The 57,671-nt window shown below is 74.2% G+C and carries 32 protein-coding genes, 1 pseudogene and 1 riboswitch (1 of these 34 running past the window's edge); of the genes and pseudogenes, 21 read left to right on the forward strand and 12 right to left on the reverse strand.

The window, feature by feature from the left end:
* The first annotated feature begins 30 nt into the window (after window positions 1-30).
* The 4 genes from ACIQTO_RS32645 (at window position 31) to ACIQTO_RS32660 (ending at window position 5,993) form a co-directional block, all read left to right on the forward strand.
* A complete protein-coding gene (locus tag ACIQTO_RS32645) occupies window positions 31-3,525 on the forward strand; it encodes an SDR family NAD(P)-dependent oxidoreductase (protein ID WP_402395787.1) in 3,495 nt (1,164 codons plus the stop codon).
* A 49-nt stretch (window positions 3,526-3,574) separates the two neighbouring features.
* Window positions 3,575-4,081, forward strand: coding sequence for a nuclear transport factor 2 family protein (locus ACIQTO_RS32650; RefSeq protein WP_402395790.1), 507 nt, complete (start codon window positions 3,575-3,577; stop codon window positions 4,079-4,081).
* Between the two features lie 48 nt (window positions 4,082-4,129).
* On the forward strand, window positions 4,130-5,305 hold the full coding sequence (locus ACIQTO_RS32655; protein WP_402395793.1) for a cytochrome P450: 1,176 nt from the start codon (window positions 4,130-4,132) through the stop codon (window positions 5,303-5,305).
* Window positions 5,306-5,669: 364 nt separating this feature from the next.
* Entirely contained in the window at window positions 5,670-5,993 is a 324-nt protein-coding gene (locus ACIQTO_RS32660) for a hypothetical protein (RefSeq protein ID WP_402395796.1), read from the forward strand.
* A gap of 35 nt (window positions 5,994-6,028) precedes the next feature.
* Here the strand turns inward: ACIQTO_RS32660 and ACIQTO_RS32665 are convergent, their stop codons facing one another.
* Window positions 6,029-7,483 carry a sensor histidine kinase gene (locus tag ACIQTO_RS32665; RefSeq protein ID WP_402395799.1) on the reverse strand — a complete coding sequence of 485 codons (1,455 nt, stop codon included), beginning with the start codon at window positions 7,481-7,483 and terminating at the stop codon, window positions 6,029-6,031.
* Window positions 7,476-8,153, reverse strand: coding sequence for a response regulator transcription factor (locus ACIQTO_RS32670; protein WP_402395802.1), 678 nt, complete (start codon window positions 8,151-8,153; stop codon window positions 7,476-7,478). The genes ACIQTO_RS32665 and ACIQTO_RS32670 overlap by 8 nt, the downstream gene beginning before the upstream one ends.
* Before the next feature lie 141 nt (window positions 8,154-8,294).
* Here ACIQTO_RS32670 and ACIQTO_RS32675 point away from each other — a divergent pair, with 141 nt between their 5' ends.
* Both ACIQTO_RS32675 and ACIQTO_RS32680 read left to right on the forward strand, forming a co-directional pair.
* Entirely contained in the window at window positions 8,295-8,855 is a 561-nt protein-coding gene (locus ACIQTO_RS32675) for a hypothetical protein (RefSeq protein WP_402395805.1), read from the forward strand.
* Between the two features lie 70 nt (window positions 8,856-8,925).
* Window positions 8,926-9,720: a hypothetical protein gene (locus ACIQTO_RS32680; protein WP_402395941.1), complete on the forward strand. Its 795-nt coding sequence runs from the start codon at window positions 8,926-8,928 to the stop codon at window positions 9,718-9,720.
* Between the two features lie 232 nt (window positions 9,721-9,952).
* Here the strand turns inward: ACIQTO_RS32680 and ACIQTO_RS32685 are convergent, their stop codons facing one another.
* Window positions 9,953-10,279, reverse strand: a complete 327-nt coding sequence (locus ACIQTO_RS32685; RefSeq protein WP_402395807.1) for a MazG-like family protein — start codon at window positions 10,277-10,279, stop codon at window positions 9,953-9,955.
* A 376-nt stretch (window positions 10,280-10,655) separates the two neighbouring features.
* Between ACIQTO_RS32685 and ACIQTO_RS32690 the strand changes: the two genes are divergently transcribed.
* Together ACIQTO_RS32690 and ACIQTO_RS32695 are read left to right on the forward strand one after the other, a co-directional pair.
* Window positions 10,656-11,378 carry a TNT domain-containing protein gene (locus ACIQTO_RS32690; RefSeq protein ID WP_402395810.1) on the forward strand — a complete coding sequence of 241 codons (723 nt, stop codon included), beginning with the start codon at window positions 10,656-10,658 and terminating at the stop codon, window positions 11,376-11,378.
* Window positions 11,379-11,556: 178 nt separating this feature from the next.
* Window positions 11,557-11,697: riboswitch (SAM riboswitch) on the forward strand.
* Window positions 11,698-11,896: 199 nt separating this feature from the next.
* Complete coding sequence (locus tag ACIQTO_RS32695; protein WP_402395813.1) at window positions 11,897-12,610, forward strand: IclR family transcriptional regulator; 714 nt, start codon at window positions 11,897-11,899, stop codon at window positions 12,608-12,610.
* 52 nt (window positions 12,611-12,662) lie between these two features.
* Here ACIQTO_RS32695 and ACIQTO_RS32700 read toward each other — a convergent pair whose 3' ends face one another.
* On the reverse strand, window positions 12,663-13,472 hold the full coding sequence (locus ACIQTO_RS32700; RefSeq protein WP_402395814.1) for a thioesterase family protein: 810 nt from the start codon (window positions 13,470-13,472) through the stop codon (window positions 12,663-12,665).
* A gap of 334 nt (window positions 13,473-13,806) precedes the next feature.
* Here ACIQTO_RS32700 and ACIQTO_RS32705 point away from each other — a divergent pair, with 334 nt between their 5' ends.
* The 3 genes and pseudogenes from ACIQTO_RS32705 (at window position 13,807) to ACIQTO_RS32715 (ending at window position 15,488) form a co-directional block, all read left to right on the forward strand.
* Entirely contained in the window at window positions 13,807-14,061 is a 255-nt protein-coding gene (locus ACIQTO_RS32705; protein WP_402395817.1) for a ferredoxin, read from the forward strand.
* Window positions 14,062-14,075: 14 nt separating this feature from the next.
* Window positions 14,076-14,897: pseudogene (locus tag ACIQTO_RS32710) on the forward strand (cytochrome P450); the annotation flags it as partial.
* A 126-nt stretch (window positions 14,898-15,023) separates the two neighbouring features.
* Window positions 15,024-15,488, forward strand: a complete 465-nt coding sequence (locus ACIQTO_RS32715; protein WP_402395819.1) for a phage tail protein — start codon at window positions 15,024-15,026, stop codon at window positions 15,486-15,488.
* 137 nt (window positions 15,489-15,625) lie between these two features.
* Here ACIQTO_RS32715 and ACIQTO_RS32720 read toward each other — a convergent pair whose 3' ends face one another.
* On the reverse strand, window positions 15,626-16,951 hold the full coding sequence (locus ACIQTO_RS32720) for a DUF6271 family protein (protein WP_402395822.1): 1,326 nt from the start codon (window positions 16,949-16,951) through the stop codon (window positions 15,626-15,628).
* A 725-nt stretch (window positions 16,952-17,676) separates the two neighbouring features.
* Here ACIQTO_RS32720 and ACIQTO_RS32725 point away from each other — a divergent pair.
* From ACIQTO_RS32725 to ACIQTO_RS32740, 4 genes are all read left to right on the forward strand, one after another.
* Window positions 17,677-18,741 (forward strand): Gfo/Idh/MocA family protein, encoded by a 1,065-nt coding sequence (locus ACIQTO_RS32725; protein WP_402395825.1) that lies wholly within the window; start codon window positions 17,677-17,679, stop codon window positions 18,739-18,741.
* Between the two features lie 260 nt (window positions 18,742-19,001).
* Window positions 19,002-20,918 (forward strand): molecular chaperone HtpG, encoded by a 1,917-nt coding sequence (gene htpG / locus ACIQTO_RS32730; RefSeq protein WP_402395827.1) that lies wholly within the window; start codon window positions 19,002-19,004, stop codon window positions 20,916-20,918.
* A gap of 643 nt (window positions 20,919-21,561) precedes the next feature.
* Window positions 21,562-22,761, forward strand: a complete 1,200-nt coding sequence (locus ACIQTO_RS32735) for a hypothetical protein (protein ID WP_402395829.1) — start codon at window positions 21,562-21,564, stop codon at window positions 22,759-22,761.
* 131 nt (window positions 22,762-22,892) lie between these two features.
* Window positions 22,893-25,133: a tetratricopeptide repeat protein gene (locus tag ACIQTO_RS32740; RefSeq protein ID WP_402395832.1), complete on the forward strand. Its 2,241-nt coding sequence runs from the start codon at window positions 22,893-22,895 to the stop codon at window positions 25,131-25,133.
* A 144-nt stretch (window positions 25,134-25,277) separates the two neighbouring features.
* On the opposite strand, the gene ACIQTO_RS32745 is transcribed toward ACIQTO_RS32740, so the two are convergent.
* The 3 genes from ACIQTO_RS32745 to ACIQTO_RS32755 all read right to left on the reverse strand — a co-directional run bounded on the left by ACIQTO_RS32745 (window position 25,278) and on the right by ACIQTO_RS32755 (window position 26,943).
* The gene (locus tag ACIQTO_RS32745; protein WP_402395835.1) at window positions 25,278-25,838 is read right to left on the reverse strand and encodes a DUF6545 domain-containing protein; all 561 of its coding nucleotides are present in this window, start codon (window positions 25,836-25,838) and stop codon (window positions 25,278-25,280) included.
* Complete coding sequence (locus tag ACIQTO_RS32750; protein WP_402395837.1) at window positions 25,835-26,254, reverse strand: hypothetical protein; 420 nt, start codon at window positions 26,252-26,254, stop codon at window positions 25,835-25,837. Before ACIQTO_RS32750 ends, ACIQTO_RS32745 begins: the two co-directional genes overlap by 4 nt.
* Window positions 26,255-26,523: 269 nt before the next feature.
* Window positions 26,524-26,943, reverse strand: coding sequence for an XRE family transcriptional regulator (locus tag ACIQTO_RS32755; protein WP_402395840.1), 420 nt, complete (start codon window positions 26,941-26,943; stop codon window positions 26,524-26,526).
* A 1,144-nt stretch (window positions 26,944-28,087) separates the two neighbouring features.
* On the opposite strand from ACIQTO_RS32755, the gene ACIQTO_RS32760 reads away from it, so the two are divergent.
* Window positions 28,088-29,311, forward strand: coding sequence for a type III PLP-dependent enzyme (locus ACIQTO_RS32760; RefSeq protein ID WP_402395943.1), 1,224 nt, complete (start codon window positions 28,088-28,090; stop codon window positions 29,309-29,311).
* Entirely contained in the window at window positions 29,308-29,922 is a 615-nt protein-coding gene (locus tag ACIQTO_RS32765) for a GNAT family N-acetyltransferase (RefSeq protein ID WP_402395842.1), read from the forward strand. The genes ACIQTO_RS32760 and ACIQTO_RS32765 overlap by 4 nt, the downstream gene beginning before the upstream one ends.
* A 189-nt stretch (window positions 29,923-30,111) precedes the next feature.
* On the opposite strand, the gene ACIQTO_RS32770 is transcribed toward ACIQTO_RS32765, so the two are convergent.
* Together ACIQTO_RS32770 and ACIQTO_RS32775 are read right to left on the reverse strand one after the other, a co-directional pair.
* The gene (locus ACIQTO_RS32770) at window positions 30,112-31,452 is read right to left on the reverse strand and encodes a glutamine synthetase (protein ID WP_402395844.1); all 1,341 of its coding nucleotides are present in this window, start codon (window positions 31,450-31,452) and stop codon (window positions 30,112-30,114) included.
* Window positions 31,453-31,609: 157 nt separating this feature from the next.
* On the reverse strand, window positions 31,610-32,644 hold the full coding sequence (locus ACIQTO_RS32775) for a 3-oxoacyl-ACP synthase III family protein (protein ID WP_402395846.1): 1,035 nt from the start codon (window positions 32,642-32,644) through the stop codon (window positions 31,610-31,612).
* A gap of 326 nt (window positions 32,645-32,970) precedes the next feature.
* Between ACIQTO_RS32775 and ACIQTO_RS32780 the strand changes: the two genes are divergently transcribed.
* Window positions 32,971-34,053 carry an alpha/beta hydrolase gene (locus ACIQTO_RS32780; RefSeq protein ID WP_402395848.1) on the forward strand — a complete coding sequence of 361 codons (1,083 nt, stop codon included), beginning with the start codon at window positions 32,971-32,973 and terminating at the stop codon, window positions 34,051-34,053.
* Between the two features lie 148 nt (window positions 34,054-34,201).
* On the opposite strand, the gene ACIQTO_RS32785 is transcribed toward ACIQTO_RS32780, so the two are convergent.
* Together ACIQTO_RS32785 and ACIQTO_RS32790 are read right to left on the reverse strand one after the other, a co-directional pair.
* Window positions 34,202-34,993 (reverse strand): ABC transporter ATP-binding protein, encoded by a 792-nt coding sequence (locus ACIQTO_RS32785; protein WP_402395850.1) that lies wholly within the window; start codon window positions 34,991-34,993, stop codon window positions 34,202-34,204.
* Window positions 34,990-35,664, reverse strand: coding sequence for an ABC transporter substrate-binding protein (locus ACIQTO_RS32790; RefSeq protein WP_402395853.1), 675 nt, complete (start codon window positions 35,662-35,664; stop codon window positions 34,990-34,992). Before ACIQTO_RS32790 ends, ACIQTO_RS32785 begins: the two co-directional genes overlap by 4 nt.
* A gap of 542 nt (window positions 35,665-36,206) precedes the next feature.
* Between ACIQTO_RS32790 and ACIQTO_RS32795 the strand changes: the two genes are divergently transcribed.
* The 3 genes from ACIQTO_RS32795 to ACIQTO_RS32805 all read left to right on the forward strand — a co-directional run.
* Window positions 36,207-36,557, forward strand: coding sequence for a DUF5132 domain-containing protein (locus ACIQTO_RS32795; protein WP_402395855.1), 351 nt, complete (start codon window positions 36,207-36,209; stop codon window positions 36,555-36,557).
* A 191-nt stretch (window positions 36,558-36,748) separates the two neighbouring features.
* Complete coding sequence (locus ACIQTO_RS32800) at window positions 36,749-39,046, forward strand: ATP-binding cassette domain-containing protein (protein WP_402395858.1); 2,298 nt, start codon at window positions 36,749-36,751, stop codon at window positions 39,044-39,046.
* A 100-nt stretch (window positions 39,047-39,146) separates the two neighbouring features.
* Window positions 39,147-57,671 carry the 5' portion of a non-ribosomal peptide synthase/polyketide synthase gene (locus ACIQTO_RS32805; RefSeq protein ID WP_402395861.1) on the forward strand. Its footprint extends 5,601 nt past the window's final position, so 18,525 of the gene's 24,126 nt are visible here — the first part of the coding sequence; the start codon lies at window positions 39,147-39,149; its stop codon lies off the right edge, out of view.

Genomic DNA, 57,671 nt, shown 5'->3' on the forward strand with positions numbered 1-57,671 from the left:
CTGATGGATGGGCTTCCTTCTGGTGGTGGGATGTTGGCGGTGGGGGCGAGTGAGTCGCAGGTGGCGGCTCTGCTGGCGGAGGTCGGCGCCGGTGCTGGTGTGGGTGTGGTGGGGATCGCGGCGGTGAACGGGCCGGGGTCGGTGGTGGTGTCGGGTGAGGTGGTGGCGGTTGACGCGGTGGAGGTGTTGTGTCGTGAGCGGGGGTGGCGTTCGTCGCGTCTGCGGGTGTCGCACGCGTTTCATTCGGCGTTGATGGAGCCGGTGTTGGGTGGTTTGCGTGAGGTGTTGGCGGGGGTGGTGTTGTCGGCGCCGTCGATCGGGGTGGTGTCGGATGTGACGGGTCGGATGGCTTCGGTGGGGGAGTTGTGCGATCCGGAGTACTGGGTGGGTCAGGTGCGGTCGGCGGTGCGGTTCGGTGACGTGGTGGGGGCGGCGCGGGGGGAGGGTGTGTCGGCGTTCGTGGAGGTGGGGCCGGACGCGGTGCTGACCGCGATGGTGGCGGAGTGCACGGCGGGTGCCGAGGTGGTGGCGATTCCCACCCAACGCCGCGACCGGCCCCCGGTGGCGACCTTCGCGGCCGGGCTGGCCGCCGCCTTCGTCCGGGGCACGCCGGTCGACTGGGCGGCCGGGCTGACGGGCGCGCGTCGCGTCGACCTGCCGACGTACCCGTTCCAGGGGCGGCGCTACTGGCTCGAACCCGAGGCGCCGGCCGCCGAGCCGGTGGCCGGCGACCAGGTGGCCGCGGACGCCGGTTTCTGGGAGGTGGTCGAGCGCTCCGACACCGGCGGGATCGCCGCACTGCTGGAGGTGCCCGAGGACGCGCCGCTGCACGACCTGCTGCCCGCCCTGTCGTCCTGGCGCACCGGGAGCCGGGCCGCCCGGACGGCGCGGGACTGGCGCTACGAGGTGCGGTGGGAGCCGTGGTCCCCCGCCACCGCCGACGCCGCGCCGGCCGGGCGCTGGCTGCTCGTCCACACCGCCGCGGGCGGCGGTCTCGGCGACGCGGTGGCCGAGGCGCTGTCCGGCCACGGGGCCGAGGTCCTGCGCCGGGAGCTCGACGCCAAGACCGCCGACCGCGCCGAGCTCGCCGGGTGGATCCGCGGGTCGGGCCCGGCGGACGGCTTCGCCGGGATCGTCTCGCTGCTCGGGGCGGACCAGGACCAGGGCGACGCGGACGCCGCGGACGGCGCGGGCCTGGTCCACGCCGTCGCCGCGACCACCACCCTGGTCCAGGCCCTGGGTGACGCGGGCGTGGCCGCCCCGCTCTGGTGCCTGACGGCCGGCGCGGTCTCCGTCACGGGCGAGGACCTCGGGTCCGCCGTCGGCGCCGGGATCTGGGGCCTCGGCGGCGTCATCGGCCTGGAACACCCGGACCGTTGGGGCGGCCTGGTCGACCTGCCGGCGCTGCCCGACGACCGCGCCCTGGCCGGCCTCGCCGCCGTCCTGGCCGGCCCCGGCGCGGAGGACCAGATCGTGATCCGCCCGCTCGGCACGTTCGTCCGCCGGCTGACCCGCGGGCCGGCCGAGGACGGCCCCGCCGGCCCCGCCCGGTGGCGGACCGGCGGCACCGCGCTGATCACCGGCGGCACGGGCGCGCTCGGCGCCCACACCGCCCGGTGGCTGGCCGCGCACGGGGCCGAGCGGGTGCTGCTGCTGGGCCGCCGCGGCCCGGACGCCCCGGGGCTCGACGGGCTGCGGGCCGACCTCGCGGCCTCGGGCGTCGAGCTGGAGGCGCTCGCCTGCGACCTCGCCGCCCCGGACGCGCCGGCCCGGCTGCGCGACCTCCTGCACGGCGAACTCCCGCGCATCCGCACGGTGGTGCACGCCGCCGGGGTCGCGGGGCCCGCCCGGCTCGCCGACACCGACCCCGCCGCGATCGCCGCCACCGTCACCGCCAAGGTCGCCGGCGCGCTGGCCCTCGACGAGCTGTTCGGCTCCGCCGGCCTCGACGCGTTCGTCCTCTACTCCTCCGGCGCCGGCGTGTGGGGCGGCACGGCCCAGGGGGCGTACGCCGCCGCCAACGCCTACCTCGACGCGCTCGCCCACCGGCGCCGCGACCGCGGGCTCACCGCGACGGCGGTCGCCTGGGGCCCCTGGGCGGCCGGCGGCATGGCCGACGGCGCGGCCGGGCGCCACCTGGACCGCCTGGGGGTACGGCCGATGGCGCCCGCGACCGCCCTGACCGCCCTCGGCCAGGCCCTGGCCGAGGACCTCGGCTGCGTGACCGTCGCCGACGTGGACTGGGCGCGGCTCGCCCAGAGCTACACGGCGGCCCGGCCCCGTCCGCTGATCACCGAACTCGCGGGCGCCGCGGGGCCGGTGGCCCCGGACCCGGCCGGTGCCGGGACACACCCGCTCCGGGACCGCTCCGTCGAGCGTTCCCCCGCGCAGCTCGCCGCCGAACTGCTGGACCTGGTCCGCACCGAGGTCGCCGCGCAGCTGGGCCACGCCGACGCCCGGGCGGTCGACCCGGAACAGCCCTTCCGCGACCTCGGGTTCGACTCGCTCGCCACCGTCGGACTCCGCAACCGGCTGGCCGAGGCCACCGGCCTCGACCTGGTGTCGACCCTCGTCTACGACCACGGGACCCCGTCCGCCCTCGCCGCGCACCTGGCGGAGGCCCTCGGCGACGGCACCGCCGTGCTCCGCGCCCCGCGGCCGGAGCCGGGCGCCGAGGACTCCAACGAGCTGCTCGGCTCCGTCTACCGCCAACTGGCGCTGCGCGGCCAGATGGACGACGCGGAGGCGCTGCTGGTCGGCGCCTCCGGGCTGCGGGAGAGCTGCGAGGACCCGGCGCTGCTGGCCGGGGCACCCGGCTTCGTCCGGATGTCGCAGGGCGGTGCCGACCGGCCCCGGCTGATCTGCTTCCCGCCGTTCGCACCGGTCGACGGCGCCATCCAGTTCGGCCGGCTGGCGACCGCCTTCGACGGGTTCTCCGGCACCGCGGTGCTCACCGTCCCCGGCTTCCGCGCGGGCGAGCCGCTCGCCGCCTCCCGCGACGTCCTGCTCGACGTGCTCACCGAGGCGACCCTGCGCTGTGCCGAGGGTGAGCCGTTCGTCCTGCTCGGCTACTCGTCCAGCGGCTGGCTCGCCCAGGGCGTGGCCGCCCGCCTCCAGGCGCTCGGCACCGATCCGGCCGGTCTCGTCCTGCTGGACACCTATCTGCCCGCCACCATGTCCCGGCAGATGCGCAGGGCGATGAACTACGAGGTCATCGTCCGCCGGCAGGCGTTCACCGCGCTCGGCTACACCGGCCTCACCGCGATCGGCCGGTACCGGCGGATGTTCCGCGGCTGGGAGCCGGAGCGGACCACCGTGCCCACCCTGTTCGTGCGGCCGTCCCGCTGCGTGCCCGGCTCGCCCGACGAGCCGATGACCGGTCAGGAGTGGCGCTCGTCCTGGCCGCACGAGCACACCGCCCTGGAGGTCGAGGGCGACCACTGCACGATGATCGGCGAGCACGCGGCCCGGACCGGCGCGGCCGTCCGCGACTGGATCGCGGCCCTCGCCCCGGCGCCGCGCTGACGCCCACCGACCCACCACGTCCGGCACTCGACCAAGGGGAACACCGCACATGACCGACACCGCGCCCGCCCGCACCCGCCTCGTGCCCGGATCGACCGGGCATCTCGACCCGGCCTTCCTGGCCGACCGGGCCGCGATCCAGGACGTCGTCGCCGCCTACAGCCTGTACTACGACTCGGGGGACTTCGAGGCGCTCGGCGACCTCTTCACCGAGCAGGCGACCTTCACCTTCACCCCCCAGCCGGAGGGCTTCCCGCCCGCGGTGACCACGCGCAAGCACATCGTGGCCGCGATGGCCGCGCTGTACCGGCACAACACCGGGGTGCGCGGCGCGCACCAGCGCCACCTGACCGCCAACACGCTGGTCACCCGGCTCGACGCGACCACGGCCGAGGCGCGGTCGCTGCTCTCCGTCAGCTTCGCGTTCGACGACGGCCGGAACGAGCCGGGCCGCAGCGGCTCCTACGTCGACCTGCTGGAGAAGGAGGGGGAGCGCTGGCGCATCGCGAGCCGTCACCTCTGGCTGCGCGAGCTGCCGCAGATCCCCGGCTCCTGACCCTCCCACAACCCCGGCCCGGACCCCCGGCGCGCAGGAAGGACCACCGTGATCCCCGTCCTCGACCTCGTCCAGGTCTCCGCACTCCCCGACGCCGAACGCGAGCTCGGACAGCTCGCCCGCCGGCACCCCGTGATCCGCACCCGGCAGGCCGACGGCGTCGAGGCCTGGACCGTCCTCGACGCCGCGCTGACCCGCCGGCTGCTGGGCGACTCCCGGCTCTCCAACGACCTCCACACCCACGCGCCGAGCGCCGCGCAGACCCCCGACGCCCCGATCGTGCTCTTCGAGCAGGACAACCCCGACCACGCGCGCTACCGGCGCCTGGTCAGCGCCGCCTTCGCCTCCCGGACGGTCCGCAAGCTCGAACCGCGGCTCGTCGACATCGCCCGCGGCATCCTCGGCCGGCTGCCCCGGGAGGGGACGGTCGACCTGATCGAGGCGTTCGCCAACCCCTTCCCGCTGGAGGTGATCTGCGAGCTGCTCGGCGTCCCCCTGGCCGACCGCGAGGTGTTCCACACCCGGGTCAAGAACATGGACTCGCCGTCGGCGCCGGTCCGGGAGGCCGCCAAGGACGCGTTCGCGGCCTACTGCGCCAACCTCGTCGAGGCCAAGCGCGCCGAGCCCACCGAGGACCTGCTCAGCGAGCTGGTCACCGCCGAGCTGGACGACGGCTCGGCGCTCACCCGGGAGGAACTGGTCGGCTTCAGCTCGGTGCTGCTGTTCGCCGGCCACGTCACGACCGCCTACGTCATCGCCAGCGCCCTGCTGGAACTGCTCACCCACGAGGAGCAGTTGGCCGGGCTGCGGGCCGACCCGGCGCTGGCGGCGGCCGCCGCCGAGGAGGCCCTGCGGTTCCGCGGGTCGCTGCTGTCCACCACCAACCGCGTCGCGCTGAGCGACGTCGAGGCCGGCGGCGTCGTGATCCGGGAGGGCGAGCTGGTCCGCTTCCTGCTGTCGGCCGCCAACCGGGACCCGGCCCTGCGGGAGGACCCGCACGCCTTCGACATCTCCCGCTCCACCTCCGCCCACCTGGGCTTCGGCCACGGCCCGCACTTCTGCCTCGGCCACCAGCTGGCCCGGCAGGAGATCAGGGTCGCCCTGACGGAGGTGCTGGCGAGCTTCCCCGTGCTCGAACTCGCCGTGGCCCCGGGCTCGCTGCGCTGGCGCTCCTCGGACTTCCTGCGCGGCCTCGCCGAACTCCCGGTCCGCTACGCGGCCTGAGCGCCCCGGACGGCTGCCGGCCCGCCGGCGGCCGTCCCGGGCGGCTCCGCCGAGGGCCGGGAGCGCCGCACCGGGGAGGCCTCATTCGAACGGAACCCGGGCCGCGCGAACGACCGTCCGAGGCCCTGGCCCTTCCCCGGCCGGCGCTCCGCCCGCGCCGGGGAAGGCGCTCCCGCCCCGTACCGCCGGGGCGGTGCACGAACGAGCGTTGGCCGGCGGCGGCGTGACCCTTCCGCCCCCGTACCGCGAGGTGCCCCCGCTCCTCACCCGCCGGACGTCGTCGGCGTGGTGGCGTTTTGGCGGGAACCGGGCCTGTGCCACAGTTGACGCTGTGTGTCGGTCCGATGTCTTGGAGTGACAGGTCATGCTCGATGCCTCGCCCCGCCCGGTCGGCGGATCCCCCACCGGCTCCTGCCCGCAACCCCCCGGCTGCGGGCTCGCTCCCGGCCGGGCCCGGCTCGTCAAGTGCATGGGCCGCACCTACTGCGCCCTCGCCGAGGAGGACCGGATCGCGGTCAGCGACGTCACCGACATCACCCGGCCGCTGGAGCTCGGCGTCGCGGTCCGCTCGGGAGCCGCGCTCTGGGACGTCCACGCGCCGGACGGGCGCACCCTGTTGCGCACCGGTGACCTGCTGCGCGCCCTGGTGACGTTGCGCGCGGACTACACCGCGTCGGCGCGGCACTGACCGGTCGCGCCGCCGCGTCCCCCCGACCGGCCGGGCTACCTCCCCGTACCGGGCAGGCGGGTGCGGAACGTGGTGCCGTCCGGGGTGTCCCGGACGGTGAGGGTGCCGCCGTGCAGGGTGGCGATGTCACGGGCGATGGGCAGGCCGAGGCCGGTGCCGCCGTCGTCACGGCTGCGGGCGTCGTCGAGGCGGGTGAACCGTTCGAAGATCCGCTCCCGGTCGGCCGGATCGATCCGGGGCCCGTCGTTGGCGACGTCGAGCACGGCCTGTCCGGTGCCGCCGTCCCTGGACAGCCGGACGGTGACGCGGTGCCGGGCGTGGCGCTGGGCGTTGTCCAGGAGGTTGGTCAGCAGCCGGCCGAGCCACAGGGCGTTGCCGGTGACGGTGATCTCGTCCGGGGTGTGGAGGGTGACCGGGTGGGGCCGGGCCCCGCCGGCCAGGGCGGTGGTGCGGACGAGTCCGGTGAGGTCGACCGGCTCGTCGGGACGGTCGCCGCCGGTGGCGTCGAGGCGGGCGAGCAGCAGCAGGTCGGTGGTCAGCGACTGGAGGCGCTCGGTGTCCTCCAGGGCCCCGGCGACCAGGTCGGCGCGCACCTCGGGGTCGGGGTGGGTGCGGGCGACCTCCAGCTGGGTGCGCAGCACCGCGAGCGGGCTGCGCAGCTCGTGGGAGGCGTCGGCGATGAAGCGCCGCTGGCGCGTGCCGGCGGCCTCCAGCCGGTCGAGCATGGCGTTCATCGTGCCGGCGAGGCGGGCGATCTCGTCGTCGCTGCGGGGTTCGGGGACGCGCCGGTCGAGGTCGCGGTCGCCGATCGCGGCGACCTCCGCGCGGATCGCCTCGACCGGGCGCAGCGCCCGGCCCGTCGCCCGCCAGGTGAGCGCGCCGACGGTGAGCAGCAGGAGCGCGCTGAGGGCGGCGAGGGCGGCGGTGGTGAGGTCCTCGGCGGTGTCGGCGGTGCGCAGCGAGGCGCCGACGTGGACGGTGACCGGGCCGGTGGGCGTGTCGGCGGTGAGCGTGCTGACGCGTTGGTGGTGTTCCCGGCCGAGGGCGTGCAGGTCGTAGGTGTTGTGTCCGTCGCGGGTGCCGGTGGGGGCGAGCGCGGCGCGGCCGGTGAGGTTCTGGCTGGCGGCGACCACCCGGCCGTCGGCGTCGGTGACCTGGATGAAGTCGGTGCCGTGGTCGAGGGGCGGCGAGGCGCCCAGGTGGCCGTCGGCGGCGAGCCGGGCGACGGCCTGGGCCTGTTCGCGGGCGCCCGTCTCGACGGTGCGCTCCAGGTTGACGCGCAGCAGCAGGAGCACGGCGGCGGACGCGGCGAGCAGGACGACGGCGACGCTGGCGCAGGCGGCCAGCGTGGTGCGGGTGCGGACGGAGCGGGGTGCCAGCCGCTTGACCAGCGGGGCGACGCGGGGGTGCCGGGTCAGCCGGTGCAGCAGCGCGCGGGCGCGGCGGCGCACGGCGCGGACGGTCCGGCCGGCGGGGGTCGGCTCAGCCACCGTCGGCCGCCAGGCGGTAGCCGGCGCCGCGGACGGTCTGCACCGCCGCGCGTCCGAAGGGCGTGTCGATCTTGCGCCGCAGGGCGCTGACATGGACTTCGACGGTGTTGGGATCGCTGTCGGGACCGCTGTCCCAGACCTGTTCGAGGATCTCCCGTTTGGAGACGGCCTCGCCGGCCCGGCGCGCGAGGTGGTCGAGGACGGCGAACTCGCGGGGGGTGAGCGGGACCGGGGTGCCGGCGCGGGTGCAGGTGCGGGCGGCGGAGTCGACCACCAGGTCGCCCAGGACGGTGCGCCGGGGCGCGCGGCTGCCGATGCGGCGGGCGAGGGCCTTCAGCCGGGCCACCAGGACGACGAAGGAGAACGGCTTGGACAGGTAGTCGTCCGCGCCGGTGTCCAGGGCCTCGGCCTCGTCCCACTCGCCGTCCTTGGCGGTCAGCATCAGGATGCCGGCGTCGCTGCCGGCGGCCCGCAGGCGTGCGCAGACCCGGTAGCCGTTGAGCCCGGGCAGCATGATGTCCAGCACGATCACGTCGTAGGAGTGGTCCGTCGCGCGGGCGAGGCCGGAGAGCCCGTCGTGGGTGATGTCGACGGTGAATCCCTCCGCCGTCAGCCCGTGCTGCAGCGCCAGGGCCAGTCGCCGCTCGTCCTCCACCACCAGTACACGCATGCCCCCAGGGTGGCAGGTCGCCGGGGCGGCCCGCTGAAGCCGTCTTCAGGTCTTCAGCGCTCCTTCAGCAACGCCCGGTCATGCTGACCCCGTCGTCCGGGCGCAGGGCCCGGACCGTGGCACAGGATCGGGGTGGGCGCGGTGAGCGAGCCCGTCGAAGGTACGGAACCGCAGGCGCGGCCGGGCGGCAAGGGCTTCCGCGACGGGCTGCGCGGGCGGCGGTGGCTGCGCGGGCGGCCGGCCCGCTGGGCCGCGGCCGGCGCGGCAGCGGTGGTGGTGCTCGGCGGCGGCGCGGCCGCGGTGGCCGTCCACCACGAGGGCGAGGGGCACGGCAAGCACGCGGTGGCGGCCGAGGACGGTCACCAGGGGCACGGCGGCCGCGGCGGTGAGGGCCGCGGTCACGAGGGGCAGGACGGGCGCAAGGACGGCCGCAAGGGCGAGGGGCGCGACGGCGGGCGCGGGGACGGGCACGGCGGACAGGCCGCGCCCGCGCCGCTGCCGTCGGTGGAGGCGGCCGACGCGGCCGCCAAGGCCCTGTCCGGGGTCGCCGGCGGCAAGGTCGAGTCGCTGACCACCGTCGCCGAGCAGGGCGGCGGCCGGGCCTGGCGGGCCGTGGTGGTCGGCCCGGACGGTGTCCGGCACGCGGTGACCGTGGACGGGGCGACCGGCACGATCACCGGCAACACGGTCCTGGGCGGCTGAACCATCGGGTCGGCGCGGCCGGGCCGCGCCTCGGGAAAGGAGCGCCGTCGTCTTGGGCGCCAGCACGACAATGACACGCGCGGCCGGCCGCCGCGCCCGGCCCGGCCGGCCGGTGTGGAACAAGGTCCCGCAGGTGACGGCCGCGTTCTGGGTGGTCAAGATCCTCACCACCGGGATGGGTGAGACCACCTCCGACTACCTCGCCCGCACGATGGGGCCGATCCCGGCGGTCGGCTCGGCGGGCCTGCTGCTGGCGGCGGTGCTGTTCGCCCAGGCGCGCACCCGCCGCCATGTGCCGGCGGTCTACTGGGCGGCGGTGGTCATGGTGAGCGTGTTCGGCACCATGGCCGCCGACGTCGCCCATGTCGCCCTCGGGGTGCCGTACGCGGTGTCCGCGCCGGTCTTCGCCGTGGCCCTGGCCCTGGTGTTCCGGCTGTGGCGCCGGACGGAGGGCACGCTCGCGGTCGAGACGGTCTCCGGTGGGCGGCCCGAGCTCTTCTACTGGTCGGCCGTCATGGCGACCTTCGCGCTCGGCACGGCCGTCGGCGATCTGACCGCGGCCACCTTCGGCTGGGGGTACCTGACCTCCGGGCTGGTCTTCGCCGCGCTGATCGCCGTGCCCGCACTCGGTCACCGGCTGGCGCGGATGCCGTCCGTGCTCGCCTTCTGGTGGGCCTACGTGCTGACCCGCCCGCTCGGCGCCTGCTTCGCCGACTGGGCCGGCGTCAGCCGTGAGCGCGGCGGCCTCGGCCTCGGCACCGGTCCGGTGAGCCTGGCGCTCGGCGTCGTGATCACGGCCGCCGTGGTGGTGCTGGCGGTCGGTGCGCGGCGCTCGCCGCGCGGTCCGAAGGGGTGCGAGGCCTGATCCGCACCCGGGCCGGGCGGGCCCGGCCCGCTCGTCCTCCCGGACGGCCGCGCGCGTGGTTCCCCAGGACGGGGGACCACGCGCGCGGCCGTTCCGGCCGTCCGGGGCGGGTGGTCTCCGAGCGGAGGGCCCTCCCGGCGAGACCGGACGGACCGGCGAGCTGACTCGTGGACCTCGGGACGGCGGTCAGCCACCCGGTGTCCTGTCGCGCGGCCGCCGGGCTGCCGGGCGTTCAGGCCGGGCCGGCGCCCCCCGTGTCGCGGGCGGCGACCGAGCGGAGGTGGTCGTCGAAGAACCGCCGGGGGTCGCCGCCCATCCGGGCGAGCATCACCAGGGCGGACAGGGCCACGTCGCAGGTCTCCTTGCGGACGTCGTCCCAGTCGTGCGAATAGCCCTTGCGGGGGTTGGCGCCGAGTGCCCCGATGACGGCCTCGGCGACCTCTCCGGCCTCTTCCTGGAGCTTGAGGGCCTGCACCGTCCACCGCTGCTCGTCGCTCCGGTCGAAGTGTGAATCGAGCTTTGCGGCAAGGGAGTTGACAATCATCCAGGTCTCTTCCATGGAGCAGGATCCTGCCCCTGTTCGATGGGGTCGATCAAGCCGGGCGGTTCCCGGCGAGCCCGGGTCATTTCGATTTCCCGCCGGGCTGCCGGTGTCCCGCCGCCGGACCTCGGCCCGGTGGAGCCCGCCGGCCTGTTGGGGGCCGGTCGGCTGACCGGCCCCCGGGGGTCCGGTGTGGCGTGCCGGCCGGGTGGGCCGCCGGCCCTATGGTCCGTATACGAATGATGGACTCCGGGGAGCCGGCGCGATGGACGGGGTGCGGGGGTCCGACGTCGGGCAGCTGTTCGCCGGCCGGCCCGCGAACCTCACGTCCCGTCACGAGACCGATGAACGCCGGCACCTCGACGCCTCGACACCTCAAGGAACGGAGCGCCACATGCGCCTTCGCCCGATGCTCACCGTCTCCCTCGCCTGTGCTCTGCCGCTGACCGGCGTCGCGGTCGCGGGAGACGCGGTCGCCCGGCCGGTGAAGACCACACTCGTCAGCGCCGACGAGTGCCCGGACGCACCGGCGGACCCCCATCCGGAGCGGTACTACTGCGGACAGCGCCGCCTCGGGCCCGCCGCCCTGCCGAACACGGATCCGGTCGCCGTCATGCTGAGGGGCTATCAGCGCTTCGGCGGGCTCAGCGCCAAGAACTTCGTGAAGCTGTACGCCGACCCGAGCCCGGAGAAGGTCTGGGTGTACCCGCCCGACCGCGGCTTCCAACAGGTCAACGGCGTGGTCGACAAGACGCTGTGGACGGTGCCGGCCGGCACCAAGCTGGACCGCTTCGGCGCGCTCCACGGCGGCTACTTCGCCGATCCCGGCACACCGTTCGTCCAGCGCTCGGTGACGCCGGACGCGCTCAACGGCGACGCGAACGAGGACGGCAGGAGCTACCACTGCCTGGTCGTCCTGAAGCCGTTCGACGTCTGGCGGGGGCACACCGCGGCCGCCTTCGCGATGCCCGGTGGCGGGGTGCAGGAGTGGCTCGACAAGGACCGGAAGCCCAAGGAGCTCGGCGACAAGGAGTACAAGATCAACGTCCTCGTCGACGAGAGGTACCTCGACATCGTCGCCGACGACGAGTGCGCGGTGACGCCCACCGGAGCCTGACGGTCGAGCGCGGCGACGGCGCGGACGGCGGCACGCGGGTGCCGCGCCGTCCGCGCCGAACGCGTGCTCTCGCACCGGGCGGGTACCGGTCGGGCGAGCGGTCCGGGGAGCACGTCCCGCGGCCGAGGGTGGGGGGCGGTTTGGAGGGTGGTTGGGGGGATCTTGTAAAGTTCCACGCGAATCATCCAGAGGGGTGGAGGGACCGGCCCTACGAAGCCCCGGCAACTCCCCGGTCGACCCGGCGTCCGAAGTACGCCGCACCGACCGGGAGCAGTGCCAACTCCGGCCTGTCGCCAATGTGGCGCGGGAAAGATGAGGAGACACGGTGCTCTCAGTGCTGTCCTTCGTCCGGGCGCTTCCCGTCCCGGTCCTTCCGCGTACCCGTCTCGTGCCCGGCGCAGGCAATCCGCCGACCCCTTCGGCCCGCCCTCGCTGACCACCCCCCCGGCTCCCCGCACGGAGCCTCCGTGAGCGGATCCCACCCGCTGCTCACGGGATTTGAGACGGAGTACCCATTCATGGAAAACACGAGCGGCGTCGGTGTGCTCGACAAGGTCACCTCGATCCTCGGCACCCTGGAGGCCGGTCCCGCCACCTTGGCCGGCCTCGTCGCGTCCACCGGCCTGGCGCGGCCCACCGCCCACCGGCTCGCCGTCGCACTCGAACAGCACCGCCTGGTCGCCAGGGACCTGCAGGGCCGGTTCATCCTCGGCCCCCGGCTCTCCGAGCTGTCGGCGGCCGCCGGTGAGGACCGCCTGCTGGGCGCCGCCGGCCCGATCCTCGCCCAGCTGCGCGATGTCACCGGTGAGAGCGCCCAGCTGTACCGCCGGCAGGGCGACATCCGGATCTGCGTGGCCGCCGCCGAGCGGCTCTCCGGCCTGCGCGACACCGTGCCGGTGGGGATCACCCTCCCCATGAAGGTCGGCTCCGCCGCCCAGATCCTGCTCGCCTGGGAGGAGCCCGAGCGGCTCCACCGCGGGTTGCAGGGCGCCCGTTTCACCGCCACCGCCCTCAGCGGTGTGCGGCGCCGCGGCTGGGCGCAGTCCATCGGCGAACGCGAGGTCGGGGTCGCGTCCGTCTCCGCGCCCGTCCGCGGCCCGTCCGACCGGGTGGTGGCCGCGGTCTCCGTCTCCGGCCCGATCGAACGGCTCACCCGGCACCCCGGTGCCCAGCTCTCCCGGGCCGTCACCGAGGCGGCCCACCGCCTCACCGAGGCCCTGTGCCACCCCTGACCGGCCGGTTCCCCGCGCCGGCCTGACCGGCCGGCGCTCCCGCTGTCCGGCGCTACGAGCCGGGCAGCGGCAGCGGCCGGACGGTCAGGATCTGCTCGGCGTGGCCCACCGGGCCGTCGAGGTCGTGCAGCACGGAGCTGGTGCGGCCGTGGCCGGCCGGTCCGAAACTGACGGTGGTGTCCAGGCCGGTCCACGGCCCCCGGGGCTGCCGGTGGAAGTGGACGGTCAGGTCGAGGTTGGGGAACATCCACGCGGTGGGCGGCTGCTGCACGGCGATCCCGTTGGCGGCGTCCACCAGGGCGAGGTAGGAGGCGAGCGGGGTGCTGGGCTCGCCGGCGACCAGCGACAGCCGGCTGGAGATCCAGGCGACGGAGCGGCCCGGCCGGGCCGCGGCCCGGCGGACCTCGACGGAGGAGACGAAGCCGCCGTCCCACTGCGCGCTCATGTCCCACGGCGCGACGGCCTCGGGAGGGGAGATCCGCTCGTGGGGGCTGTCGGCGACCGCGCCGGTGTCGCCCACGGCGAGCAGCCAGGCCCGGGCCCGGACCACGGCGCGGTCGCCGATGAGGACGACGGCCTCGACCAGTTCGATGGTGCGGCCCGGCCGCACGCTCTCCACCCTGATCTCGCACTCGTCGAGGGCGATCGGCCCGAGGATGTCGTAGCTGATCCGCGCCAGGGCCAGCCCGTCGTCCGGACGTGCGGCGCGGAACCGGTCGATCGCGTGGGCGACGAGGCCCGCCAGCGGGCTGAAGTGCTGTTCCCCGCTGTGCCAGGCGCCGCCGGCGTGGGCCGTGGGCTTGTAGCGGTGCTCGTCCGTCCGCTGGTAGTAGCTGTCGGGCGCGACGGTGCCGGTGGTCACGGGGGCGGTTCTCCTCGGGTGGACGACAACGCGCGGGACGCGGCGGGACGGTCCGGTGGGTGCCCGCGCCGAGGAAGATCGTAGGGGGCCGAACGGTCGGGGAGCCGAAAGGGTGAGGGACACCACACCGACGCGCGGCCGCCGGGCCGGGCGGCCGCGCGTGAGGGGCCCCGGCCCGTGCCGACCCGTGACCCGTGCCGACCTGTGACCCGTGCCGACCTCCGGAGCCGTGCCCGAGCGGGTCACTCGATGGGGGTCCCACAACGGGCGGCGGCGGCCGCGGCGACGGAGGCTGGCGTGGACGTTGACCGCGTGTCGTGAGGGTGGTGCCCGGGTGAGGGTGGTCGTTGATCTCAATCGTTGCCAGGGGTACGCGCAGTGCGCCTTCCTCGCGCCCGACGTCTTCCGGATGCACGGGGACGAGGCGCTGCTCTACACCCCCCGGGCCGGGAGCGAGCAGCGGGAGCGTCTCGCCCGGGCGGTCGCGGCGTGCCCGGTGCAGGCGATCCTCGTCGACGACGGTGACCGGGAGCGGAGCGCGCCCGCCGGCGGCGGGGGAGCAGGCGGCCACGGAGGCGGTGGCCGGTGAACGGCGACGCCTGGCTGGACCGCTTCTGCTACCCGTTCCCGGTGACGGTGATCTGCCGCCTCCTGGGCGTCCCCCGCGAGGACGAGAGCCGCTTCCACGGCTGGGCCGACGTCCTCGTCTCCGCCCTCGACCCGCAGCCCGGCCAGGACGTCACCGACCGCGACCGCGTCGCCCAGCAGGCCCGGATCGAACTCGGCCTCTACCTGAACGGGCTGATCGAGGAGCGCCGCAAGGCGCCCGGCGACGACATGCTCTCCCAACTCGCCACCGGCGAGGGCCCCGAGGGCCGGATGAGCGGCATGGAAGTGCTCAGCACCGCCGCCCTCCTGCTCATCGCCGGCCACGAGACGACCGTCAACCTGATCACCAACGGCATGCTCACCCTGCTGCGCCGCCCGGAGGTGCTGGAGCGGCTGCGCGCCGACGCGCGGCTGGCGGTGCCGCTGGTCGAGGAACTGCTGCGGTACGAGCCGCCGGTGCAGATGCTGCCCGGCCGCACGCCGATCACCGACATCGAGGTCGCCGGCACGACCATCCCCCGGGGGGCGCCGCTCTGGCTGATGCCGGCCGCCGCCAACCGCGACCCGAAGCGGTTCACGGACCCGGACCGCTTCGACCCCGACCGGGTGGACAACCAGCACCTGGGCCTCGGCAGCGGCATCCACAGCTGCTTCGGCGCACCGCTCGCCCGACTGGAAGCCCAGCTGGCCCTGGCCCAGCTCGCCCGCCGGCTGGAGCGGCCGCGGCTGCTGGCGGACCCGCCGCCGTACCGCACCAACGCGGTGCTGCGCGGGCCCCGCGAGCTGCGGCTCGCGATCGACGGAGTGCGGCGTTGAGCGGCTGCGGCCGTACCGCCCCGGTGCCGTCCCGTACCCGCCAGGTCACCGTTTCGACCGGGGCCCGCACCCCCGGCCCGCCCACCGGCACAGTCCTTCGAGCGCGTTGACGAGAACGGATCAGCCATGACCCACACTGTGGATTTCGACACCGTATCGACCGCCGGTCTGGAGTCGTCGCCCGTCGCGGCCGCGCTCGCCGGTCTGCGGGCGAACGAGGCCCGCTACTTCAGGAACAAGTACGACCACGTCTTCACGGTGGAACCCGCGGACGACGCCCCGGAGGCCGTCGCCTGGGTGCACCGGATCCTCCAGGAGGAACGGGAGATCGTGATCTCCTCCCGGCCCCTCGAAGCCACCGGCTTCCAGGTCGAGAACATCCGCATGGCCTACGTCTTCTACGAGAGCGGTCTGTCGGTCAACGTGATGTACACCGTCGACGACCCCAAGAAGCGAGCGGTCGGGTTCAAGCTCTCCGAAGGGATGGAGGTCCCGGAGGAGCTCGCCTCCCGGTTCAAGTTCGCACGACAGAAGTCGAAGCTCGCCGGCACCATCCGCGGGTCGTTCTTCGTGATCAAGAACGAGTACTGAGCCGGGAGGCCGGGCCGGCGCCGCGCCTCCCGGCCCGGCCCGACACCCCGACCCTCCGACAGGCCGGCCCGACACCCCGGCGCGACCACTTGCGTCCCGGCCGTCGTCCGTCGGCCGCCGGATCAGGACGCCCTAGGTCACCCGGCAGCCCCGGCGACGTCGACGCGGAGGCCCTCCGCGCGGGCGGCGGCCACCATCCCCGCCCAGGCGTCCACCAGCACCGCCCAGCGCTCGGCGTCCTCCTGGGCCTCGTCCAGGAGCTGCTGCCGCTGCCCGGCCACCACGTCCGCGAGCTCGGCGTACTTGCCGCCCAGCTTGCGGTAGGAGCGGTCCAGGACGTCCAGGCAGTGCTCGTTCCCGGCGCGGTCCCAGTCGACGCTGCCCCGCACCAGGTCGACGATCGGCTCGACCTTCAGCTCGTGCCGCTCGTCCAGCAGTCCGCGGCCGAGGTCGATCATCCCGCCGTAGACCGGGTACAGGTACAGCATCGAGAGCAGGAACTTGACGAATCGCAGCTGGTACGAGACGAAGCCGGCGCCGATGCGGCGCTCGGGCGTGTAGTAGTTGACGATGTGGCGGTTGTGGATGACGCCGGGCAGCCGGGAGTGGACCATGGCGTGCAACAGGGCGTAGTCGCTGCCGATGGTCTCGATCGAGGGCAGCAGCGGCAGCACCTCGTAGGCCCGGTGGTCCAGGGCGATGTTGCACATGTAGACGTCCCAGATGTCCGGCACGCCGAGGACGGAGTCGTCGGAGCTGAACGACTCGGCGCCGGCGCCCTTGAAGGACACGTCCACCATCGCGTCCCGGTCCTCCTCCGGCCACACCGGCGGGGTCCACAGGCGCACGATGTCGCGGTAGACGGCCGGGTCCATCTCGTGGATCTCGCCGATGTCCACGTTGAGTTCGCCGATGAAGGAGCCGCTGACCAGCATCACCGGCTTGTCCGCGTCGGCCGGGTCGAGCTCGGAGCGGGACACGCCGGCCACCGCCTCGCCGGCCGGCCGGCCGATCGAGAGCAGCTCGTGGTGGATCGGGAACATCTTCCGGCCGTCGACGACCTGGTAGTCGAAGTCGTCGTTGCGCAGGTGCGCCGAGGTGCAGCCCAGGGCGGCGGCGCCCAGGAAGAGCCGGTTGACGCAGGAACCGTACGCGACGGCCCCCGGCAGCATCAGGTCGAGCAGCAGCTCGGGGTCGGCGCCGCCGGAGCGCTCGGCCACTCCACGCAGGAACTCCCGCTGCTGCGCGTTGCCGAGGTGGTGGACGAACACACCGGGAGTGGGGGCCAGGGAGGCCACGGCGTCCGCGTTCTTCGCGAATTCGGCGGCGTCCGTGGTGTCGAGGATGAGGAGGTGCACCTCGACCCCGAAGGTCGCGACGGCGTAGGCCGCCTCCTCGGCGAGGTCCACGATGGTGCCGGGGCAGGAACGCATGGTGGGCAGGGCGAGGCAGACTCGTTGCATGGTGCTGGATTCTCCGTCTGATCGTCAGATTTGTTATAACGGTTGTCAGCTGGCACGGAACGGTGTCCGGACGGCGGCTCTGACCGGCCCGTCGGCCACCACGGAGCGGACCGCTCGTGAGGTCAGAGATCTACGGCGGGGCCCGGCGGAGCGGCCTCCCCGCCGGTGGCCGCGATCGCGGCGGGACGGGCCGGGCCGGTCGGCGGTGCCGAGCGGGTCCTGCGCATGCGGCCCGTCTCCAATCGGTCGTCGGAGCCATCTGCCCGTCCGAGGATCAAGGCATGGCAATATCGCATGACTCACTCAAAGCTGCTGTGAAGCAGTCGAGTTGAGGGGGTCGGTGAGTCCCGGGCGGTGTCGGTGCCGGGTCGCGGGCCTCCGCCGGACTCCTGTGGACGACCTTGCTTCACCACGGTGGACTAGACCAACTTCGGTGTCAACGGGATGCTTTCGGGGATCGGGCGGCGCACGCCGACATTGCCCGATCGGGCAAGAGCCCCTGCCCTCGCACGAACGTCGGCGGGACGCGTCGGGCGGGCGCTCGTCGGGCGGGGGCTCGTCGGGCGCCGGCCGAGGACGCGGGCCGGGCAGCGGTGGTGCGCGCCGACCGGGGCGACGCACGGGTCGGGCGGGCCGGTTCCTCGGCAGGGGTTGCCGAGCGGCGGTGCGGGCGGATTCCATTACGGCGCGTGCACCATACGCACAGGCGATCGAGAGGAACCACCATGACGCAGGACCGGCCGGTCGTCCCGGAGGGGGCGGCACCCATCACGCTGCCCGCACCGCGGACACCTTCCCCTCGCGAGGCCCCGGCGCTGAACTGGGGGGTCCTGGCCCCCGGGGGGATCGCGGCCGCCTTCGTCGAGGCGCTGCGGACGCACACCGGGCAGCGGGTGGTGGCCGTCGGCTCACGCGACGCCGTGCGGGCCCGTGCGTTCGCCGACCGGTTCGGCATCCCCAGGGCCTACGGGAGCTATGCCGAACTCGTCCAGGACGGCGAGGTGGACATCGTCTATGTCGCGTCGCCGCACTCGGGCCACTTCGAGCAGGCGATGCTGGCGGTGGAGGCGGGCCGGCACGTCCTCGTCGAGAAGGCGTTCACGCGCAATGCCCGGGAGGCCGAGGAGCTGATCGAAGCGGCCCGCAAGCGCGGGGTGTTCCTCATGGAGGCGATGTGGACGCGCTTCCTGCCGCACATCGACGTGGTCCGCCAGGTGCTCGCCGCCGGCCTGCTCGGGGAGGTGCACACCGTCCTCGCCGACCACGGGCAGGCGATGGAGCCCGACCCGGCGCACCGCCTCTTCGCCCCGGAGCTCGCGGGCGGGGCGCTGCTGGACCTCGGCGTCTACCCGGTCTCCTTCGCCTCCATGGTGCTCGGGCCGTTCGCCTCGGTCACCGCGGTGGGCACCAAGGCCTTCACCGGGGTCGACGGCCAGACGACGATCGTCGTCACCGGCGGATCCGGAGCGCACGGCGTGCTGAACACGTCGCTCTTCGCCGTGACCCCGACCACGGCGTCGATCTCGGGGACGCTGGGCCGCCTGGAGATCGACGGGCCGTTCTACGGGTCCACGCGGGTGCGTCTCATCGGCCGGGACAACACGCCGATCGACACGTTCGTCCCCGTGCGGCGCGACGGGGGCCTGAGCTACCAGGCCGCCGAGGCGGCCCGGTGCGTCGCCGCCGGGCGGCTGGAGTCCGAGCTGATGCCGCTCTCCGAGACGCTGGACATCATGCGCGTCCTGGACGGTGTCCGCCGCGACCTGGGTGTGGCCTTCCCGGGGGAGTGACCCCGCTGGGGGGAAGCGGACCGCCGCACCGCACACCGACGGGTCGCCGGGTCGCCGCCGTGCGCGGCGGCGACCCGGCGGGGCGCGCTGCTCGGAGGTGGGCGGCTCGGCCGTCCGGGCGTGGGGAGGGGAGGAGGCCGTATGCCCCCGGCCCCGAAGCCGGCGGCCGGCGGGGGCGCCTATCATTCCGGTGCCGACGGGGAGTCACCCGGGCACGTGCCGTTACCGTTCACCATCTTGCTCCCGGAAAGGGGCCCCGCGTGGGTAGCACAGCCGAGACGTTGGAATTCCAGGCCGAGACACGTCAGTTGCTCCGGTTGGTGATCCACTCGATCTACTCGAACAAGGACATCTTCCTGCGAGAGCTGATCTCGAACTCCTCCGACGCACTGGACAAGCTGCGGCTGGAATCGATGATCGACTCCGGCCTCGACGCCGACATCTCCGACCTCCACATCGCCCTGGAGGTCGACGCGGACGCCCGCACGCTGACCGTCCGCGACAACGGCATCGGCATGACCCGGGACGACATCGTCGAGCTGATCGGCACGATCGCCAAGTCCGGCACCGCGGGCCTGCTGGAGAAGATCAAGGAGACCAAGGACGCCGCCGCTGCGCAGAACCTGATCGGGCAGTTCGGCGTCGGCTTCTACTCGGCGTTCATGGTCGCCGACCGGGTCACCCTGCGCACCCGGCGGGCCGGCACCGACACGGGCACCCAGTGGGAGTCCGACGGCGAGGGCACCTACGAGATCAGGGAGGTCGACGGACTGCCCGCGGGCACCTCGGTCACCCTGCACCTCAAGCCCACCGACAGCGAGGACGGACTGGCCGACTACCTGGCCGGATCCACGATCCGCCAGATCGTCAAGCAGTACTCGGACTTCATCCGCTGGCCGATCCGGATGGCCGCCGAACACACCGACGCGGACGGCGCCACCACGCACACGGTCGACACCCTCAACTCGATGAAGGCGCTGTGGGCCAGGCCGCGCAGCGAGGTGACCGAGGCCGAGTACCACGAGTTCTACCAGCAGATCAGCCACGACTGGCTCCCGCCGGCCGAGACCGTCCACATGCGCGCCGAGGGCACCTTCGAGTACGAGGCGCTGCTGTTCATCCCGTCGCAGGCGCCGTTCGACCTGTTCTCGCGCGACGCCAAGCGCGGCGTGCAGCTGTACGTCAAGCGCGTGTTCATCATGGACGACTGCGAAGCGCTGATGCCGGACTACCTGCGCTTCGTCAAGGGCGTCGTGGACGCCCACGACCTGTCGCTGAACATCTCCCGCGAGATCCTCCAGCACGACCGCCAGATCCGCGGCGTGCGCCGGCGGCTGGTCAAGAAGGTCCTCGCCGCGTTCAAGGGCGTGCAGGCCGACGACGCCGAGCGCTACGCGAAGCTGTGGACCCAGTTCGGCCGGGTGCTGAAGGAGGGCCTGATCGAGGACACCGACAACACCGAGGCCCTGCTGGAGCTGGTGTCGGCCGCCTCCACGGCCGACGCGGAGCAGCCCACCACCCTGCGCGAGTACGTCGGGCGCATGAAGGACGGCCAGGACGCGATCTACTACCTGACCGGCGAGGACCGGGCCATGGTGGAGAACTCGCCCCACATGGAGGCCTTCGCCGCCAAGGGGTTCGAGGTCCTGATCCTCACCGACCCGGTCGACGAGGTCTGGGCCGACCGGATCCCCGCCTTCGACGGGCACCGCCTGCAGTCCATCGCCAAGGGCCAGGTCGACCTCGACGAGCCGGAGGACGGCGACCAGGACGCCGGGGGCGAGAAGGCCAGGCGCGAGCAGGAGTTCACCGCCCTGCTGCCGTGGCTGGCGACGACCCTGTCCGAGCAGGTGAAGCAGGTCCGCCTGTCGTCGCGGCTGACGACGTCGGCGGCCTGCATCGTCGGTGACGCCCACGACATGACCCCGACCCTGGAGAAGATGTACCGGGCGATGGGACAGTCGATGCCCCCGGTCCAGCGGATCCTGGAACTCAACCCGACGCACCCGCTGATCACCGCGCTGCGCTCGGCGCACGAGGCGAACGCCGACGACCCCGGGCTGGCCGAGATCGCCGAGCTGGTGTACGGCAGCGCGCTGCTCGCCGAGGGCGGTGACCTGCCCGACCCGGCCCGCTTCACCAGGCTCCTCACGGAGCGTCTGACCCGCACCCTGTGACCGGGTGGGGTGCGGCCCGCCGCACCCCACCACCGCGGTCCGCTCCCGCTCGCATCCGCGCCCGTCCGTGTCCTGGCCGGGGGTGACCGGTTCGACGTGGCGGCAGCGGCGGGAGCCCCCGTCCGGTACCTCAGCTGAGGTACGTCATCGTCGTCCTGTTATTCATTTCAGTTTATATGTTGGCGCGGACCTTCCTCGCTGGGCGGCCCGGACCCGGCCCGGAATCCCTGGTGCCGCTTGCCGGACGCCGCTTGCGACCTGCGGAATCTCTCCAGGTGCCCCGGTGCCCTCTGAATCGGTCGATTCAATCCCTTGACGCGATCACCACATCGTCAGCACTCTGGTGCCTGGCCAAGCTGATGTGATTGAACGTCAGATGTTGATTCATCTCAGCTCATGGCCGAACCCGGTGATCAGTCGAGGAAGTCGAAAGAGGAGGTGTCCGTCATGAAGAAGATCGTCGTTCGCAAGGCCGGCCCGGTCCGCCTGACCAGCACGGCGCGTGCGCTGTACCTGCCGTGGGACTGCATGGTCCAGGTCTGATCCCGACCCCCGGGTACGGGGGCGCGGTGCCGGCCCGACGAGGCACTGTCGGCCGGCACCGCGCCACCCCGCCCTCCGCCTACCTCCCGCAGGAGGATCCGTGCACGCCGACCTGGACAGCAGCTCCGACGCCCCCGGCCTCGACCTGGACCGCCCGGTGCCACTGCGCCGGCTCGTCTACCTGGCCGAGGCCGACGAGGTCACCATCGGCAGCCCGGAGACCGACACGTACGCCGTGTTCCCGGCCGACGGCGCCGAACTGGTCCGGATGCTCGCCGACGGCGCCACCCCGCGCGAGGCCGCCGAGCGCTACGAGGCCGCGCACGGCGAGAGCGTCGACATCGCCGACCTGATCGAGGCCCTCGCGGACCTCGGCCTCGTCCGCCCCGCCGACGCCCCCGCGGAGGAGACCGCGCCGGTGCGCTGGCAGCGGCTGGGCCGACTGGTGTTCAGCCGGCCGGCCCTGATCGGTTACGCACTCCTGACGGCCCTCGCCGTCGTCGAGATGATCCGGGTCCCCCGACTGGTCCCGACCATCGACAAGATCTTCTTCAGCCCGTCCTACACCCTGGTCGTGCTGGTGCTGTTCCTCGGCCAGGTGCCGCTGCTCGCCCTGCACGAGGCCTTCCACGCGCTGGCCGGCCGCCGGCTCGGCCTGCGGTCGAAGCTCTCCGTGGGCCACCGCCTGGTCTACCTGGTCCTGGAGACCTCCCTCGACGGACTGGTCAGCGTGCCCCGGCGGCAGCGCTACCTGCCGATCATGGCGGGCATGCTGGCCGACGTCCTGGCGATCGCCGTCCTCACCCTCGTCGCCGACGCCACGCTCGGCGCCGCCGGCGGAGTCGCGTCGTTCTGCCTCGCGATCGCCTACGCCACGGTGCTGCGCCTCGCCTGGCAGGGCTTCTTCTACCTGCGGACCGACCTCTACGTCCTGCTCAGCACGATCCTGGGCAGCGTGAACCTCCACGCCGCCGCGGCCGACGTCCTGCGCGACGCGGCCCGGCGGGGGACCGGGCGGCCGCGGCTGGACCTCTCCGCCCACCACCCGGTCGACCGGCGGGCCGCCCGCTGGTACGCCTGGCTGATGGTCGTGGGCTACGCGTTCACCCTCACGATGTTCGCCGGAGTCGTCGTGCCGACCGCCTACCGGCTCCTGCACGACGTGTGGCTGCGGTTGAGCGGCCAGGCCTCGGTGGCGGGCCGCCTCGACTCGCTCGCCCTGATGCTCCTCAGCCTCGGGCAGACCGCCGCCGTCGTCGTCCTCGCCGCCCGAGAACGGCGCGCGGCCCGCGCGGCCTGACCCCGGCTGCTCCGCCCTCCGCCCTCCGCGCGCCGTCGGGCGTCGGCACCGCGTCCCACCGCGTTCCACCCCGTCACCGCGCCCACCCACGCCATCCCGTCGTCGCACGAAGCACGAAAGGCAGCTGCGCCATGGCCGAGCACCGTCACCACTGGGTCCGCGCCGCCCGGCGCCCCGACCGCGCCGACGCCCGCGAGCGGCTCGACCTGCCGCCCGTCCTCGCCCTGGTGAACGCCGACCGCCGCCTGCGCGGTCCCTACACGGCCGTCGGCTCGATCCTGCGGGCGATCGTCCCGGACGCGCTCGCGCGCTGTCCCGAGGCCGTCACCGGGCACGACATCGAGATCCTCTCCACCACACCCGAACTGCACGGCCTGGTGCCCGCCACCCGCGAGACGCTGACCTCGCTGGCGGTACCCAAGGAGCGGACCAGGTTCTACTCCGCGCTGCGCACCCTGCGGATCGCCCACGGCCTGGTCGAGTTCCTGGAGGCGTACCTGCGCGCGGCCGGCCCGGGCCCGCGCGCGCTGATCGTCGAGGACGCCCACCGGGCCGACCCCACCGACGGCGAGTTCCTCGCCGTCCTGCTGCGGCGGATCGATCCGGAGCTGCTCACCGTCGTGGTCACCACCGGAACCGAGCCGCTGGAGCACCCCGGAGGCCCCGGGAGCGAGGTGCTGGCGGCCGCGCTCGCCGCCCACTGCGCGCTGCTCGACGCGCCGGACGCCGGTGCGTCGGAGAAGGGCGTGCCGGAGGAGGGCACCCCGGGCGGGGACGCCCGCCGGACGGCGGCCGGCACCGCCGCGCTCGCCCGCGCCCACGTCGCCGCCGACGGCGTCGGCGACGACCCCGACGAGCTCGCCGCCTACCTGGCCGTGCCGGGCCCCGAACGCGCCCGGCTGCACGACCTGCGGCGGGCGGAGCTGGAGACGGTCGGCGAGTCGTCCCTGCGGCTGGGCGCCGTCGCCTGGCACGCGGAGCACGGCAGTGACCCGTCCGGCGCCGGCGCCGACACGCTGCGCCACGCCCTCGACCACTGCATGGACCTCGGTTTCTACCACGCCGTCGTGGACATCGGTGAGCGGGGCCGGCGGCTGGTCACCCACGAGAGCGACCCGACCAACTGGTGGGCCTTCACCACCAAGATGACCACCTCCTTCGCCGCACTCGGCCTGGCCGAGCGGGCGTTGCCGCTGTACGACGAGGCCCGGGCGCTCAGCGCCTCGCCCGAGGTCCACATGCAGGCCGCGTACGCCACGGCGATGCTGCACACCCGGCACTTCGACGCCTCCCGGCGCGACCATCAGCTCGCGCGCGCCTGGGTCAACCAGGCGATCGCCTTCGCCCGTTGGCACCCGGACCCGAAGGAGCGGGAGGCGCGCGTCGTGTTCAACCGCAACGGGCTCGCGCTGATCGAGGTCCACCAGGGCCGCCTCGACGCGGCGTTGGAGCTGCTCGACGGCTGCATCGCGCGACTCGACGAGACCCTGGAGCCGCACGAGCACGCCCTGCACCGCTCCGTGCTCCGCTACAACCGCGCGCAGGTGTACGCGGGCCTGCGCCGCCACGCCGAGGCAGTCGCCGACTACACCGCCGTGATCGAGTGCGACCCCAACTACTCCGAGTACTACTTCGACCGGGGCGCGCTCTGGCGCGACCTCGGCCGGCCGGAGGAGGCACTGGCCGACTACGACCGCGCCATCCGGCTCTCGCCGCCCTTTCCCGAGGCGTACTTCAACCGCGCCGACGTGCTGGCCGAACTCGGCGACACCGAAGCCGCGGTGGCGGACTTCGGGTACGTCCTCCAGCTCGATCCGGAGTTCGGTGACGCCCGCCTCAACCGGGCCGCCCTGCTGCTCGAAGCGGGTGAGCGGCAGGGCGCCCGGGAGGATGTCCGGGCGGGACTCGCGAGCGTCCCGGAGGACCCCCGACTGCTCTGCCTGAAGGGACAGTTGCTGGTCGCCGACGGTGACACCGCGGCTGCCGCCGAGGCCTACGCGGCCGCGCTCGCCGCCGACCCCGACTGCGCCCAGGCGTGGGCGCTGCTCGGTGAACTCCGCTACCAGGAAGGAGACCTGGACGGGGCCGGCACCAGTCTGACGCGCGCCGTCGAGCTCTCCGCGGAGCCCGGCATGCGGTTCAACCTGGCGGTGGTCCACCACGATGCCGGACGCCTCGGGGAGGCCCTCCGGCTGCTCGACGAGGTGGTCGACTCCACCGAGGACGTGGACGCCCGGCTGCAGCGGGCCCGGTGCCTGATCGGACTCGACCGGGTGGACCACGCCAGGGCCGACCTGCTCGCCTGCCTGGAGGCGGATCCCGACTCCGCCGAGCAGGTGTACGAGCTGATGCCGGAGCTGGCCCGGGCCTGAGCCGTCCGCATCCCTCCTGTCCGCCCCGGCTCCGCCGGGACGGGCCCCGTCGGCCCGCCGCCACCTCCCGTGCGGCGGGCCGACGGAGGCGTGCCCGACCGGCGGGAGCCGGTGGGTCGGCGGACCGGTGCCGGTGGCCACGGGTCAGTGCGGCACCGCGGCCCTGGCCAGCTCCTCGCGGACCCGCCTGCGGACGTGGGCCACGGCCGGCGAACCGGTGTAGGCGGCGGCCACCCTGACCAGCCAGGCCGCCTCCTCCCGGAGTTCGGCCACCAGCGGGTGCGGCACGAACCCCTCGCCGGGGCCGGCGGGGAAGTGGTGCCGGGCCCGGGCCGCCTCCAGCACGGCGGCGATGGCGGCCGCCTCCACCACGACGGCGAACTCCTCGTCGCGGGCCGGCCCGATCACCTCCTCCACCCAGAGCGGTACCTGAGGATGCAGGTGGGAGCGGAGGGACAGCTGGCCGTCCCGGATCTCGATGATGCGCCGGTAGAGGGCGAACCGTATGTCCCGCCGGCGCTTCCGCGCACGCCCGAAGTGCTCGTCCTGAGTGACGAGTTCGATCTCCGGAACCACCGACCGCATCGCCGACCAGAGCGGGCCGATCCTGCGGTGGGCGCGCCGGGCGCGCACCCGTCCGCCCCAGTCCTCCCAGCGGGTGACCGCACCGGTTCGGCGGGCCGCCGGCGCCGGCGGCCCGGTCACCCGCGCCGCACCGCGTCGCGCGGCCGGCCGACCGCGTGCCACAACTGCGCCATCCCGTCACCGAGTCGGCCGAACGCCGCCGACCGGGGACGCTGCAGCACGCGGTGGAGTGCCAGCGAGGCGACGAGCTCCGCCTCCTGCTCCTGCCGCTCCGTGTACACCGACCGGCCGAGCACCCGTCGGACCAGCTCCTCCGGCAGCCGGGGCGCCAGCGCGCGCGACACCGTCGTGCTCAGCCCCACGCCACCCACGCCACCCGTGCCACCCGTGCCACCCGTGCCACCCGCGACACCCGTGCTCCCCGTGTGACCGCAGAGCAGATGGCCGATCTCGTGCAGCACGATGTGCTGTTGGTGCAGTGCCGTGGTGTCGACCGCGTAGCCGATGTAGTCGGCCCGGTCGGTGCTGATCAGCACGCCGCAGGGTGAGGGCGCCGGGCCGGAGAGGGGAATCAGCTCGATGGGTCTGCCGCGCGACCGCGTGAGCGACTCGGTCAGCGCCGAGATGCCGAACGGTTCAGGAAGCGGTATCGACTCCGCGATTCCCCGACATCGCCGCCAGAGTTCGTGATCGACCCCACCCGAATGCCCCACGCCTGTACCCCCTGGTGTCCGACCGCCCTCGGTCGGGAGGTGATCCTACGGACGGGGGAGCGCCGGGAGAACCGATTCGACACCGATTTCCGCTACCTGCCACCGGCCTCGCGGCGGGCGATGGCCTCGATCATGTCGCTGATCGTGCCGAGCCCTTCGGGCGAGAGCGCCACCGCACGCAACGCCACGTCCCGTACGCCCGCGTCGCGCAGCGCGCCCAGCAGTGCCAACTCCTCGGCGATCCGCGCGCTCTGCCGGTCGTCGAAGAAGTAGGTGGGCGGCACCTGGAAGAACTGTGCCAGCGCTTCGAGGTGGCGTTTCGTCGGATTGTCCCGGCGGCCGGTCCGGAGCTGCCAGAGGTAGGTGGCCGAGAAGCTCTCACCGGTCGCCTCCCGACAGGCCCGGGCGACCTCCTCGTGGGTGTACTGCTCGCGATCCGGCCGGCGGACCACATCGAACAGCCGGTCCAGCTTCGCTGCGAGCGTGGACGCAACGGAGCCTGCGTCGGGCACGGCACACCTCTTCCCTCACCCCGTGCGCGCGTTCGGTGCGTGCGCGGACCGACCACTCGCGATGGTCCCTCATTCTAGGTGCCCCGTCGAGAAGGCGGGCGCCGCGCGAATCGGCCGCGCTTCGGTGCTCCGGTGTGCGGGGGCGGACGACAAGCTGCTCGTCGACCGCTGCCCCGGGCAGACGGACCTGCGGGCCGAGCTGATCCGCGGAGCGAGGTCCGAGGGTGTCGCCGCCGAGTACGGGTCCCCGGCCCTGCCTGGAAGATCGACAACCATCTGGTCCGCCGTGGCGAAGGAGGTGAGCCCGCGCTGACCCGGGGTTCTCCCTCGGCCGGCGGCGATGGCCGGTCGGCGGGGTGCACCGCGCGCGGGACCGCCGCACCTCGGATGAGGCGGTCGAGGGTGGGCGGCGGCTTCGCGGACGAGTGGGGCGAAGCGTTCGCGGCTGGTGTGCTGGCGCAGTTCGGCCTGCCTGTCGTCCCACTCCTCCGCGTCGCCGGTGCCGGGGTCCTCGTCGTCGAGGCCGTCGTACTCGCTGGGGAGGAGCCGACGGTCGTGGGCACGGGCGATCCGCGACAGCGTCCGGCGGGACCTGATCGTCAAGGCCGAGGAGGCCCGCATTGGCGCCGTTCGGGTGATTCTGCGTGTCGAGAGGTGAATCAGGGCCCCGTTGCACCTGCCGACAGGGACCGGCAGGAACGGGACCGGGAACGTCCCAGGGGCCTGGCGTCTCGTCGGCGCCGCCAGGCGCGTTCGTGCGCTACGCGCCTGGTACCTCGGCCGGACCGGAGGTTCCCCCACTGCCCGGTTCGAGCGCGGTACCGCCGACGCGGCGGTGCACTGCCTCGGCGGGCGGCAGGCCGGACAGGGCGCACGGCGGGCGCGGGCACGGACGCCGAAAGTACATAGAGTGCGGCGAGGGAGTAATCCGGGTCAGGCGTCCTGGCCGACCTTCGGGCCCCTCGTCTCATCTTCTTGGCGCCGGCAAGCTCGTGGCGCCGATCATCCAGCCGGAATTGGGAGTTCACACGTGAGGCCTCAGGCCACCGACACGCGTCAGATCGCCGAACCGCGCCGGACGGCCGACTGCGGCAGAACCGGCCACCGCGCCCTGACTGCGTCGGCCACCGTGCACCCGTCCACCGTGCTCCTCCCCGGTCAGTACAGCCACCCGGGCCGGCAGGACCACTCCGCTCTGCGTGCCGCGCTCGCCGCCGCCACGGAGGACGCCATCATCTACGACCTGGACGGCATCGGGCGCCAGTACCTCGCCCTGTGCGCCGAACTGCCCGGCGTCTCGGTCCGGTTCGCGATGAAGGCCTGCCCGGTGGACGAGGTGCTCGACCACCTCGCCGGGCTCGGGTCCGGCTTCGACGCGGCCAGCCCGCAGGAGATCGCCCAGGCGCTGCGCACCGGGGTGGCCCCCGCACGGGTTCACTACGGCAACACTGTCAAGTCCGACGGCAACATCGCCGAGGCCTACCGGCTGGGTGTGCGTGACTTCGCCACCGACAGCCCGGAGGACGTCGCCGCGATTGCCGAACACGCCCCCGGATCAAGGGTGTTCTGCCGGGTCGCGACCACCGGTGACGGCGCGCTGTGGGGTTTGAGCCGCAAGTTCGGCTGCTCGCCCGAGGACGCCCTGCGGGTGCTCGACGCCGCCCGGGCCGCCGGACTGGTGCCCTCCGGCCTGTCGGTGCACGTCGGGTCCCAGCAGATGACGGCCGAAGCCTGGGGTGAGGCGGTCGAGACGCTGGCCGGCTTGCTGGAGGCGCTCAACCGGCACGGCATCGTTCCGGACCGGATCAACCTCGGTGGGGGGCTGCCCGCCCTCGGCGTCCTCGACCGGCGCGGCCGACCGCTGGAACCTCCGCTGGACAAGATGTTCGCGGTGATCCGCGACGGCATGGAACGACTGCGCGCCGTCAACGCCGCCCCGCTGGAATTCCTGCTGGAGCCCGGCCGCCACCTGGTCGCCGACCACGGCGCGATCCGTGCCCACGTCGCCCGGCTCACCTCGCGCCACCGGCTCGACGGCATCCGTGAGGACTGGCTCTACCTCAGCTGCGGAAAGTTCAACGGCCTGTACGAAATGGACCAGTTGCAGTACCGGCTGGAGTTCCCGAGCCATTCCGGCGGGCAGCTGGTCAACGCGGTGGTGGCCGGTCCGACCTGCGACAGCGACGACGCCTACGCCCAGGAGGACGGCTTAGTACGGGTCCCGCGCACGGTCGCCTCCGGCGATCCGGTCTGGGTCCACTCCTGCGGTGCGTACGCCGCCGCCTACGCCACCCAGGGGTTCAACGGCTTCCGGCCGTTGCCGTACACCTGCGTGGGCGGTTCGGCCCCGGACGGAGGAGCCGCATGAGCGACACCCGGATTCGGCTGCTTCAGGAAGAGGACTGGGACGAGGTGGTCGCGCTGGAGGAACGCGCCTACGCGGCGAGCGGCCTGTCCGAGGGGGAGGAGGCCCTGCGCTCCCGGCACCGCGCCTCGCCCTCGACCTGCTTCGTGCTGGCGCACGCGGGCGGTCTCGGCGGTTACCTGCTCGCACTGCCGTACCCGCTCTTCCGCTGCCCGGACCTGAGTTCGGCCGAGCACGGCGCGGTGCGGGAGGACGACCCGGGGGGCAACCTGCACCTCCATGACCTGGTGATCGCGGAGCGGGATCGCGGTCGGGGACTGGCCCGCCGGATGCAGCGGCACCTGGAGGCGGTCGGGCGGACGGCCCGCCACCGGACGCTCTCCCTGGTCGCCGTGCAGGGCTCGCAGGCGATGTGGAAGCTGCTGGGCTTCCGGGCCCAGCCCGAGATCGGGTTGCCCGTGAGCTACGGCGCCGAGGCGGTCTACATGGCGAAGGCGCTGGAACCCGATGGCACCGATCCGGTTCCCGGAAGCTCGGCGCAGGACACGGCAGCGAAGGGTGCGCCACGGGCCACCGGGTCCGCGGGGCTGCCGGTCGGGTCCACGCGGGGCTGAGCACGCGGTCGGCCGGCCCGCGGATGCCGCGGACCGGCCGACCGGCTCGGGGTCAAGGGGCAGCCCGGGGCCGGTACCGCAGCACCGATCCGGGGTATCCCTGCGGGCGCTCACCTGCGGAGCGTTCGAGAGCTGGAGCGTTCGAGAGGTGGAGCGTCCGAGAGCTGGAGAAGGGGAGCCGGCGCTCCGTCAGTACCGCCAGCGGACGGCCTCGATGACGTCCTCGTCCGTGTGCGCGGCGAACAGCTCCGCCTCCGCCCGCCGTACGGCCAGCACGTTCTCGTACAGCTCGGGGCCGAGTGCCTGCCGCAGCAGTGCGGACTTCTCGTACGCGTCGGTCGCCTCCGGCAGGCTCGCCGGGAGGCGTTCGGCGCTGCCGAGGGCGGCGGGGTCGCTCAGGGTCTCGGGCGGGAGGGAGAGTCCGGCGTCGAGTCCGGCGAGTCCGGCGGCGAGCACGCCGCCGACCGCCAGGTACGGGTTGGCGGCGGCGTCGAAGCATTTGAACTCGGCGTTGGCCTGCCCGGCGGTGGAGCCGGCGATCAGGCGCAGCGCCGCCTCACGGTTCTCCAGGCCCCAGCAGCGGTAGGCCCCGGCGAAGTAGGAGGGGACCAGTCGCAGGTAGGAGGCGACGCCGGGCGCGCCGAGGGCGAGCAGGGCGGGCAGTTCGGCCAGCGCCCCCGCGAGGAACTGCTCGGCCTCGGGGTGCAGCCCGTGGCGTCCGGGGCCGCCGTGCCCGAGGTTCTGGCCCTGCCGCCAGAGGCTGAGGTGCAGGTGGGCGCCGTTGCCGATCGCGCCCTTGGTGAAGACCGGCGCGTACGAGACCCGCAGGCCGTGCCGGGCGGAGACGGCCCGGATGGTGTGCCGCACCAGCATCGTGGTGTCGGCCGCCTCCACCGGCCCCTCCGCGGCGACCGAGATCTCGAACTGCCCGGCGGCGTACTCGGGGTGGAGCTGCAGCACGGCCACCCCCTGCCGGGTGAGGGCGTGCAGCAGCTCCCCCAGGTAGTCGGAGTGCTCGATGAAGCGGGCCATCCCGTACGCGGGCTCGACGGTCGCGGGGTGCCCGGCGGCGTCGGCCACCACCCACTCGATCTCGATGCCCGCCCGCACCGAGAACCCGCGCCGCTCGACGGCCTCGGTGGCGCGGCGGGCGAAGCCGCGCTGGCAGCCGGGGTGCGGGGCGCCGTCCTGGGTGTAGAGGTCGGCCGGGGCCCAGGCCCAGCCGGGCTGGGCGGCGAGCGGGGCGAGCCGGTCGAGGTCGGGGACGAGTCGCAGGTCGCCCACCGGGCCGGCGCTCGACGGTGTGGTGGCGAAGGAGTCGTCCACCAGGGAGAGGTCGAAGCAGGGCAGGGCGCCGACCCCGTACGTGGCGGCGTGCACGAGCTGGGTGAGCGGGACGGACTTCACCCGGGTGATCCCGGCATTGTCGACCCACCCGAACACCACCCCGTTGATTCCGTCGGAGGAGAGTTCGGCTGCGGCTGATCGGGCCTGTTCGGCCCGCTCGGCCCGGGGGCGCGTGGTGGTCATGCCGCCCATGCTGGCGTTCGCGGCGACGGGTGCGCCGGGAATAGAGCGGGAATTCACTCGTCCGTGAACGGTCGGAGTCGTGAGGTGACGCAGGGCGTGGACGCGGGAGGGGCTGCGGGCGTGGACGCGGGAGGGCCTTGTCGGTCCTGAGGGGCGTTCAGGCGTGCCGGAGGCACAGGGTGCCCCACTGGAAGCCCGCGCCGATCCCGGACAGTACGTAGGTGTCTCCCGGGAGCAGCGAGCCTGCGGAGGCGGCGGAGTGGAGCGCGGTGAACAGGCCGGCCGATCCGGTGTTGCCCATGCGGTCGACGGTGACGGGTACGCGTTCGCGGGGGATGTCCAGGGCCGCCACGGTCTCGGTGAGGATGTTCAGGTTGGCCTGGTGCAGGAAGAAGTGCCGGATCCGGTCGATCGGTACGCCGGCGCGCCGGGCGGCGTTGGCGATGCTCTCGGGCAGGCGGGTGGTCGCGGCGCTCCAGACGGCACGGCCGTCCATCTGCAGGTAGTGGTTCCCGGCGGCGACGGTGGCGGTGCTGGCGGGAAGCCGGGAGCCCCCGGCGGGGATCTCGACGGCGTAGGACAGCTGGGAGCCCAGGTCGTAGGAGAGCAGGCCCGCTCCGGGGGTGTCGGAGCGGGTGAGGACGACGGCTGCCGCGGCGTCCCCGAAGAAGACGGCGGTGGTGCGGTCGGTGGGGTCGGTGATCCTGGAGGCGCAGTCGGCCGCGAGGACCAGGACGGTGGTGATGGAGGGGTTCTGCAGGAGGTGGGCGGCGATCAGCACGGCCTGGACGCCGGAGGCGCAGGCGGCCTGGGTGACGTCCAGGGACAGCGCGCGGTGGGCGCCGAGGGCGTCCTTGACGATCAGCGCGGTCGACACGAGCGGCTGGTCCCCGGTGTAGCTGGCGACGATGACCGCGTCCAGCCGGGCGGGCTCGACGCCGGCGGCTTCCAGGGCCGGGTGGGCGGCGGCGACGCACATGTCGGAGGTCGCCAGGTGCGGGGCCAGGCGGCGGCGTTCGCGGATCCCGGTGCGACTGGTGATCCATTCGTCGTTGGTGTCCAGCGTGCGGGTGAGTTCCTGGTTGGTGACGACCGCCGGTGGCAGGTACATCCCCGTCCCGGCGATGGTGAACGGCACGGACAGGCCGGCGCCGGTCTGGTGGAACAGGGTCTGGTCCAGGGCCACGGTCATGCCGCGGCGCTCCGCCCTGGTGCGATCGGCGCACCTCGATGAACTCCCATATTCCGTTTCCTTTCAATAGCGTCCGTGAATGGTCCGGCGCTGTCGGGCCGTTGAATTCCGACGCCGAATCGTCTCACGGAATCAGGTGAGGAGATCGCTCTTTAATCCGTGAGCGTGAGGAAACATTTGATTGCTTGACAATCGCGGTGCCGGAAGTACCTCGTCCTGCCACGGGACGGCAGCTGTCGCGTGTCCACCGCGGTCCGAGTGGGGACGGATGGGACGGGAGCGGATACTGGTGGTGATCGGATTTCGAATGCCTTTGCGGAGGGTCGATGCGCCGGGACGGACGAGCCGCGGATTCCCTGCTCGCGCTGCTGAGCCGGGACTGGCTCGGGGTGCCGGTCGCGGTGCTGGTGGTGGGGGCGGGTGTCGGGCTGGTCGGCGCGGAAGCGGCCTGGACGGTGGTGCTCGGTGGCCTGGCGGTGGCCGTCGGAGTGCTGCTGGCGGCGGGCGCCGCGCGGCACTTGGTGCTGCTGGCACGGAAGGCGCGGGCGAATCCGCCACCGGGGCGGCTGGTGGACGTGGGCGGGCACCGGATGCACGTCCTGGGCGAGGGGGAAGCGGGCGGTGGGCCGACGGTGGTCTGGATGCCCGGCGGGCATGCCCCCGGTGCGGAGTTCCGGGCGTTGCACACGGCGCTCGCCGGTAGCAGCCGGTCGGTGCTGGTCGACCGGCTGGGGACGGGCTGGAGCGATGTCGGGCCCTTCCCCCGGACGACGGCGGGTGAGGCGGAGGAACTGCTGGCAGCCCTGGCGGCAGCGGGGGAGCGGGCCCCTTTCGTGTTCGTCGGCCACTCCTTCGGCGGGCTGCTGGTCGCGAACGCGGCGAGGCGGCGGTCGGACCTGGTGGCGGGGCTCGTCCTGCTCGACCCGACGCCCCTGGAGGTCGTCGCCTTCGGGCCGCCCAACGGGCAGCTCGCGGCGGTGCGCCGCGGCTTCCTGCTGACGGCGGTGCGGCAACTGTTCGGTGCCCACCGCGGTGCGGCGGTCCGGGTCGGGCAGGGCTGCGCGGCAGCCTCGGCCTTCGCCGAGCTGTCGCCGTCCGGGCTGGCGAGGGTCGGCTGGGAGACCGTGGTGTACGACGGGGACCTCGGGAACCTGCCGCTGGTGCTGGCGGTACCCCGTGACCTCACCGGCGGTGAGGCGGTGCTGGCCGCTGCCCGGGACGCCGCCGAGGCCGAGCGGATCAGCGGCTTCTACCTCCGCAGCAGGGTCCGGTACCTGGCGGCGTCGACGAGGGCACGGCTGGTGCACACGCCGGAGGGGACGGGCCACGACTTCCCGCGCGAGGCGCCGGAGTTCGTGGTCGGTGTGGTCGAGGGCCTGCTGCGGGAGCTGCGGGCGACCGGCCCCTGACCGTCCGCGCGGAGCCGAGGGGAGGAGCACCCTGGTCGGAGCTGTGGTGACGTGGCACGCCGGGGGCGTTCACGAACGGTTGCCGCGGATGCCCGTGGCGGCGCCCGTCATCCGCACTCCGGCGGCCACCGTGTCCGGGGACCGACGGTCACGGGGTCCGCTGCTCAGGTGGGGAGCCGCGCAGGGAGGGAACGGCGGCGAGCAGCGTTCGGGTGTAGGGATGCCGCGGTGCGTACAGGATCCTCCCGGTGGGGGCGGTCTCGACGATCCGGCCGTGCCGCATGACCGCGACGGCGTCGGACACGTGGCAGACCGCCGGCAGGTGGTGGCCGATGAACAGCATCGACAGGCCGAGCCGCCGCTGGAGGTCGCGGATCGTGTGGAGGACGCCGGCCTGCACCGAGACGTCGAGCGCCGAGGTGATCTCGTCCGCGATCAGGAGGCCGGGCTCGACGGCCAGGGCACGGGCGAGGGCGACCCGCTGACGCTGGCCGCCGGACAGCTGCCGCGGCAGGCGGTCGACGAGCCGGGGGTCGAGGCCGACGAGACCGAGCAGTTCGGTGACGCGCGCGGCGCGGGCGGCCCGGTCGAGCCGGCGGAAGACCGTGGCGGCCTCGGCGAGCGTCTGGCGTGCCGTCATCCTGGGGTCGAGCGCGGTGTCCGGGTCCTGGAGGACGACCTGGACGAGGCGGCCGAGCCGGCGCCGGTCGCCCACGGTGCGGGTGCGGACCTCCCGGCCGTCGATCAGGACCCGTCCGCCGTGTGCGGGGAGGAGCCCGACGATCGCGCGGGCCAGGCTGGACTTCCCGGAGCCGGACTCGCCCACGAGGCCGAGCGTGGTGCCGGACGGGACCTCCAGCGAGACGCCGTCCACGGCGGTGACCGGGCCGCGCGGGCCCGGGTGGCGGACGGTGAGGTCGGTCACCCGGAGGACGGTCATGAGGCGGCCACCGTCTCCGGGGCCGCTGCCACCGGTACCGGATACCAGCAGGCGACCCGGTGGCCCGCGTCGAGGTCCTCCAGCGGTGGGGCCTGCTCGGCGCAGCGGTCCCGGCTGTGCGGACAGCGGGGCTCGAGGCCGGTGGGGCAGACGATCGGCAGCAGGCCGATGGTGCGGGTGAGGAACGGGAAGGGGGCGGCGGCGGTCACCGACACCGTGCCGGTCGCGTCGTCGGCGCTCGCGGTGAACGGGACGTTCGGCAGGACGGTCCGGGCGCCGGCGAGCTGGTGGGCCGGGTCGTCCGCGTAGGTGAGCGCCCGGGCCACCGCCGAGGCGGTGAGGGGGGTGCCGTCGGAGCAGGTGATGCCCGGGCGGAGGGTGAAGGCGGCCGTGGTGGCGGTGGCCTGCCAGGAGGAGGCCAGGCCGGTGACCAGGGTGCCGTCGGGAGCGGGGTTGACCAGCGAGTCGTAGGCGTACCGGGCTTGGGAGGCGCCGAAGGCGGAGTACGGGTCGAAGCTCGGGATCTCGCCGGCCTCGGCGATCCGGACGGTGCCGTGCTCCACCACGGGGGTGGTCGTCGAGGAGGGGGCGACGCCGCCGCACCCGCCCAGGGCGACGGCCGAGGCGCTGAGGGCTGCTGCCAGGACGGCCGGCCGAGGGCGTCGGGGCATGGCGCCATGGTGCCACCGGGCTCTGGTCGTGGTGAGTCAACCACCCGGCAGCGCCAACGTGTTCGACCGTCCGGAAGCGCCTGGCCGGCTGGTCCGGGAGCCGTCCGGGGCACCGGGGCGGGCGATCCTCGTTCACCCTTACGAGGGGGTGGCGGGCCCCGCTGCCGCGAGTCCGACGGGGGTGGGAAGCCGCCGGTCCCGGGGCGGCGGTGGTGGGCGGCGCGGCAAGGTGACGCTCATTCGAGGCGGACAATCGGGTAATAGCACAAATGGTGTTCGAGTGCGCCGGGATTCGGGTGTCGCGGAAATTCCATGACCACTCACACGAGTGAATCCGGCAGAATCCATTTGGCTCAGGCCGACACGGTTCGACTACGGTGACCATGGGATCGGAGGGCGCGTTCCGGTGTCCGGCAACCGATTCGGTAGGTGAATCCCGGATTCCGAGATGGAATGCTTCCATCCGCCCGGCTGTGCGCTGTTCCGGCGTTCGCCGCGCCCGGGTTCCCTGTCATACGTCTGCGTAGAGAGGACGGAGCATCATGCCACCCCTGGTACCCCCCTTCCTGGTCGGTCTCATCGTCGCGCCGCTGGCCAAGCGACTTCTCAAGCCACTGGTGCGTGGAGTCGTCAAGACATCCGTCGGCCTCGTGATGGAGGTGAAGAAGGCGGCCCAGGAGGCCGGGGAGAACATCCACGACCTCGCGGCAGAAGTGGCCGCCGATGTGGTGGCCGCCCAGATCGCCGCCGGTGAGACCGAGGACCACTCCGGTGACGGCGGCCACACCGCCGGGAACGGCGCCAAGGGAGGGGCCGCCGGCCACGCCGAGGGGGACCCGAGGACCCCGAAGATCCGGGCGACCGCCGGCACCGCCGCCGGAAAGTCGCACTGACGGCCCGTGAGGAACCGCGGCCGCCGCCAGGCGCGCACGCCGATCGATTTCGGCGGAACGCGCCCCGGCGGCGGCCGTTCGCAGGCCGTTCGGCCGCACCGAAACGCTGTCCAGAATCTCCCGCTCCGTCGCCGTGATCCGTCGTTCCCGTGACAGTTCTCCGTGACCTCCGCAAACAGGTGATCGTACACATGCCATCGCTACTGGGTGCCGCAGCCGGATTCGGCTCCGTGGAACCGGGCGCGAGCCCCCGCTCGGTCACCCCGGGCCGCCAGCGCTGGGACGTCAAGCTGGTGCTCGGACGGCCCCGGACGGCCGAGATCCTCGCCGCCGCGCTGCGCCGCGTTCCGGGGATCACCGAGGCCCAGGCCAACCCGGTCACCGGCGGGGTGCTCGTCCGGCACGACGCGCGGCTGCGCGCCGCGGACATCGGCCGGATCGTCCGCAGGGCCGTCACCCGGGTCGCGGAGGACCTGACCGGGGCGGGACGCCAGGCGCCGGCCCGGCCCGCCGCCGCGCCGGCCCCGCAGACGGGCCGCGGCCTGGTCGTGCGCCCCGTGCTCGCCGTCGGCGGCGGGGCGGCGGCCGGGGTCGCGCTGATCAAGGGGTCGGCGCTGACCAGGCAGCTGGTGGCGGTGGGCGGGGTGGCCGCGGCGACCGCGGTGGTCCTGCGGAAGGCCTGGCACAGAACGGTCGCGGCGTCCCGGGACGCGGCCGGGCCCGGTACCGAACGCCACCCCCTGCTGGAGATCGTCGGACCGCACCGCCGCCGCCTCTACCGGGCCGCCGCCCTGTCCGTCGCCTGCCAGACCGCGGAAGTGGCACTCGGCACCTTCCTCGGATGGACCGGCCTGGTCCTCATCAAGGGTGAGGCGGCTCCGCTGGTCAGCCTCGGCCTGACCACCGCCTCCGCCCAACTCTGGGGCCTGGCCGGGCTGGTGGCCGCCGCCTGCGCCGCGGTGGCGGGCCTCTCGTACGCCTCGAACCTCCAGTGGCGCCGACTCGGCCAGGACATCGAGCACGACTGGCGCGGCCGCACCTACCGGCACGTCCAGCACCTCGAACTGGGGCACCTGGAGGGCGAGCGGACCAGCCGGGTGGCCGGCACGCTCACCAACGACGTCGGCCAGCTGGGCGCCTTCTTCGCCGGCCCGGCCAACGACGTGCTGCAACTCGGCACCAGCCTGGCCCTCCTGGTACCGGCGTTCCTCCTGCTGGCACCGCAGATCGCGTGGATCGCCTTCCTGCCGATCCCGGTCATCGCCTGGCTCTCGCTGCGCCACCAGGACAAGGCGGCGGCAGACTACGCCGCCGCCGGCGAGCGCCGGGCCAGGCTGGGCAGCCAGGTGATCAACTCGCTCGAAGCCGGTGCGACCGTCAAGAGCTTCTGCACCGAGGACTACGAGGCCGGGCGCATCGACGGGCTGAGCGAGGAGGTCCAGGAGAGCAGTCGGCAGACCGATCGGAGCACGATCCGCCACGCCGAGTCCGTCCGGGCCTGCACCACCGCGTCGATGGCCGGCACCCTGCTGATCGGCGGCCGTGCGGTGCTCAACGGCACCCTGCGCTTCGAGGTGTTCAGTCCGCTGATCGGGCTGCCCCAGATGCTGCTGATGCGGATGAGCAGGCTCGGCGGCATCGCCGACCAGTACCAGCGCACCCTCGCCTCCTACGACCGGGTCCAGCGGCTGCGTGCCCTGCCCGTCGAGGAGGACGGCGGCGACGGGACGCTCGACCCCGCCGAGGTGCGGGGCGAGATCGTCCTCGACGGGATCACCTTCGGCTACCCCGGCCGACCGGCGGCGCTGGAGGACCTCTCGCTGACCGTCCCGGCCGGGCGGGTGACCGCCCTGGTGGGCGCCACCGGCTCCGGCAAGACGACCATCGCCAAGCTGCTGATGCGCTTCCAGGACGCGCAGTCCGGCCGGGTGCTGCTCGACGGACAGGACGTCCGGGACCTGCGGCGGCACGACCTGCGACACGCGATCGGCTTCGTCGCCCAGGACCCGTTCCTCTTCGACGGCAGCATCGCCGAGAACATCCGCTACGGCAGCTTCGGAGCCTCGGACGAGGCCGTGGTCAAGGCCGCCGCCATGGCCGAGGCGCACACCTTCGTCGCGACGCTGCCGGACGGCTACGACACCCTGATCGGCGAACGCGGCGCCGCGCTCTCCGGCGGCCAGCGGCAGCGGATCGCCCTGGCGCGCGCCATCCTCAAGGATTCGCCGGTCGTCATCCTCGACGAGGCCACCTCCGCCGTGGACAACGAGACCGAGGCCGCCATCCAGCGCACGCTGCGCACCTTCGCGACCGACCGGACGATGCTCGTCATCGCCCATCGCCTCTCCACGGTCCGCCACGCCGACCGGATCTACGTCATGGACAAGGGGGGCGTCGTCGCCGAACAGGGCACCCACGACGAACTCCTCGCCCAGCACGGACTCTACGCATCCCTCTGGCAGCTCCAGGCCGGCGAACTCGCCGCCTGACCGCAGAGAGCCGCCCCGCCCGCCGACCGTGTGACGCCACCGCGGTCGGCGCGGTCCGGCACGCCCTGCGCCCGCTCGCCCACACTTCTGGAGGTACCCCATGTCCCGTCCGCCCCGTCGCGACGGCGACGTCCTTCCCCTGACCGCGGCCCAGCGGGAGATCTGGCTCGCCGAGCAGAGCTCCCGGACGCCGATCCCGGGCTACCGCGTCGGCGAGTGCCTGGAGATCCACGGTCCGGTCGATCCTGAGCTGTTCGAAGCCGCGCTGCGCCGGGTGGTCGACGAGGTCGACGCCCTGCACGTGACCTTCGTCGACGACGGCGAGGGCCCGCGGCAGATCCTCCGCGAGAGCTGGGACTGGGCGCCCGCGCACCTCGACCTCGGCGCGGAGCCGGACCCCCGGGCGGCGGCCACGGCATGGATGGAACGGGACCTGGCCCGCCCGCTGGACCTCGCCCGGGACCCGCTGTTCGGCCACGCGCTGATCCGGCTGTCGCCGACCGGGTTCCTCTGGTACCTCAACTACCACCACGTGGTGCTGGACGCGATCAGCAGCTCCATGGTCCGGCAGCGGGTCGGCGAGGTGTACTCGGCACTGGCCGAGGGCACTCCCGTCCCGTCCTGCCCGTTCGGTTCGCTGCGGGACCTGGTCGACGGCGACGCCGCCTACCGCTCGTCCGCCGACTTCACCGCCGACCGCTCCTACTGGACCGGGCGCTTCGCCGACCTGCCCGCCCCGACCAGGCTCACCGACACCTCCGCCACCGACCCGCACCAGGCCCTGCGCCTGGCCCGGGAACGGGAACTGCGCAGCCCCGAGGCGCTGCGGGCGGCGGCCGGCCGGGCCGGTGTCCGGTGGTCCCGGCTGGTGGTCGCCGCGACGGCGCTCTACGCCCACCGGCTGAGCGGCGCCCAGGACGTGGTGCTCGCCCTCCCCGTCACCGCCCGCCGGGGCGCCGACCGCGACCTGATGTCCGTGCCCGGCACGATGTCCAACGTGGTGCCCCTGCGGCTGACCGTGCGACCGGACATGCCGTGGGGCGAGCTCGTCGCCCAGGCGGCGCGGGAAGTCGACGCGGCCGTCGCGCACGAGCGCTACCGCAGCGAGGACCTGCTGCGCGACGTCGGCGCGTCCGGCAGCATCGGGACGGCGTTCCCGCTGATCGTCAACATCATGGCCTTCAACGCCAGGCCGAGTTTCGCCGGGCACCCCGCCTCGGTGCACCACTTCGTGTCGGGGTCGACCACCGACCTGGCCGTCTGGGTGTTCGACTACCGGGACGGCAACCCCCCACTGCTCAGGCTGCACGGCGCACCGGAGGCGTACGGCGACGACGACCTCGCCGCCCACCAGGAGCGGCTGCTCGCCCTGCTCGACGCCGTCGCGGACTGCGACCCGGACGCGACGGTCGGCCGGCTCGACCTGCTCACGGCGGGGGAGCGCGGTGAGTTGGCGGCCCTGGGCGCAGGGCCGGCGGTCGAGGATCTCGCCGTGAGCCTGCCGGAGCTGTTCCGGGCGCAGGTGGAGGCGATCCCGGACGCCCTCGCGGTGGTGGGACCGGAGACGTCGCTGACGTACGCGGAGTTGGACGCGCGGGCGAACCGGTTGGCGCACGCGCTGATCGCGCGGGGTGCCGGGCCGGAGCGGCTGGTGGCGGTGGCGCTGTCGAGGTCGGCCGAGCTGGTGGTGGCGGTCCTGGCGGTGCTGAAGACCGGCGCGGCGTACGTGCCGGTCGACCCCGAGTACCCGGCGGCCCGGATCGGGTACCTGCTGGAGGATGCCCGGCCGGCCCTGGTGGTGACCGACGGGGCGTCCGCGGCGCGGCTGCCCGGGGGCGGTCCGGTCGGACGGCTGGTGCTCGACGACCCGGAGACGGCCGCCCTGGTGGCGTCGTGCCCGGCGACGGACCCGATGGTGGCCGTCGGACCCGACCACCCGGCGTACGTCATCTACACCTCCGGCTCCACCGGCAGGCCGAAGGGCGTCGCGCCGACGCACGGCGGCCTGCTCAACCTGCTCACCGATCTCCGTCAGGCGCACCTCCCCCCCGTGGTCGACGCACGGCGGCGGACGCGGGTGGCCCTGACCACGTCGGTGTCGTTCGACGCGTCGTGGAACCAGCTGCTCGCCCTGTTCGCGGGCCACGAACTCCACGTCCTGGACCACACGACCTGGACCGACCCGGACGCCTTCGTCGACTACGCGCGGCGCCGCCGCCTGGACTACGTCGAAGCCACCCCCTCCTACCTGCAGGACCTGGTGGACCACGGGCTGTTGGGCAGCCGGGGGTGGCGCCCGGCACTGGTCGCCGCAGGTGGCGAGGCCGTCCCGGAGCGGCTGTGGAAGCGGCTGCGGGCGGCCGAGGGAGTCGCCTGCCTCAACCTCTACGGGCCGTCCGAGTGCACCGTCAACCCGGTGATCGCGTCGGTGGGTTCGAGCCCGCGCCCGGTCATCGGCCGGCCCGTCACCAACACCCGGCTGTACGTGCTCGACGGCGCGTTGCAGCCGGTGCCGGCGGGGGTGCCGGGTGAGTTGTACATCGCCGGCGCGGGACTGGCGCGCGGCTACCTGAACCGGCCGGGTCTGACCGCCGGGCGGTTCGTGGCGGACCCGTTCGGGCCGAGCGGTGCGCGGATGTACCGCACCGGTGACCTGGTGCGGTGGAATCCGGACGGGAACCTGGAGTTCCTCGGCCGCACCGACGACCAGGTCAAGATCCGCGGCTTCCGGGTGGAGCCCGGCGAGATCGAGGCCGTCCTCGCCGAACACCCGCAGGTTCTTCGGGCCGCCGTCACGGTGCGCGGCGAGGAGCCCCGGCTGGTCGCCCACGCCGTCCTCGTGTCCGGCGCCACGACGACCGGCACCGTCCTGCGCGAGTACCTGCGCGAGCGGCTGCCCGCGCACCTGGTGCCGTCGGCGCTGATGGTCCTGGACGCGCTGCCGCTGACCCCGAACGGCAAGCTCGACCGACGCGCCCTCCCCGCCCCCGACCAGCGGTCCGCCGCACCGGGCCGCGCCCCGCGGACCGCGGTCGAGCACCTGCTCGCCGGGCTGTTCGCCGAGGTGCTGGGGGCCGCCGAGGTCGGGCTGGACGACAGCTTCTTCGAACTGGGCGGACACTCCCTGCTCGCCACCCGGCTGGTCGCCCGGGCCCGGTCGGTGCTGGGCGTGGAGCTGAGGCTGCGCGACCTGTTCGACGCGCCGACGGTCGCGGAACTGGCAGCCGCGGTGGACGTCGCGGGCCGGGCGCGACCCGCGCTCACGGCGGGTGAGCGGCCCGAGACCGTCCCGCTGTCCTTCGCGCAACGCCGTCTCTGGTTCCTGCACCGCATGGAGGGGCCGAGCGCCACCTACAACATCCCGCTGGCGCTGCGGCTCTCCGGCAGCCTGGACCAGCGCGCCCTGGAGGCCGCCCTGGCGGACGTGGTCGAGCGGCACGAGAGCCTGCGCACCGTCTTCCCGGTGGTCGACGGCGTGCCGTGCCAGCGGGTGCTCGACCCCGACGCGGCCCGGCCGCGGCTGCGGGTGACCGCGACCGGCGCACGCGACCTGCCGCAGCGGCTGGCGGAGGCGGCGCGACACGGCTTCGAGCTCGCCGAGGAGCCGCCGCTGCGCGCCGAGCTGTTCGAACTCGGCGCCGAGCAGCACGTGCTGCTGCTGGTGGTGCACCACATCGCCGGCGACGGCTGGTCGACGGGGCCGCTCGCGCGGGACCTGACCACCGCCTACGCGGCCCGCAGCGAGGGGTCGAAGCCGGAGTGGTCGCCGCTGCCGGTCCAGTACGCCGACTACACCCGCTGGCAGCGGGAGCTGCTGGGCGACGCCGCCGACCCGGACAGCCTGGTCAGCGGCCAACTCGCCTACTGGCGGCAGCGGCTGGCCGACCTGCCCGAGCAGGTCGAGATGCCCTTCGACCGGCCCCGGCCCGCGGTGATGTCCTACCGGGGCGCCCAGCTGCCGGTGCGGATCGACGCCGAACTGCACCAGGGCCTGCGCGCTCTCGCCCGCGACGGCGGAGCCAGCCTCTTCATGGTCCTCCAGGCCGGCCTGGCCGCCCTGCTGGGCAAGCTCGGCGCCGGCACCGACGTCCCGATCGGCACACCGGTCGCGGGGCGCACCGACGAGGCGCTGGACGACCTGGTCGGCTTCTTCGTCAACACCCTGGTGCTGCGCACCGACCTGTCCGGCGACCCGTCGTTCACCCGGCTGCTGGGCCGGGTGCGCTCCGACGCGCTGGCCGCGTACGCGCACCAGGAGGTGCCGTTCGAGCACCTCGTCGAGGCCCTCAACCCGACCCGGACGCTCGCGCACCACCCGCTGTTCCAGACCATGCTCACCCTGCAGAACACCCCCCTCGGCACCTTCGACCTGCCGCGGCTGCGAGTGGCGGCCGACCTGGTCCCCACCGGGACGGCCAAGTGCGACCTGACCTTCGTCCTGGCCGAACAGCCCGGCGCGGACGGGCTGTCGGGCGTGGTGGAGTACAGCACCGACCTGTTCGACGCGGCCACCGTCAGCGGCATCGTCGAGCGGTGGCTGCGGCTGCTGCGGGCCGTCGCCGCCGACCCCGGCCGGCGGATCGGCCGGGTGGACGTGCTGTCCGCCGACGAGCTCCGGGCGCTCCTGCCGGCCGCCACCCGCCGGGGCGGGGAGCCGCCGGAGATCGGCCTGCCCGCGCTGTTCGAGCGGCAGGTGCGGGCCGACCCCGCCGCGACCGCCCTCACGGACGGCGAAGCCCACCTGACGTACGGCGAGTTGAACGCCCGCGCCAACCGCCTCGCGCACGCCCTGATCGATCGGGGAGTGGGGCCGGAGCAGTTGGTGGCCCTGGCCCTGCCGCGCTCGGCGGACCTGGTCGTGGCGGTGCTCGCGGTGCTCAAGGCCGGCGCCGCGTACGTCCCGGTGGACCCGGAGTACCCGGCGGCCCGGATCGCCTACCTGCTCCGGGACACCCGGCCCGCGCTGCTCGTGACGACCGGCCGGACCGGGGAGCTGCCGGGGGCGGAGCAGGTGGACCGGCTGCTGCTGGACACCGCCGACCTGGACGGACGGCCGGACACCGACCCGGCGGTCGCCGTCGACCCCGGCCACGCCGCCTACGTCATCCACACCTCCGGCTCCACCGGCAACCCCAAGGGCGTGGTGGTCCCGCACCGCAACGTGGTGCGGCTGTTCGACACCACCCGGGAGCTGTTCGGCTTCTCCGCCGAGGACGTCTGGACCCTCTTCCACTCCTACGCCTTCGACTTCTCGGTCTGGGAGCTGTGGGGCCCGCTGCTGCACGGCGGACGCCTGGTGGTCGTGGACCACGAGACCAGCCGCTCGCCCGGCCGGTTCCTCGACCTGCTCGCCCACGAGCGGGTGACGGTGCTCAACCAGACGCCGTCCGCCTTCTACCAGCTGATGCGGGCGGACGAGGAGGCCCCGGAGACCGGCCGCCGACTCGCCCTGCGCACCGTGGTGTTCGGCGGCGAGCCGCTGGAGCACGCCCGGCTGGAGGGCTGGTACGAGCGGCACCCGCAGGACGCGCCGCGGCTGGTCAACATGTACGGCATCACCGAGACCACGGTGCACGTCACGTACGCGGCGCTCGACCGCTCCGGTACCGCCGCCGGACAGGTCGGCGCGCCCCTCCCGGACCTGCGGGCGTACGTGCTCGACGCCGGCCTGCGGCCGGTCGCCCCGGGCGTGCCCGGTGAGCTGTACGTCGCGGGCCCGGGCCTGGCACGCGGCTACCTGAACCGCCCCGGCCTGACCGCCGGGCGGTTCGTGGCCGACCCGTTCGGGCCGCCGGGATCGCGGATGTACCGCAGCGGCGACGTGGTGCGCCGCGCGGGCGGGGGAGGCGGCCTGCGCTACGTCGGCCGGGCCGACCAGCAGGTGAAGGTCCGCGGCTTCCGGATCGAGCTCGGCGAGATCGAGGCGGCGCTGGCCGCCCACCCCGGCATCGCCCAGGTCGCCGTGCTGGCCCGGCAGGACCGGGCCGACGACACCCGGCTGGCCGCCTACCTGGTGCCGGCCGCGGCCGCCGCGCCGAGCCCGGCCGAGCTGCGGGCGCACCTGCGCGAGCGGCTGCCGGAGTACATGGTGCCGGCGGCGTTCGTCGCGCTGGACGTGCTGCCGCTGACCGTCAACGGCAAGCTGGACCACCGCGCCCTGCCCGCCCCCGACCTCGCCCCGGCGACCGCCTCGCGCGCGCCGCGCACCCCGCAGGAGCAGATCCTCTGCGAGCTGTTCGCCGAGGTCCTGGGCGTGGCGTCGGCCGGCGTCGAGGACGGGTTCTTCGACCTGGGCGGGCACTCGCTGCTCGCCACCCGCCTGGCCGCCCGGATCCGGGCGACGCTCGGCGTGGAGATGCCGCTGCGCACCCTGTTCGAGGCGCCGACCCCGGAGGGGCTGGCCGCCGCGCTGGTGTCGGCCGGGCCGGCGCAGACCGCCCTGGTCCGGCGCGAGCGCCCCGAGGCGGTCCCGCTGTCCTTCGCACAGCGGCGGGTGTGGTTCCTGCACCAGCTGGAGGCTGCCGGCGCGAACTACCACATCTCCCTGGCCTGGCGGCTGTCCGGCGAGTTGGACCGGCGGGCCCTGGAGGCCGCCGTGGCGGACGTGGTCGAGCGGCACGAGAGCCTGCGCACCGTCTTCCCGGCGGTGGACGGCGTGCCGTACCAGCGGGTGCTGGACGCGGTGGCGGCCAGGCCGCGGCTGCTCGTGCACCGGAGCACCGAGGCCGAGCTGCCCGCTCTGACGGCGGTGGCGAAGGACCGCCGGTTCGACCTGGCGGCCGATGTCCCGCTGCGGGTCGAGCTGTTCGAACTGGCGCCGGACGAGCACGTCTTCCAGCTGGTGCTCCACCACATCGCCGGTGACGGCTGGTCGCTGGGCCCGCTCGTGCAGGGGCTGACCGCCGCCTACGCGGCCCGCCGCCGGGGTGAGGAGCCGCGGTGGGCGCCGCTGCCCGTCCAGTACGCCGACTACACCCTGTGGCAGCGCGAACTGCTCGGCGACGCGGCCGACCCGGACGGCCTGTTCGCCGGCCAGGCGGGCTACTGGACCCGGCAGTTGGCCGGCCTGCCGGAGCGGATCCAGCTGCCCACCGACCGGCCCCGCCCGGCGGTCGCCTCGCACCGGGGCGGCTCCGTGCCCGCCGGGCTGGACGCCGAACTGCACCGCGGCCTGCGCGAACTCGCCCGCACCCACGGGACCAGTCTGTTCATGGTGCTCCAGGCCGGCCTGGCCGCGCTGTTGAACAGGCTCGGCGCGGGCGAGGACATCCCGGTCGGCAGCCCGGTCGCCGGCCGCACCGACCAGGCGCAGGACGAGCTGGTCGGCTACTTCGTCAACACCCTGGTGCTGCGCACCGACACCTCGGGCGATCCGACGTTCGCCGAACTGCTGAGCCGGGTCCGGGACACCTCACTGGCCGGGTACGCCCACCAGGACCTCCCGTTCGAGCACCTCGTCGAGGTCCTGAACCCGTCCCGGTCGCTGGCGCACCACCCGCTGTTCCAGGTCATGCTGGTGCTGCAGAACGTGCCCCGGGCCGACTTCGCGCCCCCCGGACTGCACGTCGAGGACCTGCCGCAGGCCTCGACCACCGCCAAGCTCGACCTGATCTTCACCATGTCCGAGCGGCACGCGGAGGACGGTTCCCCGGAGGGGATCGACGGGTCCGTCGAGTACACCAGTGACCTGTACGACCCGGCCACCGTCGAGACGATGATCGGGCGATGGGAGCGGCTGCTCCGTGCCGCGGTCGCCGACCCGCTGCGGCGGCTCAGCCGGCTCGACCTGCTCACGGCGGGGGAGCGCGGTGAGTTGGCGGCCCTGGGCGCAGGGCCGGCGGTCGAGGATCTCGCCGTGAGCCTGCCGGAGCTGTTCCGGGCGCAGGTGGAGGCGATCCCGGACGCCCTCGCGGTGGTGGGACCGGAGACGTCGCTGACGTACGCGGAGTTGGACGCGCGGGCGAACCGGTTGGCGCACGCGCTGATCGCGCGGGGTGCCGGGCCGGAGCGGCTGGTGGCGGTGGCGCTGTCGAGGTCGGCCGAGCTGGTGGTGGCGGTCCTGGCGGTGCTGAAGACCGGCGCGGCGTACGTGCCGGTCGACCCCGAGTACCCGGCGGCCCGGATCGGGTACCTGCTGGAGGATGCCCGGCCGGCCCTGGTGGTGACCGACGGGGCGTCCGCGGCGCGGCTGCCCGGGGGCGGTCCGGTCGGACGGCTGGTGCTCGACGACCCGGAGACGGCCGCCCTGGTGGCGTCGTGCCCGGCGACGGACCCGATGGTGGCCGTCGGACCCGACCACCCGGCGTACGTCATCCACACCTCCGGCTCCACCGGTGAGCCCAAGGGCGTCGTGGCGACGCACGGCGGCCTGCTCAACCTGTTCGCCAACCAGGTCCCGCTGGTCTTCCGGACGGGGGAGCGGATGCGGGTCGGGCTGACCACGTCCGTGTCCTTCGACGGCTCCTGGGACCAGCTGTTCGCCCTGTTCGCGGGCCATGAGCTGCACGTCCTGGACGAGGCGACCTGGACCGACCCGAATGCCTACCTCGCGTACGCGGCGCGGGCCGGGCTGGACACTGTCGGCGGCACCCCGTCCTACCTGCAAGTCCTCGTCGACCACGGCCTGCTGGAGCACCCGCGGTGGCGCCCCTCGATGATCGGCCTGGGCGGCGAGGCCGTCCCGGAGCGGCTGTGGGAGCGGCTGCGGGCCGCCGAGGGAGTGCTCTCCCTGAACTACTACGGGCCGTCCGAGTGCACGGTGGACTCGGTCTACGCGCCGCTGGGGTCGAGCCCGCGGCAGGTGATCGGCCGACCGCTCGGCGGGGTGCGCCTGTACGTGCTCGACACGGCGTTGCAGCCGGTGCCGGCGGGTGTGCCGGGTGAGTTGTACATCGCCGGCGCGGGCCTGGCGCGCGGCTACCTGAACCGGCCGGGTCTGACCGCCGGGCGGTTCGTGGCGGACCCGTTCGGGCCGGGCGGGGACGGGCCCCGCCGGCCCGATGGCGGGCCAGGAGGGAGGATGTACCGCACCGGTGACCTGGTGCGGTGGAATCCGGACGGGAACCTGGAGTTCCTCGGCCGTACCGACGACCAGGTCAAGATCCGCGGGTACCGGATCGAACTCGGCGAGATCGAGGCGGGGCTGGCGGGCCACCCGCAGGTCGCCCGGGCCGCCGTGGTCGTCCGGCAGGACCGGGCGCAGGACCCCCGGCTGGTCGCCTACCTGCAGCCCGAAGCCGGGGCCGAGCTCCGGCCGGAGGACCTGCGGGCGTACCTGCGCGAGCGGCTGCCGGACTACATGGTGCCGTCGGCCCTGGTGGTGCTCGACGTGCTGCCGATGACCCCGAACGGGAAACTCGACCGGCGCGCCCTGCCCGCGCCCGAGTCGGCCGTGACACGGACCGGACGGGCCCCGCACACGCCCGAGGAACAGACGCTGGCCGTGCTGTTCGCCGAGGTGCTGGGCCTGCCGCAGGTCGGTGCGGACGACGACTTCTTCGACCTGGGCGGGCACTCCCTGCTCGCCACCCGGCTGGTCGCCCGGGCCCGGGCGACCCTCGGGGTCGAGCTGGAGCTGCGCGCCCTGTTCCGCACCCCGACCGTGGCCGGCCTGGCCGCCGGGCTGGCCGGCGCGGGCCGGGCCCGGCCCGCCCTGCGGCGGGCGGAGCGGACCGATCAGGTGCCGCTGTCCTCGGCCCAGCAGCGGCTGTGGTTCCTGCGCCAACTGGAGAGCGCCGACTCGGTCTACAACATGCCGCTCGCGTGGCGGCTCACGGGACCGCTGGACCTGACGGCCCTGGAAGCGGCACTGGGCGACCTCGCCGACCGGCACGAAACCCTGCGCACCGTCTTCCCGGCCGTGGACGGCGTGCCCTACCAGCGCGTGCTGGCCGCGGGGGAGGCCCGCCCGGGGCTCTCGGTCACCCCGGCCGACGAACCGGACCTGCCGGGACTGCTGACGGGGGCGGCCGCGCGCGGCTTCGACCTCGCGGCCGAACCGCCGTTGCGCGCCGAGGTGTTCGAGGTCGCGGCCGACGAGCACGTGCTGCTCCTGGTGATGCACCACATCGCCGGTGACGGCTGGTCGCTGGGCCCGCTGGCCGCCGACCTGGCCACCGCCTACGCGGCCCGCCGTCGGGGCGAGGCGCCGCGGTGGGCGCCGCTGCCCGTGCAGTACGCCGACTACACCCTGTGGCAGCGCGAACTGCTCGGCGACCCGGCCGACCCGGACAGCCTGTCCGCCCGTCAGACGGCCCACTGGAAGCGGACGCTGGCGGACCTGCCGGAGCAGATCCGGCTCCCCGCCGACCGCCACCGCCCGGCCGTCCCCTCCTACGCCGGCGGCTACCTGGCGATCGAGCTGGACGCCGGCCTGCACGCCGGGCTGGTCCGGCTGGGCCGGGAGCACGGAGCCAGCGTGTACATGGTGCTGCAGGCCGCCCTGGCCTCGCTGCTGGACAAGCTCGGCGCGGGCACGGACATCCCGGTCGGCAGCCTGATCGCCGGCCGCACCGACCAGGCGCTGGACGACCTCGTCGGATTCTTCGTCAACACGCTGGTGCTCCGCACCGACACCGGCGGCGATCCGACCTTCGCCGAGCTGCTGGGCCGGGTCCGGGAGGCCGCGCTCGGCGCGTACGCGCACCAGGACCTGCCGTTCGAGCACGTCGTCGAGGCGCTCAACCCGTCCCGGTCGCCCGCCCGCCAGCCCCTGTTCCAGGTCCTGCTCGCGCTGCAGAACGTGCCCGGCACCGAGTTCGCGCTGGACGGCCTGGCCGCCGGGATCGTCCTGGTGCGGACGCCGACCACGATGTTCGACCTCGGCTTCCACCTGCTGGAGCGCGGCGGTACCGGCGGGCGGGCCGAGGGCATCGTCGGGCGGGTCGAGTACAGCACCGACCTGTTCGACCCCGCCACGGTGGAGGTCCTGGTCGCCCGGTGGCTGCGGCTGCTGGCAGCCGTGGTCGCCGAGCCGGAGCAGCCGTTGAGTCGGATCGACGTCCTCACCGCCGAGGAGCGGCACGAGCTGCTGACCGTCCGCAACGACACCGTCCGCCCGGTGCCCGGGACCACCCTGCCCGCGCTGTTCGAGGCGTGGGCGAGGGAGACCCCGCAGGCCCCGGCGGTGGTGTTCGAGGACACCGTCCTGACCTACCGCGAGCTGAACCGCCGGGCCAACCGTCTGGCCCACGCGCTGATCGCGCGCGGCGTGGGCCCGGAGCAGGTCGTCGCGCTGCGGCTGCCGCGCTCGGCCGAGCTGGTGGTCGCCGTCCTCGCGGTGCTCAAGACGGGCGCGGCGTACCTGCCGGTCGACCCGGACTACCCGGCCGCCCGCATCGCGTACATGCTGGAGGACGCGCGTCCGGCCGTGGTACTCGACGACCTCGCCGCCGTCACCCCGGCCGGGGACCTGCCGGAGCACGACCCGGCCGTCCCCGTGGACGCCCGGCACCCGGCGTACGTCGTCTACACCTCCGGCTCCACCGGCCGGCCCAAGGCCGTGGTGATGCCCGCCGCCGGGCTGCTGAACCTGCTGGAGTGGCACCACGGGGCCGTCGGCGGCGAACCGGGCACCCGCACGGCGCAGTTCACCGCGATCAGTTTCGACGTCTCGGTGCAGGAGGTGCTGTCCGCGCTGCTGTACGGCAAGACGCTGGTGGTGCCGACCGAGGAGCAGCGCCGCAGCGCCGAGCTGTTCGCGCACTGGCTGGACCGGCACGGGGTCGAGGAGTTGTTCGCGCCCAATCTGGTGGTCGAGGCGCTGGCCGAGGCCGCCGAGGAGGCCGGGCTGGACCTGCCGCACCTGCGGCTGGTCGCCCAGGCCGGCGAGGCGATGCGGTTGGGCGCCGCTGTGCGCCGCTTCCAGGCCCGCCGACCGGGCCGGGTGTTGCACAACCACTACGGGCCCGCCGAGACCCACGTGATCACCGCCTACGCGCTCCCGAGCGACCCCGCCGACTGCCCGCTACCGGTGCCGATCGGCCGCCCGATCGCCAACTGCCGCGTGTACGTGCTGGATTCGGCACTGCGGCCGGTCGCCCCCGGCGTGCTGGGCGAGCTGTACCTGGCCGGAGCGGGCCTGGCCCGCGGCTACCTGGACCGGCCCGGGCTGAGCGCCGCGCGCTTCGTCGCCGACCCGTACGGACCGGCGGGCGCCCGGATGTACCGCACCGGCGACCTGGTGCGCTGGCGCGCCGACGGTGAGCTGGAGTTCGCCGGCCGGGTCGACCACCAGGTCAAGGTCCGCGGGTTCCGGATCGAGCCGGGCGAGATCGAGGCCGAGCTGACCGCGCACCCGGGCGTCGCCCGGGTCGCCGTGCTCGCCCGCGAGGACCGGCCGGGCGAGACGCGGATCGTCGCGTACGTCGTCCCCCCGGACGGGAGCGGGACGACCGTGGCGGCACTCGCCGGGTACCTGCGCGAGCGGGTGCCGGACCACCTGGTGCCGTCCGCGTTCGTGCTGCTGGACGCCCTGCCGCTGACCCCGAACGGGAAGCTGGACCGGGCGGCGCTGCCCGTGCCGGAGTCCGGTGCGGTCGCAGGCGGCCGGGTACCGCGCACGCCGCAGGAGCAGATCCTGTGCGAGCTGTTCGCCGAGGTGCTGGGTCTCGGCCGGGTCGGCGTCGACGAGGACTTCTTCGCGCTGGGCGGGCACTCGCTGCTCGCCACCCGGCTGGTCTCCCGCGTCCGGGCGACCCTCGGGGTCGAGCTGGAGCTGCGCGCCCTGTTCCGCACCCCGACCCCCGCCGGGCTGGCGGCCGGACTGCACGACGCCGGCACCGCCCGGCAGGCCCTGGTGCCCCGGCCCCGCCGCGAGCCGATGCCCCTGTCGTTCGCCCAGCGCCGGCTCTGGTTCCTCCAGCAGTTCGGGATGCCCAGTGCCACCTACCACATGCCGCTGGCCCTGCGCCTGTCCGGCGACCTCGACCGGGCCGCGCTGAACGTCGCGCTCGCGGACGTGGTGACCCGGCACGAGACCCTGCGCACGGTCTTCCCGCACACCGCCGGAATCCCGCACCAGCGGGTGCTGGACCCCGCCGAGGCCGCCCTCCCGCTGACCGTCCGCACGGCCGGCGAAGCGGAGGTGCCCGCCCTCCTGCGCGAGGCGGCGGTGCGCGGCTTCGACCTGACCTCGGACGTACCGCTGCGGGCGGAGCTGTTCGCGCTCGCGCCGGACGAGCACGTGCTGCTGCTGGTCATGCACCACATCGTCGGGGACGGCTGGTCCATGGGCCCGCTGGCCCGCGACCTGGCCGCCGCCTACACCGCCCGGCAGAGCGGTGGGGCACCGCAGTGGCCGCCCCTGCCGGTGCAGTACGGCGACTACACCCTGTGGCAGCACGAGATCCTCGGCGACGAGCACGACGCCGACAGCGTGTTCGCCCGCCAGGTCGCCTACTGGAGGCAGGCGCTGGCCGGGCTGCCCGAGCAGCTGCAGCTGCCCGCCGACCGGCCGCGTCCGGCCACCGTGTCGTACGGCGGCGACCTGCTGGAACTCCGGATCGACGCCGAACTGCACGTCGCGCTGGCGGAGTTGGCACGACGTTCGGGAACGACCCTGTTCATGGTGCTGCAGGCGGCGCTCGCGGCGCTGTACACGCGGCTGGGCGCGGGCACGGACATCCCGATCGGCAGCCCGGTCGCCGGGCGCACCGACGAGGCGCTGGACGACCTGGTCGGCTTCTTCATCAACACGCTGGTGCTGCGCACCGACACCAGCGGGGACCCGAGCTTCGCCGAGCTGCTGGGCCGGGTGCGGGAGACGGCGTTGTCCGCGTACGGGCACCAGGACGTGCCCTTCGAGCACCTGGTGGAGGCGTTGAACCCGTCCCGCTCGCTCTCCCACCACCCGCTGTACCAGACCGGTCTGGTCGTGCAGAACGCGCCCGGTGGCGACTTCGACCTGCCGGGCCTGAAGGTCTCCGGGATGGCCGTGCTCACCGGGACCGCCCGCCTCGACCTGACCTTCGGGTTCGCGGAGGAGCACGGGCCCGACGGCGCGCCGGCCGGGCTCAGCGGTGCGGTCGAGTACAGCACCGACCTGTTCGACCGCCCGACGGTCGAGGCCCTGGCCGCCCGGTGGCTGCGGCTGCTGGCCGCGGTCGCCGCCGCGCCCGACCTGCCGATCGGCGGGATCGACCTGCTCTCCGCCGAGGAACGCCGCGAGCTGCTGCCCGTCGCCGAGGTCGGGACGGCCGGGGCGAGCCTGCCGGAGCTGCTCGCGGCGCAGGTGGCGGCGGTGCCGGACGCGGTCGCGCTGGTCTGCGGCGAGCAGGAATTGACCTATCGTCAACTCGACGCTTGGGCGAACCGGTTCGCCCAAGCGCTGCTCGCCCGGGGAGTGGGGCCGGAGCAGATCGTCGCGGTGTCCCTGCCGCGGTCGGTGGAGTCGGTGGTGGCGGTCCTGGGTGTGTTGAAGGCCGGGGCGGCGTACCTGCCGGTGGACCCGGCGTACCCGCGGGCGCGGATCGCGTACATGCTTCAGGACGCCAGGCCGGCTGTGGTGGTCGACGACCCGGCGACGGTGACCGGGGCTTCCGAGCAGCCGGAGACCGATCCGGGCATCGTGGTGGACGTCCGGCACCCGGCGTACGTGATCTACACCTCCGGCTCCACCGGCCGCCCCAAGGGCGTCGTGGTGAGCCACGGCGGTGTGTCGGGCCTGGTGGCTGCGCAGGTCGAGCGGCTCGGTCTGGCGCCGGGCAGCCGGGTGCTCCAGTTCGCCTCGCCCAGCTTCGACGCGTCCTTCTGGGACCTGTGCGGCGCGCTGCTCACCGGAGCCGCCCTCGTGCTGGCCCCCGCCGAGGCCCCGTTGGAGGCCCTGGCGGACCGCCGGCTGGACGTCACCCATGTGACGCTGCCGCCCTCGGCCCTGGCCGCGCTGGAGAGCGCCGACCTCACGGCCACCACCCTGGTGGTGGCGGGCGAGGCGTGCCCGCCGGAGCTGGTGTCGCGCTGGGCGCCCGGGCGGCGGATGATCAACGCCTACGGTCCGACCGAGACGACGGTGTGCGCGACCATGAGCGACCCGCTGTCCCCGGGCTCCGGCGTGCCGCCGATCGGACGGCCGGTCGCGGGCTTCCGGGCGTACGTCCTGGACGACCGGCTGCGGCCGGTGCCGCCCGGCGTGGCGGGCGAGTTGTACGTCGCCGGCCCCGGCCTGGCGCGTGGCTACCTGAACCGGCCGGGCCTGACGGCCGGGCGGTTCGTCGCCTGCCCGTTCGGTCCTGCGGGTGCGCGGATGTACCGCACCGGCGACGTCGTGCGGCGCCGGGCCGACCGCGAGCTGGAGTACGTCGGCCGCGCCGACCAGCAGGTCAAGGTCCGCGGCTTCCGCGTCGAACTCGGCGAGGTCGAGGCCGCGCTGGCCGAGCACCCCGCCGTCGCCCACACCGCCGTCCTCGCCCAGGACGACCGGCTCGTCGGCTACGTGGCGGTCCGGCCCGACCAGGCCGTCCGTCCCGACGAGCTGGCGGCGCACCTGCGCGAGCGGCTGCCGGACTACCTGGTGCCGTCCGTGTTCGTGCTGCTGGACGCGCTGCCGCTGACCCCGAACGGGAAGCTGGACCGGGCGGCGCTGCCCACGCCCGAAGCGGCCCCCGCGGGCAGCGGACGGGAGCCGCGCACCCCGCGGGAGCAGATTCTCGCCGAGCTGTTCGCCGAGGTGCTCGACGTGCCGCGGATCTCGGTCGACGACGACTTCTTCGACCTGGGCGGACACTCCCTGCTCGCCACCCGGCTGGCCGCCAGGGTGCGCTCGGTGCTCGGCGTGGAGCTCGGGCTGCGCGCACTCTTCCAGGCGCCCACCGTGGCCGGCCTGGCCGGGGCACTGGCCGGGGCCGGCCGCACCCGCCCGGCGCTGACCGCGCAGGAGCGGCCGGCGGCGGTTCCGCTGTCCTTCGCCCAGCGCCGGCTCTGGTTCCTGCACCGCATGGACGCCGCCGCGGCCTACCACATCCCGTTGGCACTCCAGCTGACCGGAACGCTCGACCGGCCCGCGCTGGACCGGGCACTGGCCGACGTGGTGGCCCGGCACGAGAGCCTGCGGACGGTGTTCCCCGAGGTCGAGGGCGTACCCTGCCAGCGCGTGCTCGACTCGGCAGCGGTCCGCCTCCGGACCCGGCCGACCTGGGTGACGCAGGACGAACTGCCGCAGCGGCTCGCCGAGTCCGCCCGGCAGCCCTTCGACCTGGCGGCGGAGCCGCCGCTGCGGGCGGAGCTGTTCGCGCTCGCGCCGGACGAGCACGTGCTGCTGCTGGTCATGCACCACATCGCCGCCGACGGCTGGTCCACCGGGCCGCTGGCCCGGGACCTGGCCGAGGCGTACGCGGCCCGCTGCGAGGGCCGGACGGCGGACCGGCCGGCTCCGCCGGTGCAGTACGCCGACTACACGCTGTGGCAGCGCGAGCTGCTCGGCGACGCCGCCGACCCGCAGAGCCGGTTCGCCGAGCAGCTCGACTACTGGAAGCGGCAGCTGTCCGACCTGCCGGAGCTGCTCCAACTGCCCGCCGACCGGACCCGCCCGGCCGTCGCCGGCTGGCAGGGGGACCACCTCGGCCTGGAGCTCGACGCCGAACTGCACGTCGCGCTGGCGGAGTTGGCACGCAGTACCGGGACGAGCCTGTTCATGGTGCTGCAGGCCGCGCTCGCCGCGCTGTACACCCGGCTGGGCGCGGGCACGGACATCCCGATCGGCAGCCCGATCGCCGGGCGCACCGACGAGGCGCTGGACGACCTGGTCGGGTTCTTCGTCAACACGCTGGTGCTGCGTACCGACACCAGTGGGGACCCGTCCTTCGCCGAGCTGCTGGGCCGGGTGCGGGAGACGGCGCTGTCCGCGTACGCGCACCAGGACGTGCCGTTCGAGCACCTGGTGGAGGCGCTGAACCCGTCCCGCTCGCTCTCCCACCACCCGCTGTTCCAGACCGTCCTGGCCGTCCAGAACGCTCCGATGGGCCGGTTCTCGCTGCCCGGCCTGGACGTCACCACCTACGCGGTCGCGACCGGAACCGCCAAGTTCGACCTCGGCCTGAGCATGGTCGAACAGTTCGGCCCGGACGGGAACCCGGCCGGGATCGCCGGCGCGGTGGAGTACGCCACGGACCTGTTCGACCGCTCCACGGTCGAGGCCCTGGTCCGGCGCTGGACACTCCTGCTGAAGGCCGTCACCGCCGACCCGGAGCAGCCGATCGGGGGGATCGACCTCCTCGACGCCGACGAGCGGCACCGGCTGCTGGAGAAGGGCAACGCGACCGCCCGGGACGTGGGCGCCGTTCCGGTGCCGCAGGCCTTCGTGGCGCAGGTGGCGGCGGTGCCGGACGCGGTCGCGCTGGCCTGCGGCGAGCAAGAACTGACATATCGTCAACTCAATGCGTGGGCGAACCGGTTCGCGCACGCGCTGATCGCCCGGGGTGTCGGCCCGGAGCAGATCGTCGCGGTGGCGCTGCCGCGGTCGGTGGAGTCGGTGGTGGCGGTCCTGGGTGTGCTGAAGGCCGGGGCGGCGTACCTGCCGGTGGACCCGGCGTACCCGCGGGCGCGGATCGCGTACATGCTGGAGGACGCCAGGCCGGCGCTGCTGGTCGACGACCCGTCCATGGTGGTCGGGGGTGACTGGCCGGACACCGATCCGCAGGTCGCGCTGGACGTCCGGCACCCGGCGTACGTGATCTACACCTCGGGCTCGACGGGCCGCCCCAAGGGCGTGGTGGTCGGCCACGGCGGTGTGGCCAGCCTGGTCGCCGCCCAGATCGAGCGCTTCGCGATCGAACCCGACAGTCGCGTGCTCCAGTTCGCCTCGCCCAGCTTCGACGCCTCGGTGTCGGAGATCTACACCACCCTGCTGCGCGGAGCCACCCTGGTACTGCCCCCCGCGGCCGATCCGCTCGCCGCGCTGACCGACCCGGGCCTCGGCATCACCCATGTGACGGTGCCCCCGTCCGTCCTCGCCGCCGTGCCGGACGGTGCGGTGACCGCGTCGACCCTGGTGGTGGCGGGGGAGGCGTGCCCGCCGGAGCTGGTGGCGCGCTGGGCGCCCGGGCGGCGGATGATCAACGCCTACGGTCCGACCGAGACGACGGTGTGCGCGACCATGAGCGACCCGCTGTCCTCGGGGGCGGGCGTGCCGCCGATCGGACGGCCGATCACCAACTCCCGGGTGTACGTCCTGGACGACCGGCTGCGGCCGGTGCCGCCCGGCGTGGCGGGCGAGTTGTACGTCGCGGGCGCGGGTCTGGCGCGCGGCTACCTGAACCGGCCGGGCCTGACGGCCGGACGGTTCGTCGCCTGCCCGTTCGGCCCTGCGGGCACTGGGCCCCTCTCCCCCAGCCCGGAGGCTGGGAGGTGCCCCCAGCCCGAGGGCGGGCAAGGAGGGAGGATGTACCGCACCGGCGACCTGGTGCGCTGGCTGGACGACGGGCAGCTGGAGTACGTCGGCCGCGCCGACGACCAGGTGAAGGTCCGCGGCTTCCGGGTCGAGCCGGGCGAGGTCGAGGCCGCGCTGGCCGAGCACCCGGCGGTAGCCCGGGCCGCCGTCCTCGCCCGGGACGACCGGCTCGTCGGCTACGTCGTCCCGCGCCAGGACGCGGCCCGGGACGGCGGGTTGGAAGCGGACCACGTGGGCGAGTGG

This window comes from Kitasatospora sp. NPDC091207 (genome assembly GCF_044768625.1).
Taxonomy (GTDB): Bacteria; Actinomycetota; Actinomycetes; order Streptomycetales; family Streptomycetaceae; genus Kitasatospora.

Bases quoted from the DNA above. Each gene is read 5' to 3' on its own strand.
- ACIQTO_RS32695 (WP_402395813.1), top strand. From the start codon at position 11,897: ATGGAAAACACGAGCGGCGTCGGTGTGCTCGACAAGGTCACCTCGATC.
- ACIQTO_RS32795 (WP_402395855.1), top strand. From the start codon at position 36,207: ATGCCACCCCTGGTACCCCCCTTCCTGGTCGGTCTCATCGTCGCGCCG.
- ACIQTO_RS32715 (WP_402395819.1), top strand. From the start codon at position 15,024: ATGACCCACACTGTGGATTTCGACACCGTATCGACCGCCGGTCTGGAG.
- ACIQTO_RS32780 (WP_402395848.1), top strand. From the start codon at position 32,971: ATGCGCCGGGACGGACGAGCCGCGGATTCCCTGCTCGCGCTGCTGAGC.
- ACIQTO_RS32690 (WP_402395810.1), top strand. From the start codon at position 10,656: ATGCGCCTTCGCCCGATGCTCACCGTCTCCCTCGCCTGTGCTCTGCCG.
- ACIQTO_RS32740 (WP_402395832.1), top strand. From the start codon at position 22,893: ATGGCCGAGCACCGTCACCACTGGGTCCGCGCCGCCCGGCGCCCCGAC.
- ACIQTO_RS32770 (WP_402395844.1), bottom strand. From the start codon at position 31,452: ATGACCACCACGCGCCCCCGGGCCGAGCGGGCCGAACAGGCCCGATCA.
- ACIQTO_RS32680 (WP_402395941.1), top strand. From the start codon at position 8,926: ATGACACGCGCGGCCGGCCGCCGCGCCCGGCCCGGCCGGCCGGTGTGG.
- ACIQTO_RS32660 (WP_402395796.1), top strand. From the start codon at position 5,670: ATGCTCGATGCCTCGCCCCGCCCGGTCGGCGGATCCCCCACCGGCTCC.
- ACIQTO_RS32790 (WP_402395853.1), bottom strand. From the start codon at position 35,664: ATGCCCCGACGCCCTCGGCCGGCCGTCCTGGCAGCAGCCCTCAGCGCC.
- ACIQTO_RS32800 (WP_402395858.1), top strand. From the start codon at position 36,749: ATGCCATCGCTACTGGGTGCCGCAGCCGGATTCGGCTCCGTGGAACCG.
- ACIQTO_RS32650 (WP_402395790.1), top strand. From the start codon at position 3,575: ATGACCGACACCGCGCCCGCCCGCACCCGCCTCGTGCCCGGATCGACC.
- ACIQTO_RS32765 (WP_402395842.1), top strand. From the start codon at position 29,308: ATGAGCGACACCCGGATTCGGCTGCTTCAGGAAGAGGACTGGGACGAG.
- ACIQTO_RS32725 (WP_402395825.1), top strand. From the start codon at position 17,677: ATGACGCAGGACCGGCCGGTCGTCCCGGAGGGGGCGGCACCCATCACG.
- ACIQTO_RS32775 (WP_402395846.1), bottom strand. From the start codon at position 32,644: ATGACCGTGGCCCTGGACCAGACCCTGTTCCACCAGACCGGCGCCGGC.
- ACIQTO_RS32785 (WP_402395850.1), bottom strand. From the start codon at position 34,993: ATGACCGTCCTCCGGGTGACCGACCTCACCGTCCGCCACCCGGGCCCG.
- ACIQTO_RS32685 (WP_402395807.1), bottom strand. From the start codon at position 10,279: ATGGAAGAGACCTGGATGATTGTCAACTCCCTTGCCGCAAAGCTCGAT.
- ACIQTO_RS32720 (WP_402395822.1), bottom strand. From the start codon at position 16,951: ATGCAACGAGTCTGCCTCGCCCTGCCCACCATGCGTTCCTGCCCCGGC.
- ACIQTO_RS32645 (WP_402395787.1), top strand. From the start codon at position 31: ATGTTGGCGGTGGGGGCGAGTGAGTCGCAGGTGGCGGCTCTGCTGGCG.
- ACIQTO_RS32670 (WP_402395802.1), bottom strand. From the start codon at position 8,153: ATGCGTGTACTGGTGGTGGAGGACGAGCGGCGACTGGCCCTGGCGCTG.